General features: G+C 39.9%; 46 protein-coding genes, 2 tRNA genes and 3 rRNA genes (2 of these 51 only partly in view). 29 read left to right on the forward strand and 22 right to left on the reverse strand.

What is annotated here, in order from left to right:
• Both hisC and serC read right to left on the reverse strand, forming a co-directional pair.
• A protein-coding gene (hisC, locus tag EL215_RS06510) for a histidinol-phosphate transaminase (RefSeq protein ID WP_126470993.1) crosses the window boundary here: on the reverse strand, nt 1-587 show its 5' portion. Its footprint begins 523 nt before the window's first position; the window shows 587 of its 1,110 coding nt (coding positions 1-587); the start codon lies at nt 585-587; its stop codon lies off the left edge, out of view.
• Between the two features lie 64 nt (nt 588-651).
• Nucleotides 652-1,734, reverse strand: a complete 1,083-nt coding sequence (gene serC, locus EL215_RS06515) for a 3-phosphoserine/phosphohydroxythreonine transaminase (RefSeq protein ID WP_126470995.1) — start codon at nt 1,732-1,734, stop codon at nt 652-654.
• A 178-nt stretch (nt 1,735-1,912) separates the two neighbouring features.
• Here serC and EL215_RS06520 point away from each other — a divergent pair, with 178 nt between their 5' ends.
• Nucleotides 1,913-2,263 (forward strand): DUF496 family protein, encoded by a 351-nt coding sequence (locus tag EL215_RS06520; protein ID WP_126470997.1) that lies wholly within the window; start codon nt 1,913-1,915, stop codon nt 2,261-2,263.
• 75 nt (nt 2,264-2,338) lie between these two features.
• On the opposite strand, the gene EL215_RS06525 is transcribed toward EL215_RS06520, so the two are convergent.
• Both EL215_RS06525 and rsmC read right to left on the reverse strand, forming a co-directional pair.
• Nucleotides 2,339-2,836 carry a YbhB/YbcL family Raf kinase inhibitor-like protein gene (locus EL215_RS06525; RefSeq protein ID WP_126470999.1) on the reverse strand — a complete coding sequence of 166 codons (498 nt, stop codon included), beginning with the start codon at nt 2,834-2,836 and terminating at the stop codon, nt 2,339-2,341.
• 10 nt (nt 2,837-2,846) lie between these two features.
• Entirely contained in the window at nt 2,847-3,839 is a 993-nt protein-coding gene (gene rsmC / locus EL215_RS06530) for a 16S rRNA (guanine(1207)-N(2))-methyltransferase RsmC (RefSeq protein WP_126471001.1), read from the reverse strand.
• Between the two features lie 87 nt (nt 3,840-3,926).
• Here rsmC and EL215_RS06535 point away from each other — a divergent pair, with 87 nt between their 5' ends.
• From EL215_RS06535 to rimI, 3 genes are read left to right on the forward strand one after another with little or no spacing between them, the layout of a single operon-like run.
• A complete protein-coding gene (locus EL215_RS06535) occupies nt 3,927-4,517 on the forward strand; it encodes a hypothetical protein (RefSeq protein WP_126471003.1) in 591 nt (196 codons plus the stop codon).
• A gap of 3 nt (nt 4,518-4,520) precedes the next feature.
• The gene (locus EL215_RS06540; protein WP_126471005.1) at nt 4,521-4,925 is read left to right on the forward strand and encodes a DNA polymerase III subunit psi; all 405 of its coding nucleotides are present in this window, start codon (nt 4,521-4,523) and stop codon (nt 4,923-4,925) included.
• 5 nt (nt 4,926-4,930) lie between these two features.
• Complete coding sequence (rimI, locus tag EL215_RS06545; RefSeq protein WP_126472024.1) at nt 4,931-5,371, forward strand: ribosomal protein S18-alanine N-acetyltransferase; 441 nt, start codon at nt 4,931-4,933, stop codon at nt 5,369-5,371.
• Between the two features lie 55 nt (nt 5,372-5,426).
• Here the strand turns inward: rimI and fdhE are convergent, their stop codons facing one another.
• The 4 genes from fdhE to fdnG are packed head-to-tail and all read right to left on the reverse strand — an operon-like array spanning nt 5,427 to nt 11,122.
• Nucleotides 5,427-6,335, reverse strand: coding sequence for a formate dehydrogenase accessory protein FdhE (fdhE, locus tag EL215_RS06550; protein ID WP_126471007.1), 909 nt, complete (start codon nt 6,333-6,335; stop codon nt 5,427-5,429).
• A gap of 60 nt (nt 6,336-6,395) precedes the next feature.
• Nucleotides 6,396-7,112: a formate dehydrogenase subunit gamma gene (locus tag EL215_RS06555; RefSeq protein ID WP_049365400.1), complete on the reverse strand. Its 717-nt coding sequence runs from the start codon at nt 7,110-7,112 to the stop codon at nt 6,396-6,398.
• Nucleotides 7,105-8,037: a formate dehydrogenase subunit beta gene (gene fdxH, locus EL215_RS06560; protein ID WP_049366835.1), complete on the reverse strand. Its 933-nt coding sequence runs from the start codon at nt 8,035-8,037 to the stop codon at nt 7,105-7,107. Before fdxH ends, EL215_RS06555 begins: the two co-directional genes overlap by 8 nt.
• Nucleotide 8,038: 1 nt before the next feature.
• Nucleotides 8,039-11,122 (reverse strand): formate dehydrogenase-N subunit alpha, encoded by a 3,084-nt coding sequence (fdnG, locus tag EL215_RS06565; RefSeq protein ID WP_164757061.1) that lies wholly within the window; start codon nt 11,120-11,122, stop codon nt 8,039-8,041.
• Between the two features lie 274 nt (nt 11,123-11,396).
• Between fdnG and fdhD the strand changes: the two genes are divergently transcribed.
• Nucleotides 11,397-12,206: a formate dehydrogenase accessory sulfurtransferase FdhD gene (fdhD, locus tag EL215_RS06575; RefSeq protein WP_126471013.1), complete on the forward strand. Its 810-nt coding sequence runs from the start codon at nt 11,397-11,399 to the stop codon at nt 12,204-12,206.
• A 66-nt stretch (nt 12,207-12,272) separates the two neighbouring features.
• Here fdhD and EL215_RS06580 read toward each other — a convergent pair whose 3' ends face one another.
• Nucleotides 12,273-13,319 carry an ABC transporter substrate-binding protein gene (locus EL215_RS06580; protein ID WP_126471015.1) on the reverse strand — a complete coding sequence of 349 codons (1,047 nt, stop codon included), beginning with the start codon at nt 13,317-13,319 and terminating at the stop codon, nt 12,273-12,275.
• 147 nt (nt 13,320-13,466) lie between these two features.
• Here EL215_RS06580 and uvrD point away from each other — a divergent pair, with 147 nt between their 5' ends.
• The 5 genes from uvrD (at nt 13,467) to EL215_RS06605 (ending at nt 19,623) form a co-directional block, all read left to right on the forward strand.
• A complete protein-coding gene (uvrD, locus tag EL215_RS06585) occupies nt 13,467-15,644 on the forward strand; it encodes a DNA helicase II (protein WP_126471017.1) in 2,178 nt (725 codons plus the stop codon).
• 97 nt (nt 15,645-15,741) lie between these two features.
• Complete coding sequence (locus EL215_RS06590) at nt 15,742-16,746, forward strand: ABC transporter permease subunit (protein ID WP_164757062.1); 1,005 nt, start codon at nt 15,742-15,744, stop codon at nt 16,744-16,746.
• A gap of 12 nt (nt 16,747-16,758) precedes the next feature.
• Entirely contained in the window at nt 16,759-17,655 is an 897-nt protein-coding gene (locus tag EL215_RS06595; protein WP_126471019.1) for an ABC transporter permease subunit, read from the forward strand.
• Nucleotides 17,656-17,663: 8 nt separating this feature from the next.
• Nucleotides 17,664-18,647 (forward strand): dipeptide ABC transporter ATP-binding protein, encoded by a 984-nt coding sequence (gene dppD / locus EL215_RS06600; RefSeq protein WP_126471021.1) that lies wholly within the window; start codon nt 17,664-17,666, stop codon nt 18,645-18,647.
• Nucleotides 18,640-19,623, forward strand: coding sequence for a peptide ABC transporter ATP-binding protein (locus EL215_RS06605; RefSeq protein ID WP_126471023.1), 984 nt, complete (start codon nt 18,640-18,642; stop codon nt 19,621-19,623). The genes dppD and EL215_RS06605 overlap by 8 nt, the downstream gene beginning before the upstream one ends.
• A 47-nt stretch (nt 19,624-19,670) precedes the next feature.
• On the opposite strand, the gene EL215_RS06610 is transcribed toward EL215_RS06605, so the two are convergent.
• From EL215_RS06610 to udk, 4 genes are read right to left on the reverse strand one after another with little or no spacing between them, the layout of a single operon-like run.
• Nucleotides 19,671-20,849 (reverse strand): sugar transporter, encoded by a 1,179-nt coding sequence (locus EL215_RS06610; RefSeq protein ID WP_126471025.1) that lies wholly within the window; start codon nt 20,847-20,849, stop codon nt 19,671-19,673.
• On the reverse strand, nt 20,849-22,039 hold the full coding sequence (locus tag EL215_RS06615; protein ID WP_126471027.1) for an AsmA-like C-terminal region-containing protein: 1,191 nt from the start codon (nt 22,037-22,039) through the stop codon (nt 20,849-20,851). The genes EL215_RS06610 and EL215_RS06615 overlap by 1 nt, the downstream gene beginning before the upstream one ends.
• A gap of 3 nt (nt 22,040-22,042) precedes the next feature.
• Entirely contained in the window at nt 22,043-22,624 is a 582-nt protein-coding gene (dcd, locus tag EL215_RS06620) for a dCTP deaminase (RefSeq protein ID WP_126471029.1), read from the reverse strand.
• Between the two features lie 8 nt (nt 22,625-22,632).
• The gene (gene udk, locus EL215_RS06625) at nt 22,633-23,274 is read right to left on the reverse strand and encodes a uridine kinase (RefSeq protein WP_126471031.1); all 642 of its coding nucleotides are present in this window, start codon (nt 23,272-23,274) and stop codon (nt 22,633-22,635) included.
• 186 nt (nt 23,275-23,460) lie between these two features.
• On the opposite strand from udk, the gene EL215_RS06630 reads away from it, so the two are divergent.
• The 9 genes from EL215_RS06630 (at nt 23,461) to EL215_RS06670 (ending at nt 33,431) form a co-directional block, all read left to right on the forward strand.
• A complete protein-coding gene (locus tag EL215_RS06630) occupies nt 23,461-24,501 on the forward strand; it encodes an ABC transporter substrate-binding protein (RefSeq protein WP_049355993.1) in 1,041 nt (346 codons plus the stop codon).
• A gap of 122 nt (nt 24,502-24,623) precedes the next feature.
• Nucleotides 24,624-25,661, forward strand: a complete 1,038-nt coding sequence (locus EL215_RS06635) for an ABC transporter substrate-binding protein (protein WP_126471033.1) — start codon at nt 24,624-24,626, stop codon at nt 25,659-25,661.
• A gap of 65 nt (nt 25,662-25,726) precedes the next feature.
• Complete coding sequence (locus EL215_RS06640; protein WP_126471035.1) at nt 25,727-27,784, forward strand: ABC transporter permease; 2,058 nt, start codon at nt 25,727-25,729, stop codon at nt 27,782-27,784.
• Nucleotides 27,785-27,808: 24 nt separating this feature from the next.
• Nucleotides 27,809-28,855 carry a ferric ABC transporter ATP-binding protein gene (gene fbpC, locus EL215_RS06645; RefSeq protein ID WP_126471037.1) on the forward strand — a complete coding sequence of 349 codons (1,047 nt, stop codon included), beginning with the start codon at nt 27,809-27,811 and terminating at the stop codon, nt 28,853-28,855.
• A gap of 139 nt (nt 28,856-28,994) precedes the next feature.
• Complete coding sequence (locus EL215_RS06650) at nt 28,995-30,959, forward strand: site-specific recombinase (RefSeq protein ID WP_126471038.1); 1,965 nt, start codon at nt 28,995-28,997, stop codon at nt 30,957-30,959.
• Between the two features lie 114 nt (nt 30,960-31,073).
• Complete coding sequence (locus EL215_RS06655; RefSeq protein WP_126471040.1) at nt 31,074-32,003, forward strand: LysR family transcriptional regulator; 930 nt, start codon at nt 31,074-31,076, stop codon at nt 32,001-32,003.
• A gap of 9 nt (nt 32,004-32,012) precedes the next feature.
• Nucleotides 32,013-32,738: an azaleucine resistance protein AzlC gene (gene azlC / locus EL215_RS06660; RefSeq protein ID WP_126471042.1), complete on the forward strand. Its 726-nt coding sequence runs from the start codon at nt 32,013-32,015 to the stop codon at nt 32,736-32,738.
• Nucleotides 32,735-33,064 (forward strand): branched-chain amino acid transport AzlD family protein, encoded by a 330-nt coding sequence (locus EL215_RS06665; protein ID WP_126471044.1) that lies wholly within the window; start codon nt 32,735-32,737, stop codon nt 33,062-33,064. The genes azlC and EL215_RS06665 overlap by 4 nt, the downstream gene beginning before the upstream one ends.
• A gap of 121 nt (nt 33,065-33,185) precedes the next feature.
• Entirely contained in the window at nt 33,186-33,431 is a 246-nt protein-coding gene (locus EL215_RS06670; protein WP_126471046.1) for a YgjV family protein, read from the forward strand.
• A 21-nt stretch (nt 33,432-33,452) separates the two neighbouring features.
• Here EL215_RS06670 and EL215_RS06675 read toward each other — a convergent pair whose 3' ends face one another.
• The 3 genes from EL215_RS06675 to guaB form a co-directional block, all read right to left on the reverse strand.
• Entirely contained in the window at nt 33,453-34,385 is a 933-nt protein-coding gene (locus EL215_RS06675; protein WP_126471048.1) for an AEC family transporter, read from the reverse strand.
• Between the two features lie 76 nt (nt 34,386-34,461).
• Complete coding sequence (gene guaA, locus EL215_RS06680; protein WP_126471050.1) at nt 34,462-36,021, reverse strand: glutamine-hydrolyzing GMP synthase; 1,560 nt, start codon at nt 36,019-36,021, stop codon at nt 34,462-34,464.
• 110 nt (nt 36,022-36,131) lie between these two features.
• Nucleotides 36,132-37,595, reverse strand: a complete 1,464-nt coding sequence (gene guaB, locus EL215_RS06685) for an IMP dehydrogenase (RefSeq protein WP_126471052.1) — start codon at nt 37,593-37,595, stop codon at nt 36,132-36,134.
• Nucleotides 37,596-37,728: 133 nt separating this feature from the next.
• Between guaB and birA the strand changes: the two genes are divergently transcribed.
• The gene (gene birA, locus EL215_RS06690; RefSeq protein ID WP_126472028.1) at nt 37,729-38,643 is read left to right on the forward strand and encodes a bifunctional biotin--[acetyl-CoA-carboxylase] ligase/biotin operon repressor BirA; all 915 of its coding nucleotides are present in this window, start codon (nt 37,729-37,731) and stop codon (nt 38,641-38,643) included.
• Between the two features lie 46 nt (nt 38,644-38,689).
• On the opposite strand, the gene EL215_RS06695 is transcribed toward birA, so the two are convergent.
• The 3 genes from EL215_RS06695 to EL215_RS06705 all read right to left on the reverse strand — a co-directional run bounded on the left by EL215_RS06695 (nt 38,690) and on the right by EL215_RS06705 (nt 40,756).
• Complete coding sequence (locus EL215_RS06695; RefSeq protein WP_126469737.1) at nt 38,690-39,511, reverse strand: IS3 family transposase; 822 nt, start codon at nt 39,509-39,511, stop codon at nt 38,690-38,692.
• Nucleotides 39,496-39,849 carry a helix-turn-helix domain-containing protein gene (locus EL215_RS06700; protein WP_126469813.1) on the reverse strand — a complete coding sequence of 118 codons (354 nt, stop codon included), beginning with the start codon at nt 39,847-39,849 and terminating at the stop codon, nt 39,496-39,498. Before EL215_RS06700 ends, EL215_RS06695 begins: the two co-directional genes overlap by 16 nt.
• An 85-nt stretch (nt 39,850-39,934) precedes the next feature.
• Nucleotides 39,935-40,756, reverse strand: a complete 822-nt coding sequence (locus tag EL215_RS06705) for a DUF5718 family protein (protein WP_126471054.1) — start codon at nt 40,754-40,756, stop codon at nt 39,935-39,937.
• 376 nt (nt 40,757-41,132) lie between these two features.
• Between EL215_RS06705 and EL215_RS06710 the strand changes: the two genes are divergently transcribed.
• From EL215_RS06710 to mfd, 9 genes are all read left to right on the forward strand, one after another.
• Nucleotides 41,133-42,672: ribosomal RNA gene (locus EL215_RS06710) — 16S ribosomal RNA — on the forward strand.
• A gap of 82 nt (nt 42,673-42,754) precedes the next feature.
• A tRNA-Ile gene (locus EL215_RS06715) sits at nt 42,755-42,831 on the forward strand.
• A gap of 53 nt (nt 42,832-42,884) precedes the next feature.
• Nucleotides 42,885-42,960, forward strand: a tRNA-Ala gene (locus EL215_RS06720).
• 231 nt (nt 42,961-43,191) lie between these two features.
• Nucleotides 43,192-46,088 (forward strand): 23S ribosomal RNA (locus EL215_RS06725).
• A gap of 144 nt (nt 46,089-46,232) precedes the next feature.
• Nucleotides 46,233-46,348, forward strand: a 5S ribosomal RNA gene (rrf, locus tag EL215_RS06730).
• Together the 16S, 23S and 5S rRNA genes with 2 tRNA genes alongside form the textbook arrangement of a ribosomal RNA operon.
• A 102-nt stretch (nt 46,349-46,450) precedes the next feature.
• Nucleotides 46,451-48,217 carry an ATP-binding protein gene (locus tag EL215_RS06735; RefSeq protein WP_126471056.1) on the forward strand — a complete coding sequence of 589 codons (1,767 nt, stop codon included), beginning with the start codon at nt 46,451-46,453 and terminating at the stop codon, nt 48,215-48,217.
• Nucleotides 48,218-48,220: 3 nt separating this feature from the next.
• Nucleotides 48,221-50,065, forward strand: a complete 1,845-nt coding sequence (locus EL215_RS06740) for a tRNA(Met) cytidine acetyltransferase TmcA (RefSeq protein WP_197721738.1) — start codon at nt 48,221-48,223, stop codon at nt 50,063-50,065.
• Complete coding sequence (locus EL215_RS10275; protein WP_164757064.1) at nt 50,062-50,235, forward strand: DUF5363 family protein; 174 nt, start codon at nt 50,062-50,064, stop codon at nt 50,233-50,235. Before EL215_RS06740 ends, EL215_RS10275 begins: the two co-directional genes overlap by 4 nt.
• Nucleotides 50,236-50,353: 118 nt before the next feature.
• Nucleotides 50,354-53,791 carry a transcription-repair coupling factor gene (mfd, locus tag EL215_RS06745; protein WP_126471058.1) on the forward strand — a complete coding sequence of 1,146 codons (3,438 nt, stop codon included), beginning with the start codon at nt 50,354-50,356 and terminating at the stop codon, nt 53,789-53,791.
• 51 nt (nt 53,792-53,842) lie between these two features.
• On the opposite strand, the gene gltS is transcribed toward mfd, so the two are convergent.
• The 3 genes in view from gltS to nirK are tightly spaced (at most 35 nt apart) and all read right to left on the reverse strand, a layout consistent with a single transcriptional unit that may run on beyond the window.
• Entirely contained in the window at nt 53,843-55,057 is a 1,215-nt protein-coding gene (gltS, locus tag EL215_RS06750; RefSeq protein ID WP_049357341.1) for a sodium/glutamate symporter, read from the reverse strand.
• A gap of 35 nt (nt 55,058-55,092) precedes the next feature.
• On the reverse strand, nt 55,093-57,348 hold the full coding sequence (gene parC / locus EL215_RS06755) for a DNA topoisomerase IV subunit A (RefSeq protein WP_126471060.1): 2,256 nt from the start codon (nt 57,346-57,348) through the stop codon (nt 55,093-55,095).
• 10 nt (nt 57,349-57,358) lie between these two features.
• Nucleotides 57,359-57,671, reverse strand: the 3' end of a protein-coding gene (gene nirK / locus EL215_RS06760) for a copper-containing nitrite reductase (protein ID WP_126471062.1). It continues 881 nt past the right edge of the window; only the last 313 of its 1,194 coding nucleotides appear in the window; its start codon lies off the right edge, out of view — the gene reads right to left on this strand; its stop codon occupies nt 57,359-57,361.

Here is a 57,671-nt window from a genome sequence, read left to right on the forward strand (position 1 = left end):
TAAGCTTCATCTAGTACCACAATCACATTTTCAGGTACTTTGGTCAAGAAAGCATCTAATTCTGCTTCCGTTAAGAAATTCCCCGTTGGATTGTTTGGATTGGCAATAAAAATCAGCTTGGTTTTATCTGAAAGTGCGGTCAAAAATCCGTCTAAATCATGTCCCCAGTCTTTAGCTGGAATTTCTTTAGCAATGGCGTTAATGGCTTTGGTCACTAAAGGGTAAACAATAAAAGCATATTGGGAATAAATCACTTCATCGTGTTCACCCGCAAAGGTGTGGGCAAAGAGCTCTAATAAATCGTTAGAACCATTGCCAAGGGTGATTTGGTTTGGTTGCACACCAAATTTTTTCGCAATAGCTGCTTTAAGTTCAAAACCATTCGCATCAGGGTAGCGAGTTAAATGATCAAGTTGGGCTTGAATGGCTTTTTTCGCACTTTCAGGAAAACCGAAAGGGTTTTCATTTGAGGCAAGTTTAACGATATTAGTAATGCCTAGTTCGCGTTCGAGTTCTTCGATTGGTTTTCCAGCTTGGTAAGGTGAAAGAGATTTTACGCCTTGATTGGCGACGTTGATATATTGCATATGCTTTCCTTATAAAAACGAGCGGGCCTTTCAGCCCGCACGTTGAGTTTAATGAATCAGATAATTAGCTATTTTCAGCTTCAAATTTTTTCATGAATTCAATAAGCGCTTGTACACCTTCTAATGGCATCGCGTTATAGATAGAGGCGCGCATACCACCTAGCACTTTGTGACCTTTTAAAGCTTGAAGACCGGCAGCTGTAGATTCTGCGACAAATTTAGCATCAAGCTCTGGATTACCTGTTACGAATGTCACATTCATGGCTGAACGGTTTTCTTTAGCCACTACGTTACGATAGAGTTTGCTACTATCAATGTAGTCATAAAGGGTTTGTGCTTTCACTGCGTTACGTTTTGCAATTTCTTTTAAGCCGCCGATTGCTTGAATGTGTTTGAAGACCAATGAACAGAGATACCAAGCAAAGGTTGGGGGGGTATTGATCATAGAATCCGCATCACGCTGCGTGGCATAATTCCAAATTGATGGGGTAGCTTGGCGAGCATGACCAATCAAATCATCGCGAATAATCACAAGCGTAATCCCTGCCGGACCAAGATTTTTTTGCGCACCCGCATAAATGACACCAAATTTGCTAATATCAATTTCACGAGAAAGAATATTAGATGACATATCTGCCACGAGAATAGCATCGCCCACATTTGGTACATCAAAAATTTCCACACCACTGATGGTTTCATTTGGACAATAGTGAACGTAATCGTATTGTTCAGCGATTTCGCTGAAATCAAGATTGGTGATGTGTGTGTGCTCACCATTTTCCACAATGGTAATTTCATCAATTTCAGCAAAATTACGAGCTTCTTTAGCTGCAGTTGCAGACCAGTGACCGCTATTTAAGTAAAGTGCTTTGCCTTTCTCACCAATTAGGTTCATTGGTAATGCCGCAAATTGACCACGAGCCCCACCTTGTAGGAATAACACACGATAGTTATCTGGAATGTGATATACCTCACGTAGATCTTTTTCTGCTTGAGCAATCAATTCCATAAAGTATTTGCCACGGTGACTGACTTCCATTACCGATACACCTTGACCAAGCCAGTTGGTTAACTCAGCTTGTGCTTTTTGTAGTACCTCAGGAAAAATCATGGCTGGACCCGCGCTAAAATTAAAGACTTTTGACATTGTGTTTCCTTATTTTATTGAAATGTATTTTTCTTTTTTACCACTACCAAATAGGATAATCAACTAAATCACAGTGTTTTTTGATCTAACCCATCAATTTTACGTTAAGCTTTTGACGGACAGAAAAAAAAACGATACATTACGTTGAGTTTGTTTTTTAATTTTTAGAGAGTCAATCATGGGAAATGTAAATAAATCCTTCCAAGAAGTATTAGAGTATGTGCGTTTATATCGTTTAAAAAATAAACTTAAACGTGATATTGAAGACAATAATCGTAAAATTCGCGATAATCAAAAACGTGTTCTATTATTGGATAACTTGAATCAATATATTCATGATGAGATGAGCATTGCCGATGTTCGTGCGATTATCGAAAGTATGCGCGATGATTATGAAAGTCGTGTGGATGAGTATAATATTCGTAATGCGGAACTTTCTACGCAACGTCGTGAAGCGAGTGCAAAAATGAAGGAACAAAAAAAAGCGCATGCGAAATTAGTGAAAGATACCAATAAAACAGCTGCATAAAACCCATCAAAAGGTGACCGCATCTCTCAAAGTGCGGTCATTTTTTATAGTGTTTTTAGGATGAGCTATAAATGATTAAACATCATAGGTGCCCATTATCACAGCTTGATCCAAAATATGCCCTTGCATCGCAAAATGTAGATCATTAAAACGGAATCCCGGTTTGAGGTTTAGTTTGGTATCGAGTGCATACACAATAAGCTCGTAACGATGTAAACAGTTTGGTGGTGCCATACCGCCATAGAATGAGGCTTCTTCAATATCAAATTGACCTAATTTACTCGCCCAAGTGTTTGCACCCTGCACATAATCTGTTGCGGTTTGGCTTTCATTTTCTTGAATAACAGTACGTTCAAGATCTGCAATGAGCCAATGAGTCCACACAAAGCCACTTGCAGTAATTGCGTCTTTATCTTCTAAGACAACTGCAAAGGATTTGGTGCCTTGAGGGGCATCGTGAATTTCAAAGGGAATAGAGTAGGTCGGCATACCATTTGGGCTAAATTGTGTGCCACGTTTACCATATTTGTCTTCAAAAACACCATTTTGAATGGCTGAACTGGTTACAAACATTGTTTTCTCCTTAATTTCTCACGGAATACACTTTAAATTTGGTGGTTTGAGCAAGTACTTCAAATTTCCCGAAATGTTGTGTTAATAAATCGGGATAGGGAAGGAATGCATTAGCAACGATACGCAGTTCTCCGCCTGCCGTTAAATGCCATTTTGCTTGTTGAATAAGTTCTTTCACCGCACGATAAGCCGTGTCGATTCCATCGTGGAAAGGCGGGTTTGAAATAATCAGATCAAATTTCCCTTCAATATGGGAAAATACATCGCTTGCGATAACCTGACCTTTAAGCTGATTTTCAGCAAGCGTTTGGCGAGCAGATTGAAGTGCCATTGCATGAATATCGGTCATCGTGATATCTGCTTTAGGGTGATGTTTTTTAATCATTGAACCAATGACACCCGCACCACAACCAATGTCTAATACTTTGCCTTGAATAGGTGAGGTTAAAGTGGAAATCAGAAGTGATGTTCCGCTATCAAGTTCATTGGTACTGAATACACCCGGTAAGCTGTAAATACGGAGATCGCCTAATGCATCATTTTGGTAGCATTTCCAATAAGATTGAAGATCAAAGTGCGGTTGTTTTTGTAAGGAAAAATGGTATAAACCACAACGTCGTGCAGAGTCGATTTTGCCAATTTCACCATAAGGTTCAAGCAGTTTTTCAGCTGAACGGACACCACAACGATTTTCACCGATAATTAACACTTCTTGGCCAATTTTACTTTTGGCGAGTAGTTGCATCAGCTGAAAATTCACTTCTTGTTTATTCTTCGTCCAATAATAAATAATCAAATCGGCTTGCGGCTGAAATTCAACCTCAAAATTGACCGCACTTTGGGTTTTGGCATAATCAAAATACCAACTCCAAACCTGCACAGATTGGCAATGTTTTTGCAATATTTGAGGGAAATCATCATTAATGCCGCCGGCAAGAAGAATTGATTTACCGCTAAAAAGGGGAAGATGGCGTTGTAAAACTTCGCTTTCGAGAGAAATCACGCTTTAAATCCTGTGGTTTATTGGTTAAAATTAAGTGTTATTCTAACAAAAGAAAACGATTTAAACGTATTTATTAAGGAATTATTTATGAAAAAAATCATCACCGCAGTTGCAATGGCAAGTTTATTGTCTGGCTGTCAATTAATCGAACAACTTCAAGATAGCAAACAAAAACCTTCAACCTTACCAATAAGCTCAAAAATTGAATTACCTGCGGCACAAGCGCAAAGCTTAGATGCGCAGTTTGAGCGTATCAAAAAAGGTAACCAAGAAGTGACATTCAACGGCGAGAAATTCTATAAACAAACGAAAGCTTTTGATAAATCAGAAGATCCCCGTTTCTTAAGTGGTGCGGCGAATGTAGATCGTAGCAATCGTAAATTCATCATGAGCGAAACCTATTATCTAAAAGATGTTTCACATGTTCCGGCATTAACGACAAAATATCTTGATGCAAACAAAAAAGTATGTGAGTTAAAAACAATTGGTAACGCTTCAGATGTTTATTATGTTTGTGATGGTAAAGATTTCCAACGTTTTATCGCCGTGGTTTATCAAGCGAAAAATATTCTTTCTTTCCGTAGCTTAAAAGCATATCAAGAAAAACCAACCGAAGCGCAAGAACAAGCAATTGTTAAAGGTTTAAGAGATTATCCGTTAGATACTATCGCTCGTTAATCTATGGATAGACGCAATCTTCTTTTAAATGAAATGGGGATAACCCGTTGGCAGCTCCATCGCCCAGAAGCATTACAAGGGGCGGTTGGTGTGAGTGTGTCTGAACAAGTGAAATTTATTGTGGTAGCGAAAGATAACGTATCGAACTCCCCACTTTTTGCTGATATTCGACTCGCACTTAAGTTAAACAAAGAAGATTGCCTTTGTCTAAACTTCGATCAAATTCAACATATCACGTTACAACATTCCGTGTGGTATTGGTTATTAGCTGAAAATGCTGATGAAATCGACCGCAGTTTGCCTTATTGCTTAAATGCAGAGCGTGTTTATCGCTCTGTTGATTGGCAACAATTCCAGCAAAATAGCCAAGCTAAACGTGAGCTTTGGCAACAAATCCAACAAATTTAATCATGATGCCTTCTCTTTTTCCTATTGAAGAATGCGATATGGATCGCTTATATGAAATTGAACAAGCAGCACATCTTGTGCCTTGGTCATTGGGAACATTGAAAAATAATATCGGCGAGCGTTATCTCAATTTGAAATTGATGGAAAAAGAGCAAGTGCTTGGTTTTGCTATTTGCCAGACGGTATTAGATGAAGCCACACTATTCAATATTGCGATAGAGCCAGCTCAACAAGGAAAGGGCTACGGTTCATTTTTATTGCAAGGTTTAATGGATAAGCTTAAAGAGAAAGGCATTCAAACGCTTTGGCTTGAAGTGCGTGAATCGAATCCCGCTCGTTTCCTTTATGAAAAGTTAGGGTTTAATGAGGTTGATATTCGTAAAAATTATTATCCGAAACCGGATGGTGGACGAGAAAATGCTGTCGTGATGGCATGTTATCTCTAGAATGCAAAAGTGCGGTCAATGTTGACCGCACTTTGTTTATCTAAAAAGTAAAAAATTATACTTCTTCTGCAGGGAAGACAAATGGATTTAATCCACTGCGTGCGAAGCCTTTTTCTTCCATTTCAATATCTAAGAAAATGGATGCTAAATCATCGGCTACTGCTTCAACGTTCGGATCTTTTTCTTGGAACATGATTTTTAAGTAGCTTTGGCAATCACCACATGTTTCAGCACGAATGAGCGCAAGTTCTTCATTTAATGACCACAATTCAAGATTTTTGTGTTCATTGCAGTTTGTGCATTGTGCGCGCACTAAATTCCATTCACTTTCACAGAGATTACAGTGCAAATAGCGTAAGCCTTGTGAAGTACCGATATGGACAACACTTGACACGGGGGCAGAACCACAAACAGGGCAGTAATGCAGATTATCTGTCCCTTCTTGGCGGCTGTTATGAGGAATTTGTTGAGTTAATTGTAACCAATAAAGAGAAAGTGCCGCCCAGATAAAGACAGCTTTATCAGTGCTCACTAAATTAAATTCTTGGCTTAAAAGATGAGTAGCCATTTCTTCAAGCTCTTTATCAGAGGCTTTTTCAAGATTTTCAATGGTAGCAATAACCTGTTCATTCGCTTTTGGTTTAATGCTATGTAAAATTTCTTTGAGATATTCAATCCAAATGCTTGAGCGTTTAAATGTTTTAGTATTTAACGGTTCAAGTTCATCTAAATTATCGAAATGCTGTTTTTCTAATGGATTTTTCTCAAATACGCTTAATTGGCTTTCCACAACATCTGCAGCAAAGAGTAAATAATCAGCCAATGGATGATCTTTTGCTAATTCTCTTAAACGTTTTGCACGACGTTGATAAAGATTTTTAGGGTTAGCAAACAAAACAGGTGGAATATCGTATGAATTCTTTTTTTGTTTGATTTCGTCTGCAGATAAGATTTTGATACTCATAATAGTCTCTTAAGTATTAATAAGAAAAAGTGCGGTCAATTTTAACCGCACTTTTTGATTTTAGCCATTGATACCTTTGAACAATGCTTTGGTTTTTACTTTTTTACCTTCAGCTTCATTTTCAAGGTCTTCTTCTAGCTTAGGAAGTACTTCATCTCGATACCATTTCGGGTGGTGTTTTTTCGCCCAACGAACGGTTACCCAACCTTCCACAATACCGCGAATAGATCCTTTAATCCAGAATGCCATGTACATGTGTACCAAAATACCGGTGAACAACATGAATGCACTTAAAGAGTGAAGGAAAATCGCAAAACGCAATACCGGAATAGAGAAGTAGTGCGAGAAATACTGACGCCACATAATGATACCGGTTACAAGTAAAGTGACCATCGCCAAATTCAATGTCCAGAACAACATTTTTTGACCAAGGTTATACTTGCCGTTATCTGCAACAGCATGCTCATTCCCTTTTAATACTTCAACGATGCCTTTTAACCAACGAATATCATTTTTCTCTGGAATGTTGTGATCCCAGTAAAGATAGCCGAGGAAAATAAAGGCAACGAACATAATAATACCGGTGAACGGGTGAATTGCTCGAGCCAGTTGCGGTGTACCTAAAATCTCAGTTAACCACGCAAAATCTGGGAAGAAGAATGCTACACCAGTGAACATTGTCATAAAGAAGCAGATTACGAGTAACCAGTGGCTAAAACGAGCAGGCGTTCTATGACGAATGATTCGAGTATCATTGCTAATCTCAATCTTACTCATCTTTGCCTCCTTTTTTATCTTCTTCAAATTCATGGTGATGATCTTCTACATCTTCTTCAACGTTTGGACCTACAGCTAAGTAGTGAGCAATTTCAGCAAGTGCTAGACCACCCATTGCTACAGCCGCTACCGGTTTCAATACATCTTTCCAAAGAGTGACGGTTAGGTCAACTTTAGGATCTTTTGGAAGACCAGAATAAAGTTCAGGTTTATCCGCATGGTGTAATACATACATTACGTGTGTACCACCTACGCCTTCAGGGTCGTAGATACCTGCGTTTTCATAACCACGTGATTTTAAGTCAGCAACACGTTGTTCTGCGTAGAGTTTCATCTCTTCTTTAGAACCAAAACGAATTGCACCGGTTGGACAGGTTTTCACGCAAGCCGGTTCTTGACCCACAGAAACACGATCCACACAAAGGGTACATTTGTATACGCGGTTGTCTTCTGGGTTCATACGTGGAATGTTGAACGGACAACCTGCGATACAGTAACCACAACCGATACATTTATCAGATTGGAAATCCACAATACCGTTTGCATATTGGATAATTGCACCTGGTGCAGGACAAGCTTTTAAACAGCCTGGTTCTGAACAATGCATACAACCATCTTTACGGATTAACCATTCTAAACGATCATTTTCTTCAACTTCGTTAAAGCGCATTACCGTCCATGCTTTTGCATTGAGATCTACAGGGTTATCGTAGATCCCCACACATTGAGCATTAACATCAGAACGGATGTCATTCCACTCTGAACAGCCCACCTGACAGGCTTTACAACCGATACAGGTGGATACGTCGATTAATTTTGCTACTTCAACTTTATGATCACGCGCTTGAGGTGCTGGTGTTAAACCAGACGTAGCGGAGACCTTGATAATGTCTTGCGATTGAACGCCTTGACCACTTCCTGCCATATTATGCCTCCGCTTTCTCAATATTTACCAAGAATGTTTTATATTCTGGTGTTTGAGTGATTGCTTCACCCCAAGATGGTGTTAAGGTGTTGGTGGAGAAGCCACGATTACCTTTTCCATTTAAGGCCTTCATATTCCAGTGAATTGGAAGACCTACATGGTGTACGGTACGTCCATCAATTTCGAGATCTTTAAGACGTTTCGTAACCACGGCAACAGCTTTAATATAGCCACGACGAGAAGTAATTTTTACCATATCGCCTTTTTGGATGCCTTTTTCTGCCGCTAATTTTTCACCGATTTCCACAAATTGTTGTGGTTGTGCGATGATATTTAATGCAGATTGCGCAGTCCAACTATGGAAGTGTTCTGTTAATCGGTAAGTTGTTGCCACGAATGGGAAGTCTTTATTTGAACCGATAAATTCTTTATCTTCAGGATAAATACGTACTGTAGGATCACTTACCACTGCAGCGTGTAATGGGTTAGTATCTATTGGGCTTTCAACTGGCTCATAGTGCTCAGGCATTGGACCATTTGCAATTTTATCAACTGCAAATAAACGACCTACACCTTCAGCAGACATAATAAATGGACCTGCATCTGAACCTGGTGGTTGAGTGCCGTAGTCAGCAATGTCATACCAGTTCCAGTTTTTACCATTCCATTTGATTAATTGGCGGTTTTTATCCCAAGGATTACCATTGATATCTAATGATGCACGGCTATAAAGTACACGACGGTTTGCAGGCCATGCAAAGCCCCAACCAATGGTGCAACCTAAACCTGATGGGTCTGAGTTATCACGATTTGCGGTTTGGTTACCTTTTTCAGTCCATTGACCAACATATAACCAGTTACCTGATGTTGTTGTACCATCATCACGTAAATGTGCAAATCCATTAAGTAATTGACCTTTTTTGTACATCAAGTTACCGTTTGGATCATAAAGATCTTCAAGTGCATAACCATTTAATTCTTTGGCTAATTCTACAGAACTTGGTGAGTGTGGTTGAGCATAGTCCCAAGTCATTGCTTCAAAGGATTCAATACCGCGACCACCTTCTTTTTGATAAAGATGATGCATTTCTTCACGAATCATAGAAAGAATTTCAGCATCTGGTAATGCTTCACCAGGCTGATCGCAACCTTTCCAGTGCCATTGCGCCCAACGTCCTGAGTTTACAATTGAACCATCTTCTTCTGCGAAACAGGTTGTTGGTAGGCGGAAGACTTCAGTTTGAATTTCTGAAGAATTCACGTTGTTTGATTCACCAAAGTTTTTCCAGAATTCAGAGGATTCAGTTTGAAGCGGATCCATCACGATTAAGAATTTTAACTTACTCATTCCTGCAACAGTTTTGTTTTTGTTCGGTAATGAGTTTAACACGTTAAAGCCTTGTAAAATCCAACCGTGTAATTTGCCGTCATTCATCAATTTAACGTGAGTAATCGGGTCATATAAGCGATCTGCTTTTGGTAAGAAATCAAAACCCCAACCATTTTCTTTGGTTGCTCTATCACCGTAGAAGGTTTTCATCATGCTAACAAAGAATTTTGAAGTATGACGATAATAGTTCACTTGGTTTGGAACAATATCTTTTGGCGTAATCGCGTTAATGTATTGCTCATAAGAGGTATCTTTATCGTTTGGTAAACGCATATAACCTGGTAAAGACATTGGCAATAGACCCATATCTGTTGTACCTTGCACATTGGAGTGACCACGTAATGCATTAATACCGCCACCAGGCATACCCATATTACCTAAAAGTAATTGGATCATCGCCATTGAGCGAATATTTTGTGTACCGATTGAATGCTCAGTAAAACCTAACGCATATAGATGCGTCATCGTTTTATTTGGAGCAGCGGTTTTACCAATTTCTTCACAGATTTGTAAGAAGAGTTTTTGTTTTACACCCGTGATACGTTCAACCATTTCTGGGGTATAACGTGAAACATGATCTTTTAAGATATTAATGACACAACGAGGGTGTTGTAAGGTCATATCACGTTTAGCATGCCCATTCTCATCAAATTGATAGTTCCATTTAGATTTATCATAGTTACGTTTTTCTTCGTTATAACCTACAAATAAACCATCTTCAAATTTGAAACCTTCGTCAACTAAGAATGACGCATTAGTATAGTGTTTAACGTATTCATGTTGAATTTGGTTTGTTTCCAATAAGTAACGGATGACACCCATTAAAAATGCGATATCCGAACCAGAACGAATTGGGGCATGAAGGTCAGCTACAGAAGCTGTACGGTTAAAGCGAGGGTCAACAACAATGATTTTCGCACCGTTTTTCTTCGCTTCGATCGCCCAACGGAAGCCAACAGGGTGAGCTTCAGCAGGGTTACCACCTTGAACAATAATAAGATTGGCGTTTTTGATGTCAACCCAGTTGTTTGTCATGGCACCGCGACCAAATGATGGAGCAAGACTTGCTACCGTTGGTCCGTGTCAAGTATTCGCTTGGTTACACATCGGCACTATGCCCATCATTCGAACCCATTTGTGGGTAAGAAGTGCAGCCTCGTTGCTCATAGCAGAGGCGGTCATAATACCTGTAGTTGTCCAACGGTTAACGGTTTTGCCACTTGCATCTTTTTCAACAAAGTTAGCATCACGGTCATCTTTTAGTAAGCGAGAAATGCGTTTGATTGCATCTTTCCAAGAAATACGTTCCCACTTGTCAGAACCTGGTGCGCGGTATTCAGGGTATAACGTGCGGCTTTCACTATTTACATAGTCTAATGCACCGGCACCTTTAGGGCATAACGCACCACGACTTACAGGATGATCAGGATCACCTTCAATATGGAATAATTTAGAACGGGTATTGGTGCCAGTGTGGCTACTTAAGGAATCGTAAGGTTTACCTGTGCTATATAACAACATACCACAGCTTACAGCACAATATGTACAGGTGTTACGGGATTCAAATGCTCGTAATAGTTTATATTCGCGTGGCGCTGCTAAAACCGATGAAGGGGCAAACCCCAACATTGCCGCAGACGTCCCCGCCATACCACCTGCACAGATCTTAAAGAACTTACGTCTAGAGACCTGCATAATCACTCCTTCATAACGGCGAACCGTTAAGATATTTCGATAGTATAAATTCGTATAGATAATTTATTTGATTTCGTTAAAATAACGTATCAACCATTAAATCGGCTATAATAATGACCAATTTAAACAGGGATAATTTTAACTATTTTTTAACCTGAAATCTATAATCAAAACTTGTTATAATCGTTTTAAAACTTGAGCTAGATCACAAAACAAGCATTTTTTGTTAAAAAAAAGTAACATTTTGCTACAACTATTTTATTGGGAAAAAATAATGCACTGGATAATCCAAAAAACAATCAACTTTTTTAAAAAAACACCTGAAAATCCGACCGCACTTTTTATTGAAAAACAAGATAGTCTGGCTGCGGAAGTCCCTGTTTCTCTTGTCTATAATGGTATTGCGCATACCGTCATGATGTGTTCTCCACAAGATTTAGAGGATTTTGCTCTAGGCTTTTCATTGGCGGAAGGCATTATTGAGAAAAAAGCGGATATTTATGGCATTGATGTGGTGGAAGTATGCAATGGTATTGAAGTGCAAATTGAATTATCTAGCCGCCAATTTGTGGCATTAAAAGATCATCGCCGAACATTAACAGGCAGAACAGGATGTGGCATTTGCGGCACAGAACAAATCTCACAAGTTTATAAAAAATTGCCGAAATTAGACCATTCTTTCCAGTTTAATTTAAATTTATTAGATGGTTGTTTAGAACAATTACAAGCTAATCAAGCACTCGGAAAGGAAACGGGAGCAACGCATGCAGCCGCCTTTTTTGATTTATCTGGTCATTTACTGGCGATTAGAGAAGATGTCGGGCGCCATGTAGCGCTAGATAAATTAATCGGTTGGCATGCCAAACAGAATCAACCTCAGGGATTCATCCTTGTTTCAAGTCGAGCCAGTTATGAAATGGTTCAAAAATCGGTCGCTTGTGGCATCGAGTTACTTGTTGCGATTTCTGCTGCAACAGATCTTGCCGTCAATATGGCTGAACAACACAATCTTTCCCTTATTGGCTTTGCTCGCCCTGGAAAAGCGAATATCTATGCAGGGAAAGAGCGGTTGGTTTTAGTTTAGTTTCATATGTTAAAAACAAGTGCGTCAAAAATATCATAGTTTTTGACGCACTTTTGTGTATTTTTGTTATTCTTTTGGCGATTTACCCTCTAAGAGTATTTCAGAAACCCAACGTTGGGTAAGGCGTTTGCCTTCTTGATCTGTACCAAATTTCATAAAATCAATATCCACCAATTTTAATTTGCTAGCCGGTAAGAAACCAGGCGCTGGCTCAGCATGAATATTGGTTGGAAGTTGATAAGAGTCTGATTCTTTCCAAGGAATTTCTTGTGCTTCTTTACTGAGTACGAAATCCATAAAGAGTTTGGCATTATCAAGGTTTCTCGATCCTTTAATGATGCTTGCTCCGCCTAGAGAATAGCCTACGCCTTCGCATGGTAAAATACCTTCAACTGGTGCACCATTTTTCTTCTCACGTGGATAAACCAGCATAAAACCTAAATCAATCGCTACGGTACCATTAGCCAAATAGTTGCTTGCAAGGCCTGTTTTGGTATGTTGCATTAGATTGGGTTCTAGTTTTTTCAGATAGTCAAAGGCTTTTTTTTCTCCCCATAATGTGGAAAACGTACTAATAAGTGAATAACCGGTACCGGAAACACGTGGATCCGGATATTGAATTTGCCCTTGATATTCAGGTTTTATTAGATCTGCATAACATTTGGGAGTCGGAATATTCAATTCTTTCAATTTTTTAGTATTGACCCCAATGCCAAGTTCCATTAAGTAAATTGCAGAGGTGAAATTGCCGCGTTGCTCCATTAAAGATTTAAACTGCGGCATGATGTCTTTTTGTAACGGGGAACGATAGGATTCAAGTAAGCCTAATTCAGCCGCTTGGAGATGAGGTTCAATGGTGCCACCAAACCAGAAATCAGCTTGAGGATTTTCTTTTTCAGCTTTAATTTTTCCTAACACTACACCTGTACTATTACGTACAAATTGTGTATCTACGTTGTATTTTTTACTAAAGGCTTGCGTGACTTTTTCACATACTACGTTTTGTACACTGCAATAAACAGTAAGTTTACCTTCAGCCTGTACATGAGAAGTAAAGGCAAGTGCAGCAAGGATAGAAAGTGCGGTCAATTTTAATGTTGTTTTAATTGGCATATAGTTTCTCTTTTTAAATGATCATTATTGTTATAGCTTGGGATGCTCATATTAAGCGGGCAGCGGAAATTTGTAAATATTAGGATTGTTTAAAAGTATAATTCCCACTATAATACCTGTAAATTTAACCAGATTAAAACAAGAGCAATGGATATTTCAGAATTACTTGATGGCTTGAATGATAAACAACGTGAAGCAGTGGCAGCACAGCTTGGTAATTACCTTGTGCTTGCGGGAGCTGGAAGTGGTAAAACCCGTGTATTGACCCATCGTATTGCCTGGTTGATTGCCGTAGAAAATATTTCTGAAGGCAGCATTATGGCGGTAACCTTTACTAATAAAGCCGCTGCTGAAATGCGCCATCGTATTCAAGATACCTTATCTAAACATGCTCAATCCAATTTATTTGGCATGTGGATTGGGACATTCCATAGCATTGCCCATCGATTACTACGCGCTCACCATTTAGATGTGAACTTGCCACAAGATTTCCAAATTTTAGATTCTGAAGATCAGTTGCGGTTAGTGAAACGCTTGATGAAATTACACAATTATGACGATAAAGCGTTTCCACCAAAACAAGCATGCTGGTATATCAATAATAAAAAAGATGAAGGTTTAAGACCGCAAGATATTAATGATTTTGGTGATCGCCAGGAAAAGGAGTGGATCAAGATTTATCAAATTTATCAAGATACTTGCGATCGTGCAGGCTTAGTGGATTTTGCTGAATTGTTAATTCGTGCGTATGAATTATTCGCTAAAAAGCCCGTGATTTTGCAACGCTATCAGCAACGTTTTCAGCACATTTTGGTGGATGAGTTTCAAGATACCAATAAAATCCAATATGCGTGGATCAAAATTCTTGCTGGTAATACGGGCAAAGTGATGGTTGTGGGCGATGATGACCAATCTATTTATGGATGGCGTGGTGCGCAAGTCGAAAATATTCAAAAATTCCTAAAAGATTTCGATGCTGAAACTATTCGCTTGGAGCAAAATTATCGTTCTACCGGTAATATTCTGAAAAGTGCCAACCAACTTATTTCGAATAATAGTGATCGCCTCGGTAAGAATTTATGGACCGACGGTGAAATGGGTGAGCCAGTAGGTATTTATGCCGCTTTTAATGAATTAGATGAGGCAAAATTTGTGGCGTCTCAAATCCAAAATTGGGTAGATGACGGTGGAAAATTAGATGATTGTGCTGTTTTATATCGTAGTAATAGTCAATCTCGTGTTATTGAAGAAGCGTTGATTCGTTGCCAAATTCCCTATCGAATTTATGGTGGGATGCGATTCTTCGAACGCCAAGAAATTAAAGATGCGTTGGCATATTTACGTTTAATTAATAATCGTCAAGATGACGCGGCATTTGAACGTGTGATTAATACGCCTACGCGTGGTATAGGCGATCGTACTTTAGATGTGTTACGAAATTTAACCCGTGAACGTCAAATTACCTTATGGCAAGCAGTACAAGTGGCCACACAAGAAAATATGCTAACGGGACGTGCTTCAACCGCATTGCTTCGTTTCCAAGAGTTGATTAATTCTTTACAGGTTGATACAGCCGAAATGCCATTGTTTGCACAAACTGATTTTGTGATTAAACATTCTGGCTTATACGATATGTATAAACAGGAAAAAGGCGAGAAAGGTGAAGTGCGTATTGAAAACTTAGAAGAATTGGTGACGGCAACCCGAGAATTTATCAAACCGGATGAAGCCGAGGATATGACCGATCTTATGGCCTTTTTAACTCATGCTTCTTTAGAAGCGGGTGAAGAGCAGGCTTCGCCACATCAATCTTGTGTGGAGATGATGACCTTACATTCTGCAAAAGGCTTGGAATTCCCATGTGTATTTATGGTCGGAGTCGAAGAGGGCGTATTTCCAAGTTTCCGTTCATTTGAAGAGCCTGGTCGTTTGGAGGAGGAACGCCGTCTTGCTTATGTGGGCATTACTCGAGCTAAGCAAAAACTCACCATTTGTTATGCTGAAAGTCGTCGTATTTACACGAAAGAAGAACGCCATTTACCTTCGCGTTTTATTACCGAATTGCCGCCAGAGTGTATTCAAGAAATTCGTTTACGTGGAACGGTGACACGAGCCTTAAATCAAGCTAAAGTTGGTTCTCTTAGTCCAAATTTTCCTGAAAATGAATGGAAAATGGGGCAAAAAGTGAAACATGAAAAGTTTGGTTTTGGCACAGTTATAAATGTTGAAGGTGCTGACAATAATACCCGTTTACAAATCGCTTTCCAAGCGCAAGGCATTAAGTGGCTGATTGCGCATTTGGCAAAATTAGAAAAAGTGCGGTAGAATCGGGCATTTTATTATAATGAGTGTGAATATTCGTGTTCATATTCAATATACTAGTGCGAAAACGCTACACTTTTATCTATCATGTGGGAAGTAGATGTTTAAATTTATTTTAAAACGTATTTTAATGGTGATTCCTACCTTTATTGCCATTACTTTTGTAACTTTTGCTCTCATTCATTTTATTCCAGGTGATCCTGTGGAAATTATGATGGGAGAGCGAGGTTTAACGCCAGAAGTTCATCAACAAATGATGAAGCAACTTGGTCTAGATTTACCGTTGTATCAGCAATATTTCAACTATATTGGCAATGTGATACAAGGCGATTTTGGTGAATCGTTCCGTACTCGACAACCTGTTCTGACTGAGTTTTTCACACTTTTTCCTGCTACATTTGAATTGGCTTTCTTTGCGCTATTTTGGTCGTTAATTGCGGGTATTACGCTAGGAACGATTGCTGCAGTAAAGAAAGATAGTTGGATTTCTCATACCGTAACAGCGATGTCCCTAACGGGTTATTCTATGCCTATTTTCTGGTGGGGATTAATTTTGATTTTATATGTTTCTCCTTGGTTTGGCTTGCCACAAGGGGGACGTTTGGATGATAGTTTCTGGATCGATACTCCAACGGGTTTTATGCTTATTGATACTTGGTTTTCTAATGAGCCAGGTGCCTTTTGGAATGCAGTTAAGTCACTGATTCTCCCTGCTATTGTATTAGGTACAATTCCACTTGCAGTAATTACCAGAATGACACGTTCCTCAATGCTGGAAGTATTAGGAGAAGACTATATTCGTACCGCAAAAGCGAAAGGTTTAAGTTATACTCGAATTGTCATTTTTCATGCGCTACGCAATGCGCTTATCCCTGTTGTGACTGTTGTGGGCTTGATTGTAGGGCAGCTATTATCTGGTGCGGTTTTAACCGAAACGATTTTCTCATGGCCAGGCATTGGTAAATGGATTATTGATGCAATTACCAATCGAGATTACCCCGTCTTACAAGGCGCCGTGTTGATTATTGCTACAATTATTATTGTGGTGAATTTGACGATCGATTTACTTTATGGCGTGGTAAACCCACGTATTCGCCATCAATAAGGAGCCTTATTTATGACGGAAAAAGCTTTATCTATTGAAACGATTGCGCCTCGTACACCGTCGCAAGAGTTTTGGTTTTATTTTAAACAAAATAAAGGGGCAGTGATTGGCCTCATGTTTATTCTTATGGTGGCATTAATCAGTATTTTTGCCCCTTGGATAGCACCTTTTGATCCTATCGAACAAAATCGTTCAGCGTTATTGTTACCACCAGCTTGGTATGAAGGTGGTAATTCCGCTTATTTACTCGGTACAGATGATATTGGTCGAGATATTCTTTCTCGTATTATGTATGGAACGCGCATTTCTGTTTTTGCGGGTTTTATTATAGTGATTTTATCGTGTATTTTAGGGACGAGTCTTGGCTTACTTGCCGGCTATTATGGCGGAGCATTAGACACATTAATTGTTCGTTGTATTGACATTATGTTGGCTATCCCAAACTTGCTTTTAACCATTGTGGTGGTGTCAATTTTAGAACCTTCTTTAACGAATGCGACGTTGGCGATTGCCGTGGTATCCATTCCAAGTTATGTGCGTTTAACACGTGCGGCCGTATTGAATGAGAAAAATAGAGATTATGTCACCTCTTCACGAGTGGCAGGAGCAAGCGTATTACGTTTAATGTTTATTGTGATTTTACCAAATTGCCTTGCACCGCTTATCGTACAAATGACGATGGGAATTTCTAATGCGATTTTAGAATTAGCGACTTTAGGTTTCTTAGGTATCGGCGCAAAACCACCAACACCAGAATTGGGTACTATGTTATCTGAATCACGTAGCTTTATGCAGGCGGCAAACTGGTTGGTTACCATTCCAGGTTTAGTCATTTTATCGCTTGTTTTAGCATTTAACTTAATGGGCGATGGGTTGCGTGATGCACTCGATCCAAAATTAAAACAATAGGGGGCAGGATGGCATTATTAGATGTAAAAGAGCTTTCTGTTCACTTTGGTGATGAAAAAGCACCTTTTAAAGCAGTGGATCGTATTAGCTACCAAGTTAATCAAGGCGAAGTATTAGGCATTGTTGGCGAGTCTGGCTCGGGAAAATCAGTGAGCTCCCTCGCAGTGATGGGCTTGATTGATTTTCCAGGTCGTGTTTCAGCGAAAGGGCTAGAATTTGAAGGAAAAGATCTCTTAAGCTTACCGTCAAAAGAAAAGCGGGAATTAGTTGGCGCAGATATTGCCATGATCTTTCAAGACCCGATGACAAGCTTAAATCCTGCTTATACAGTAGGTTTCCAAATTATGGAAGCGATTAAGGCGCATCAAGGCGGCAGCAAAAAAGAACGCCGTGAACGCACCTTAGAGCTATTACGTTTAGTCGGTATTCCTGATCCAAAATCACGTATTGATGTTTATCCGCATCAGCTTTCTGGCGGGATGAGCCAACGCGTTATGATTGCAATGGCGATTGCGTGTAAACCGAGATTGCTCATTGCAGATGAACCAACCACCGCACTGGATGTGACTATTCAAGCTCAAATTGTAGATTTGTTGCTTGAGTTGCAACAAAAAGAATGTATGTCGTTGATTCTGATTACGCATGATCTTGCGTTAGTTGCAGAAGCGGCGCATCGTATTATTGTGATGTATGCAGGACAAGTAGTGGAAGAAGGACGAGCAGAAGATATTTTCCGTGAGCCGAAACATCCTTACACTCAAGCGTTATTGCGTTCTTTACCGGAGTTTGCAGAAGGTAAATCTCGTTTACAATCTTTACCTGGCGTGGTGCCAGGTAAATACGATCGCCCACAAGGTTGTTTGTTAAATCCACGCTGTCCGTATGCGACCGATCTTTGTCGACGTGTGGAACCTGAATTACGTCAAATAGGAAATCGACAAGTAAAATGTCACACCCCATTAAATGCCCAAGGAGAACCTAGCAATGTCTGATGTCGCACAAGAAAATGCACCATTGCTCAATGCTATTGGGCTGAAAAAATATTATCCTGTGAAAAAAGGGATGTTTGCTAAAACACAGCAAGTGAAAGCATTAGATGGCGTGTCTTTTTCCTTAGAGCGTGGCAAAACCCTTGCTGTGGTCGGGGAGTCTGGTTGTGGTAAATCAACACTAGGTCGTCTGTTGACGATGATAGAAGAGCCGACAGAAGGTGAGTTGTATTACAACGGGCAAAATTTCTTAGAGAATGATCACGAAACGAAAGCATTGCGTCGTCAGAAAATTCAAATCGTGTTTCAAAACCCTTATGCATCACTGAACCCACGTAAGAAAATCGGCACAATTTTGGAAGAACCTTTAGTCATTAATACCAATTTATCGGCTAAAGAACGTAAAGAAAAAGTATTGTCCATGATGGATAAAGTGGGATTGCGAGCAGAGTTTTATGATCGCTATCCACATATGTTTTCAGGCGGACAACGCCAGCGTATTGCGATTGCTCGAGGTTTAATGCTTGATCCTGACGTGGTTGTAGCTGATGAACCAGTTTCAGCGTTAGACGTATCTGTTCGTGCGCAAGTGCTGAATTTGATGATGGATTTACAAGTTGAGCTTGGTTTATCTTATGTGTTTATTTCCCATGATCTTTCGGTGGTTGAACATATTGCTGATGAAGTGATGGTGATGTATTTAGGTCGTTGTGTTGAAATGGGCACAAAAGCGCAGATCTTTAAAAATCCACAGCATCCTTATACGCAAGCGTTACTTTCGGCAACGCCAAGATTGTCACCTGAATTACGTCGCCAGCGGATTAAATTAACCGGAGAATTGCCAAGTCCAATTAATCCGCCAAAAGGTTGTGCATTTAATCCGCGTTGTTGGAAAGCAACGGATAAATGTCGAAATGAGCAGCCTAAATTGGAAAAATATCCTGATGATAAGCTCATTGCTTGCTTCCATCTCGATTAGAAAAGATAAAAGAAAATGACCGCACTTGAGTAAGTGCGGTCATTTTTTTAGATATTTTGAGAACGATAGCGGAAATTAAAGAAGACGAAGATACCGAGTGCAATAATGGCTAACGCTGCACCACTAAAGCCAATGTATTCAAGTCCTACATGTCGCATAATTTGATTCCCGAAGAGCGCTCCCGCACCAATCCCCGCATTAAAAATACCCGAGAAAATGGCTGTTGCTACATCAGTGGCATCGGGGGCAAGTTGCAATACACGCATTTGTAGTGCTAAACCAATGCAGGAGATGCCAATTCCCCAAATAAAGGATAAGGCAAACATTGTTGCGGTATAGCCAGCTGAAGTAAGCATAAATCCTAAAGAAAGCGCTAATAACAGTATCGCATGGATAATAAATTGTGCGGCACCTAAACGGTATAATCGGTTAAAAATCACACTCGCTGTTACACCTGAAATACCAAAGACCAAGAGAATCATTGTGGCTAGATTAGGATCCATCTGTCCGATTTGAATCATAAATGGCTCAATGTAGGTGTAGGCTGTAAAGTGGGCCGAAATAATAATTACCGTGGTTGCATAAAGTCCAATTAATAGTGGACGTTTAGCCAAAATAGGCAAACTTGAAACTGACCCAGCATTTTTACTCGGTAACGTTGGTAATAAACGAATAATCAAGAACATTATCATCAAAGCTAATATACCAATAATCGCAAAGGTAACGCGCCATCCCACAAGTTGACCGACTAGTCGTCCTAGTGGCAAACCGAGAATCGTAGCCAGTGATGTACCAATGGCTAACATACCAATGGCTTGTGTCTTTTTATTTTTAGGCGCAACGCGCATCACTAAAGAGGCGGTGATGGACCAGAATACGGAATGGGCCACCGCAATACACATACGGGCAATAAGAAGAATCCAATAATTCCATGCAATTACAGAAAGAATATGCCCGATGATAAAAATGATGAAAAGCTTAACGAGTAAGCTTTTACGTTCCATTTTTCCTGTGGCGAGCATTGCGGGCAGGGACATGATGAGAACAGTCCACGCATAAATGGTCATCATTAAGCCGACATCAGAGGTTTGCATATTAAAGCTTTGCCCAATATCGGTGAGTAACGCAACGGGCACAAATTCCGTAGTATTAAAAATAAAAGCGGCGCAAGCCATGATAACTACGCGCCAAAATTGAGTTTTTTCTGCTTTTTGGTAAAACGACATTATTTTAATTTCTCTTTAATTAATTCCTTAAGTTGATGGCGGAAATTTTTATCAATATTCAACTTATATTGTGGGGCGTAACAGCTATCGAAAAAACGAATAGGTAACGCTAGTTTTTTGTATTTTTCGTTAGTCGATCTTAAAGTTAAATTGACGTCGCATTGTACATTATCTAAATCAATGGCTCCAGAACCTTCACCTAAAAGTGCGGTTGTTTTTAAGCTTATTTTATCTACTTTGAGTAAGTGGTTTTCAAGCGAAAGATTTGATTCAAAACGCTCGTAAGGCGTATTCATATTTCTGCTCGCAGTTAAATCACTGTTATAATTAATTGGTAAATACTGTGCCGCCATATCTAATAAATTCAATCCTAAAAGCTCGCCATCACGTGCATTAAAATCAAATTTCCCTTCGATTAATTCTGAATTTGTAAAGGCTAATTGAGTGTTAAAATCACTCGTGCCTGTCATGGTTTGTGGGAAATTGAGTAAAGCTAACAACTGCTTTAAAGGAAAATTTTTACCAGAAAAATTAACCACGCTTTTTTGTAGATAGCTATTAAATTTAAGTATGGCAAGGCAATTCGTGGCGCATATCGGTCGAATGTAAGCAATGGCCAGTTTTTGTGGTTTTGTTAGATCTGCATGAATTTCAATATAACCCAATTTTTGCTGATTAAGTTGAACATCATCAAATTGAATAAGAGATTCCCCTTTTTGACGAAGGGCTATATTGCCTTTGTTAAAAATAAAATCAAATGTGGTGGCATTGCCATAAACTGGCTTTTCAAGTGTTACCCAAACGTGATGGGTACCATTTAAAATAAGATCTTTTCTTAAAAATTGTTTGAGTGGAAAATCCGAAAATGCCATGCGAATATTGGCTGAATTTAGCGCATTCTCGGTAAAACTAGCTTGCTGAATTTGAATTTCATCAAGCATCGGATTGCCAAAAATAAATGAAAAAAAGGATAATTTTCCTTCAATTTTTTTTGCAGAAACAGCGTGGTATTTAACTTGTTCTAAGGAAATAGAGAGATGAGGAAAGAAGTTAAGACTAACTGCTTCAAGTTTTATATCACGTCTTGCAAGTTGTTCGACAACCAGAGTTTTTGCTTGTTGAAGTTGAAGATAAAAAAAGAAAAAGATCGCAAACAGTACGATCGACAGGCTAATTGCGATCTTTTTCATTGATTAGTCCTCATTAATTCGACTCGCTACCGCATTTTGCTGATGTTTATATTTGGCATCTTTACGGCTAGTGTAAGGGCGCGCTGCCGAGCCGCTTAACACTTCGAAACTCAATGCGCCAATCACCATATTAGGACGCAATGCTAAAGGTAATTTGCCAGAATTGTAGAATTCCAACACAATTTTACCTTCCCAACCTGGGTCGATACGATGAGCGGTAACATGCACCATTAAGCCTAAACGGGCAAGAGAGGAACGACCATCTAACCAACCGATAATATTGGCAGGGAGTTTCACCGACTCTAATGTGGTTGCTAAGGCTAATACACCAGGGTGTAAGAAGAAGGCCTCATCATCTCCAATAATAATTTCATCACTCATGACTGATTCAAGTTGAGCTGAGACTTCTTCTTTCGGGCCACTTAAATCAATGTAAGGGGCAGAATGTTCACGAAATACGCGAAATGAATTGCCTAAACGCACATCAATGGTTGCACCATTGATTTTGTCGTTATCAGGACGAGGCGTTAACGAAATAAGACCATTATCCAAATAGCGTTCGATATCGGTATCGCAAAGACGCATGATTTTTCCTATTTTTCGTTTAATAAATGCAGAATTTGAGCTTTTAACATATTAATCGCAATACGGTTCTTGCCGCCACGAGGAATCACGATATCCGCATACTGTTTGGATGGCTCAATAAATTGTAAGAACATTGGACGAACGGTTGCGCGGTATTGGTCAATTACAGATTGTAATGAACGACCACGTTCTTCCATATCCCGTTGTAAACGACGGATAAAACAAATGTCTAATGGGGTATCTACGAAAACAGAAATATCAGCCAATTGGCGAACTCGCTCATCAGTGAGCAATAAAATCCCTTCTAAAATCACAATTTTTTTCGGGGTGAAGTGTTTGGCTTCGTCTGTTCTAGTGTGATCAACATAACTATAGACCGGAATATCGACAGCCTTTCCATTTTTTAAATCTTTTAAGTGTTGAATGAGTAACTCTCTATCCATTGAATTGGGATGGTCATAGTTGGTTTTGACTCGAACACTCATCTCCAAATGGCTTTGATCTTTATAGTAGCTGTCTTCAGCAATAATTCCGATTTCTTCGCAACCTAAATCGTTACAAAGCTCTTTATGAACAGTAGAAGCAATAGAACTTTTGCCTGAAGCCGATGCACCGGTAATGGCAATAATGATGCAAGATGAGTTTGACATAAAAAAACCTAAAATTTAGAAAGGTAAGAACTAAAGGAAATTATAAAGAAAAATCCGTTTAAATTCATCTTTCTTTTTCTTATATTTTTTCAAATTTGTGAAGCGCTTCACGGAAATTTTTTCCATTTTCATTTAACATTCATTCGCTTCCCTTATTTCATCTGTGTTATTTATAAGGAGTGTAAGATGAAAAAGAATAAAATTTCTCTCTCTATTTCAACCGCACTTTTAGCTGCAGGCTTCATAACATCATCCGCTGTTAATGCTCAAGGGCGTTTGGTGGTATATTGTAGTGCGACCAATATTCTTTGTGAAACGACAACGAAAGCCTTTGGCGAAAAATATGATGTAAAAACTTCATTTATTCGTAATGGTTCAGGTAGTACTTTTGCAAAAGTTGAAGCAGAAAAAAATAACCCACAAGCAGACGTATGGTTTGGCGGTACGTTTGACCCTCAAGCACAAGCTGCAGAGTTGGGTTTAATCGAACCTTATAAATCTAAACACATTGATGAAATCGTGGAACGTTTTCGTGATCCAGCGAAAACCAAAGGTCACTATGTGTCATCTATCTACATGGGTATCTTAGGCTTTGGTGTGAATACTGAGCGTTTAGCAAAATTAGGGATTAAAGAAGTACCAAAATGCTGGAAAGATTTAACCGATCCTCGCTTAAAAGGCGAAGTCCAAATTGCTGATCCACAAAGTGCGGGTACAGCATACACCGCATTAGCGACTTTCGTTCAACTTTGGGGCGAAGATAAAGCCTTTGATTTCTTAAAAGCATTACATCCAAATGTCTCTCAATATACAAAATCAGGTATCACGCCATCTCGTAACACAGCACGTGGAGAAGCCACTATAGGGGTTGGTTTTTTACACGATTATGCACTTGAAAAACGTCAAGGTGCACCATTGGAATTAGTCGTACCTTGTGAAGGTACGGGCTATGAATTAGGTGGCGTGAGTATCTTAAAAGGTGCTCGTAACATTGATAACGCAAAATTATTCGTGGATTGGGCATTATCTAAAGAAGGTCAAGAGTTAGCATGGAAACAAGGTGATTCTTTACAAATCTTAACCAACACCACCGCGGAACAATCGCCAACTGCGTTTGATCCAAACAAACTTAACCTCATCAATTATGACTTTGAAAAATATGGTGCAACCGAACAACGCAAAGCCTTAATTGAAAAATGGGTTCAAGACGTTAAATTAGCGAAATAATGTTTAAAGTGCGGTTGAAAACAGAGAAATTTTTGACCGCACTTTGCATTTGAACCCATAAAGTGGTTACTGCGATGAGCGCCAACTCATCTTATTTTTATAAAAAACACAGGAGTGAACCAATGAAATTGTCTAACGTTGCTTTAGCACTTTCTGGTATTGTATTTGGAGGCATGTTATTGAGTTCTCACGCATCTGCTGCAGAAGGGCGTTTAGTCGTTTATTGCAGTGCGCAAAACACGATGTGTGAGCAAGAAACCATGGCTTTTGAGAAAAAATATGGTATCAAAACCAGTTTTATCCGTGGTGGCACAGGCACAATTTTAGCTAAAATTGATGCTGAGAAAGACAACCCTCAAGGGGATGTGTGGTATGGCGGTACGCTTGATCCTCATTCTCAAGCCGGTGAAATGGGCTTGCTTGAAGCGTATAAGTCGCCAAATCTTGCACAAATTCCTGAACAGTTTAGAGATCCTGCTAAAATTAAAGGCAACTATTCCTCTGCGATTTACCTCGGTGTATTAGGTTTTGGGATTAACCCAGAACGTTTAAAAAAACTTAATTTACCAACCCCAAAATGTTGGAAAGATCTCGCCAATCCTGCTTACCGTAATGAGATCCAAGCGGCAGATCCACAAAGTTCTGGAACAGGTTATACTCAGTTAGCAACCTATATCCAACTTTGGGGTGAAGATGAAGCGTTCAAATATCTCAAAGAACTCAATAAAAACATTTCCCAATATACTAAATCCGGTAACACGGCAACCCGTAATACAGCACGTGGTGAAACCGCAATCGGAATTGGTTTTTTACATGAATATTCTTTAGAGAAAGCCAAAGGTGCCCCAGTGGAATTAGTTGTACCTTGTGAAGGCACAGGCTATGAAATCGGTGGTGTGAGCGTGATTAAGGGTGCAAGAAACCTTGAAAATGCGAAATTGTTTGTGGATTGGGCATTATCAAAAGAAGCGCAAGAGCTAACCTGGAAAAAAGGGGAAGCATATTCTATTTTAACCAATAGTACCGCTGAGCAATCGCCTTATGCGCTCGATTTTAAATCCATCAATTTAATTAATTATGATTTTGACAAATACGGCTCAAGTGATTTACGTAAACGTTTGATCACAAAATGGGTTGATGATGTTAAATTAGCAAAATAATGATGTATACATAGCGAAATAATAGCTATTGTATTATTTCGCTTTTTTCTTTTATGCGAGGTTGTATGAACGCAAATAAACGTCCTATTATCCAATCAGCCAATTTTTGGATAATTCTTGCAGTGATTGCATTTCTTCTTCTTCCTTCTCATGCATTAGATTACGGCTTGTTTGAGAGTACTAGTGATGAATATTATGATGCAATGGGTTGGTCTTCGTTAAATATTACGGTCTTATGGTTTTTACCGATTCTTTTATACGGTTTAGTACCTTATCTTAAATTACCGAGGGCTACGCAAGCGAAAGTGGAACTTTATCTTATTGCCGCTGCGACGTTGTTTATCTTCGTCAGTGCGACCATTTATAAAGTCAGCCTAGGATACTCTGTGATTGTATTAATTGCGAGTTTAACCGCATTGGCGACGTTTTCTTTTGCAAAATTGCAGGTAATGCAAGGGGATAAATTTATTATTGCCTCTTTGCTTTGTATTGTCTTATTAATTTTCTTCTTTATCGTTTACCCGACATTGGCTATTTTTGTTTCAATGTTCTATGACGGTGATACTTTTGCACCGCAACAAGTGATGCGAATTTTGACTCAAAGCTATATTGTTCGAGTTATTAGCAACTCGTTATTCTTATCTGGCTTTGTGGGTATCGTATCAACAATTTTCGGTTTAGCTTTTGCACTTTATACCACCCGCATTGCACGTAGAACGGCATTTGTTGGTAAAATTTTCTCTATTTTGCCAATTGTTACACCACCATTTGTTGTGGGTTTAGGGGTAACATTAATGCTTGGCCGTTCTGGTTATGTGACAGAGTTCTTATCCACAACATTTGGATTTGAGAACCATAACTGGTTATACGGGTTCAACGGGATTGCCATTGCACAGATTCTTGCTTTTGCGCCGATTTCATTCATGATTTTAGACGGGGCATTAAAATCGGTTCATCCATCAATTGAAGAAGCGTCTTACACCTTACGTGCAAATCGTTACCAAACATTCTTCAATATCATTTTCCCATTATTGCGTCCGGCATTGGCAAACTCATTCTTAATCGTGTTTATCCAATCCTTAGCGGACTTTAGTAACCCGTTAGTATTGGGCGGTAGCTTTGACGTAATTGCAACGCAAATCTACTTCTATATCGCAGGCTCACAATTAGATTATGCTTCAGCAAGTACCTTAGGTTCGATGCTTTTAATCTTCTCATTAGCCGTATTTATCATCCAATATATTTGGATTGGTAACCGCTCTTATGTGACCGTTTCAGGCAAATCCTATCGTGGTGACGTGCAAGATTTACCAACCGGCTTGAAATATACCATTATCGGTATGCTTGGTTTCTGGGTACTCTTTAACTTAGCGTTATACGGCAGTATTTTCTACGGTAGTTTCACCGTGAACTGGGGTGTGGATTACACCTTAACCTTCAAAAACTATGCGATGTTATTCGGACAAAGTTTAAGCGATGGGGCATGGCCATCATTGATTAATACCTTAATCTATGCAGGAATTGCCGCACCATTGACAGCACTTTTCGGTTTATTAATTGCGTATATTGTGGTGCGTAAAGATTTCCAAGGTAAAAAATCTCTTGAGTTCTTAACCATGCTTTGTTTTGCGGTACCAGGAACCGTTGCAGGAGTGTCTTATATTTTAGCCTTCAACAATGCACCGCTTTACATTACGGGTACTAGCATTATCGTGATCATCTCAATGGTGATGCGTGATTTACCAATCGGTATGCGAGCAGCCATTGCTGGTCTTGGTCAATTAGATAAATCACTCGATGAAGCGTCTCTTTCTTTAAAAGGTAGCTCATGGAAAACCTTGTGGTTTATCGTTTTACCCTTGTTAAAACCAGCGTTACTTTCTGCATTGGTCACCAGTTTCGTTCGTGCGATGACTACCGTGAGTGCGATTATCTTCTTAGTCACTGCTGATACACGTGTGGCAACAGCGTATATTTTAAACCGTGTAGAAGATGGTGAATATGGTGTTGCTATCGCATACGGTTCAATTTTAATCATCGTGATGATGGCCATTATTTTATTCTTTGACTGGATTGTGGGTGATACCCGAATTTCCCGTTCTAAAGCGAAAAAAATGAATTAACTCGTTAAGTTGTAGGTAAATAGTATGAGTAATAATGATTTCTTAGTATTAAAAAATATCACTAAATCTTTTGGTAAATCCACAGTCATTGATAATTTAGATTTAACCATTAAACGTGGCACTATGGTGACCTTATTAGGGCCATCCGGTTGTGGTAAAACCACGGTGTTACGTTTGGTGGCAGGCTTAGAAAATCCAACTTCGGGTCAAATTTTTATCGATGGTGAAGATGTAACCAAATCATCGATTCAAAATCGTGATATTTGTATTGTATTCCAATCTTATGCGTTGTTCCCGCATATGAGTATCGGTGATAACGTAGGCTATGGTTTACGTATGCAAGGTGTGGGAAAAGAAGAGCGCACTAAACGTGTAAAAGAAGCCTTAGAGTTGGTTGACTTAGCAGGCTTTGAAGATCGTTTTGTGGATCAAATTTCGGGTGGTCAACAACAACGTGTGGCATTAGCTCGTGCGTTAGTATTAAAACCAAAAGTATTACTTTTTGATGAGCCATTAAGTAACTTGGATGCTAACTTACGTCGTTCTATGCGTGAAAAAATCCGGGAATTACAACAAAATTTAGGTATTACCTCACTTTATGTGACTCACGACCAAACCGAAGCATTTGCGGTATCCGATGAAGTTATCGTCATGAATAAAGGTAAAATCATGCAAAAAGCCTCAGCAAAAGAGCTTTATTTGCGTCCAAACTCTTTATTCCTTGCAAACTTCATGGGCGAATCGAGCATCTTTGAAGGTAAATTGGAAAATGACACCATTGATGTGAATGGCTACAAATTGCCATTAAGTAATGCGGCACAATTTAATTTATCGGATGGCGAATGCTTAGTGGGCGTACGTCCTGAAGCAATTTACTTAAAAGCTGAAGTAGCACAACAATGTGAAATCAAGAGTGCAGTCTATATGGGTAACCACTGGGAAGTGGTGGCAATTTGGGCTGGCAAAGAATTGCTCATTAACACTAAACCTGAAGACTTCAATGCTGATCTCAAACAAGCTTATCTGAATTTCTCTGAACAAGGCATTTTCTTGCTGAAGAAAGAGAAATAATCTCAATCTAAAGGCGTGTGGAAACATACGCCTTTTCTTTTCAAACCCTTTCAACATTGATCGCACTTTTTCCAGATTTTCTTTTTTGATTTCAATCTGTATAATGCGCCTTATTTATGAATAAAGGTATTAAGTATAGATGAAATTAGCGATAGAACCTGATGCGTTGTTGTTATTTTTACAACAGAAAATTGAGCAAAAAGACGCTTTTGGTCTTGTTGAAGGTATATGTCAATTGTTGCGTAAAAGTAAGCCAACACAAATTCTTTCAGTTTTACAATTGTTGAAACATACTTTACTACAAGATAAAGCGTTAGGGGAGGCCGTTGCAAAATTACTATGCGGTTGGTTATGTAGTTTACGCCTTTATCCTTTGTTTATTAGTAGTGGTATTCTTTCTCGTGAAGGTTTTGGGCGAGAAATGAAAACACGTATTTATGAACGTTTTAATCCATCTTTCAAAGATATTAATGACTTACGTGATATTTTTTATCTCTTATTTAGTGACAAAAATGACATTCAGTGGATTAACGCTATCCCATTGAAGGCCTGGCGTACAATCTTTATTGTTTTAGCTCATTATGCTACAGAAAAAGATCGTGATCGTTTAAAAACACATATTGAAAGTGAAGGGTTATTTGCTATTGAAATGCTTTCAATTTGGGTTGCGGCTGAAGATATGGAACCAGAACTAATGCGGATGGAGCCTTCTTTATTAAATGCTGATTCACCTTTTGTCGCTTTGCATCGAGAAGTTGTTGATTGGTTACAAGCACGTCGTCAATTTATATATTTTGATGATAGCCATTTGCAGGTAATGTTTAATCAGTGTAAAAGATTAGTAGAGCGTTTAAAAAAGCGAGGAGCAATTATGGGATCCTCGCTAAATGTCGCTTATTTATTAGAACGTCTTTCTCAAACGTTAGAGCGATTGGAAACTTTAATGGCACTTTTTGCTTCAGAGCGCTATTTATCAAATAGAATATTGCTCCTTATTAATCATTTCGCACGCGCTGCCGCTGAGAAACATAGTATTTCTCGACTTTGGCAACAAAGTTCAAAATTAATTGCTCGCAGTATTACACAAAATGCAGGTGATCACGGTGAACATTATATTACCCGAGATAAAAAGGAATATTGGTCGATGTTTTATTCCGCAGCGGGGGGCGGTGTATTAATCGCATTAATGGCATTATTTAAAACCTATTTAGGCAGCATCATTGATGACAAAGTATGGAAAGGGATTGCTGAAGGCTTAAATTACGGCTTAGGATTTACACTCATTTTTATGTTACATTTGACAGTGGCGACCAAACAGCCAGCAATGACAGCGGCTCGTTTTGCGGAGGCGGTAGAGAAAAACCCGCAAGGTAAAACCTTAAATATGACCTTAGCACAGTTATTGGTGGATGTATTTCGTTCACAGAGTATTGCCGTATTAGGCAATGTGGTTATTGCGATGGGACTTGCAGCATTGATTGCTTTTGTTTACCAATACCAGATGGGAGAGCCGCTAATGAATACTGAACAAATCGCTTATCAGTTGCATAGTATCGATCCTTTGGCAGGAACCTTATGGTTTGCGGCCATCGCTGGCGTTTGGCTATTTTGTTCAGGACTTATTTCTGGCTATTTTGATAATCGTAGTAATTATTTGAATATTCGTATGCGTTTAATACAACATCCGTTGCTGAAAAAAGTAATGACTGAAAAATGCCGAATTAAATTCGCTAATTATATGCATGAAAATTATGGGTCGATTATCGGTAATCTTTGTTTTGGGATGTTGCTCGGCATTACTGGCGTAGTAGGATACTTAACGCATCTTCCATTAGATATACGTCATGTGGCATTTTCATCAGCAAATGTAGGTTATATTGCAGTGAGCGGGCAATTTACTTATTCATTGCTTTTACAATGTATTGCTTTTGTTCTGTTGATTGGCTTGATGAATTTAATTGTTAGTTTTTCACTCACGCTTTGGGTTGCCTTGCGCTCTTTAAATGCTGAAATTGATAGTTGGTGGGGAATTTGGCGAGAAGTTTGTCAAATTATGAAAAAACGACCATTGAGCTTATTTCTCCCTATTCAATTAGATAAATAATCGCGTTAAGTGCGGTCACAAATATTAATGTTTTTGACCGCACTTTCTTTTCGGCAAATTTAATTTGCGTTATTATGTTACTCATCTAATCTTATAACTTGATGAATTATTCTAATGAAACCCACATTTCTTGAACTTCGTCACCTTAGAACGTTGCTTGCGTTGAAGGAAACGGGCAGCGTTTCGATGGCGGCAAAACGTGTTTATTTAACACAATCCGCACTCTCTCATCAAATTAAGTTAATGGAAGAACAATTCGGTTTGCCTCTCTTTGAGCGTAAAAGTAATCCATTACGTTTTACCGCCGCTGGTGAACGTTTGATTCGTCTTGCAAATGAAATTTTGCCAAAAGTGATTGATGCCGAACGAGAACTTGCTCGCGTAAAACATGGTGATGCAGGCCAATTACGAATTGCGGTAGAGTGTCATACCTGTTTCGATTGGTTAATGCCCGCGATGGATGAGTTTCGCCAGCATTGGAGTTTGGTGGAGTTAGATATTGTGTCAGGTTTCCATACTGATCCAGTAGGCTTATTGCTATCTCACCGTGCTGATTGGGCGATAGTATCAGAAGTTGAGGAAAATGATGATGTTTTATTTAAACCATTGTTTTCTTATGAAATGGTGGGTATTTGCGCTAAGGATCATTCATTAGCCAATAAAGACGTTTGGCAGGCGGAAGATTTTGCTGAGGAAACTTGGGTAACCTATCCCGTTCCTGATGATATGTTGGATTTATATCGTCAAGTGTTGAAACCGAAAGATATTAATCCGCCGCGTCGTACGACAGAGCTAACAATCGCCTTGATCCAGTTAGTGGCGAGTCGTCGTGGCATTGCTACCGTGCCTTATTGGGCGGCATTACCTTATTTAGAAAAAGGTTATGTGGTGGCGCGCAAAATTACAGAAGAAGGATTGTACAGTAACCTTTATGCGGCAATTCGTAAAGAAGATGCTAATTTAGCTTATATCGAAGATTTCCATCAAACAGTAAAAGCACAAAGTTTTTCGACCTTACCTGGTTTGTCTGTTTTAGCGTTGTAGTAGGTCAATATGTCAGAAGTTGTGACAGAAAATCCCATCAAAGCCGCAGCAAAAGCGGCATTTCCTTACAGCATGCCAATGCTTGCCGGCTTTTTATTTTTAGGCATTGCATATGGCATTTACATGAAAGCATTAGGATTCGGTGTTTGGTTCCCTGTTGCAATGGCAGCACTCATTTATGCGGGCTCCGTGGAGTTTATTGCGGCAGCCGCATTAGTTATGCCTTTTTCGCCTTTAAGTGTCGCATTAGTTACGCTGATGGTAAGTGGTCGTCAGATTTTTTATGGCATTTCCATGTTAGAAAAATATGGTGCTCAAATTGGGAAAAAACGTTGGTATTTAATGAGTACCTTAGTCGATGAAAGTTTTTCCCTAAACTATATGGCGAAGATTCCCGATCGTTTAGATAAAGGCTGGTACATGTTCTTTGTTAGTTTTTATCTGCACGTTTATTGGGTCGTCGGTGCGGGATTAGGCAACCTATTTGGTTCAATCATTCCTTTTGATTTAAAAGGGGTAGAGTTTGGGATGACTGCACTTTTCCTCGTAATCTTTGCTGAAAACTGGCTAAAAGAAAAATCTCATGAAAGCTCATTATTAGGTTTAGGCGTAGCTTTTGTATCGCTGTTAATTGTTGGGAAAGAACACTTTTTAGTGCCAACGCTAATCAGTATCTGGATTCTATTAACGGTACGACGTCCTAAACTTTCATCTAAATTGGAGGCACTGAAATGACATTGATGGAGCAGATTATTACCATTGCGATTTGTATTTTGTGCGTGCAATTTACCCGATTATTGCCTTTCTGGATCTTTCCTGCAAATCGTCCTATTCCAGAATATGTTCGTTATCTCGGCAAAGTATTACCTGCCGCGATGTTTGGAATGTTAGTAGTGTATTGCTATAAAAATGTGGATGTGTTGAGTAGTTATCACGGCTTGCCCGATTTTATTGCGGGAGCTTTGGTATTGGGGTTGCATTTCTGGAAAAAGAATATGTTTCTTTCCATCTCGGCAGGCACAATTTTTTATATGTTTTTAGTGCAAAAAGTCTTTATCTAAGCGAATGTTGAGCGAAATAAAAATTTCTTGATATTGCAATCGGTTGCTTTTATTTTGCCTCTTTCCCTGAATTCCAAAATCTTTTATGATGCCGCTTCAATCATTGTTGACGGAGAGATTTATGGAATTTAATTTCATTGAATTATTAGGTTATTTGGCAACATTCTTTGTGGCTGTGTCTTTTTTATTTAAATCGATTATTCACTTGAGAGTTGTCAATGCTATTGGGGCGATACTCTTTGTCATTTACAGTTTGATCATCAAATCTTATCCAGTTGCGCTTCTAAACGCATTCTTATTTTTCGTTAACTTATATCAACTTTATCGTTTGAAAAAAGAGCAACAGGTATCAAAAGTGCTTAAATAATTGACCGCACTTTTCCACGATTTACCCCCACATTTGATATAACGCAATTACTAGTGGCATAGTAAACATACAAAGCAGCGTCGTTACACCATAAATGGCGCTGGCTTTTTGTGGATTGTTGTTATAAATCACCGCCATTTGTGTCACGGTTGCTGCAGAAGGACTAGTGGTGGCTAAAAAGCTAATTAGCACAATGATCTCGCCTTTTTCAGCCCACTGTACAAACCCAATCAGCTTTATTAATACCAATAATGCAAGTGGAATAAGTAGCAACCGCAAGAGTGTAACTAAATAAATGCGTTTGGATGCTACGATGCTCCGTAAAGGAATTGCCGCAATCAGCATACCGGAGACAAGCATGGCATTCGGACCAATAAATAATCCAATCGAAGACAGCGTACCATTAATAATGTTTGGCAACTTAATTTGAAAAGCAAACAAAAATGCCCCGATGAGAATTGACCAAATATTGATGTTTTTGGCAATTGTCTTTAACGATAAATTTCCTTTACCTACAATAATCAAACGGCAATGCGTCCAAAATAGAAAGGTTTGTACCACAATAAAACAGCTGGCGTAAATGACCCATTCTTTGCCAAATAACGATATCACAATCGGAATAATTAAGTTACCAGAATTGGAATAAATGGAAGTGGCATGCTCAATAGGATCAAGGTTTAATAGACGCTTTAACAGACTGCCAATAATAATCAGAATAACCTGAAGAAATACGGCCATAAGTAGTGAAAGCTGCAAACCTTGTAGAATTTCAGGTGTGTAATCAATTTGAAAGGCTTCAATCATTACCGATGGGCTGATGACATAAAGGCCAATAATGGAAAGCGGCTTGCTATCTTCTGATTTTAATAATTTTGATTTAACCAACCCATAGCCAATAAGTACAATGAGTGTCAATTCAATAATTTTAGTGCCGAGTAAAAAAGTGATATCCATAGTGAATATTGATGAGATAAATTAGTGCTATGAAAGAAGAAAAGGGCAAATAATTTGCCCTTTAAATTGATCTAGGTTACTCCCACTCGATAGTTGCTGGGGGTTTTCCGCTAATGTCATACACCACGCGAGAAATGCCATTCACTTCGTTGATAATGCGGTTAGATACTTTGCCTAATAAATCATAAGGTAAATGAGCCCAATGTGCGGTCATAAAGTCGATGGTTTCTACCGCACGTAGTGAAATAATCCAATCGTATTTACGGCCATCGCCCATCACACCTACAGATTTCACTGGTAAGAATACGCTGAAGGCTTGGCTGGTTTTTTCATACCAACCGCTATTGCGCAATTCTTCGATAAAGATCGCATCCGCACGGCGTAATAAATCGCAGTATTCTTTTTTCACTTCGCCTAATACACGGACGCCTAAACCTGGGCCAGGGAATGGGTGGCGGTTGATCATTTCAGCCGGTAAGCCTAATGCTAAACCGATTTTACGCACTTCGTCTTTAAACAATTCACGTAAAGGTTCAACTAAGCCAAGTTTCATATAGTCTGGTAAGCCACCTACGTTGTGGTGTGATTTAATCACATGTGCTTTACCGGTTTTGCTGGCTGCAGATTCGATGACATCAGGGTAGATCGTACCTTGTGCCAACCATTTCACATTAGTGAGTTTTTTCGATTCATCATCGAATACATCTACGAACACTTTACCGATAATTTTACGTTTTGCTTCAGGATCCGATACGCCAGCAAGTTCGCCTAAGAAACGACTTTCAGCATCAACACGGGTAATGTTCAAGCCGAATTTATCGCCAAACATTTCCATGACTTGGTCGCCTTCGTGTAAGCGGAGTAAGCCGTTATCCACGAATACGCAGTGTAAGTTTTTACCGATAGCACGGTGTAAAAGTAATGCAACAACAGAAGAGTCCACACCACCAGATAAGCCTAAAATCACTTCATCATCACCCACTTGCTCTTTAATGCGAGCAACGGCATCTTCGATAATGTTTTCAGCTGTCCATTTAGTTTCGCAACCACAGATATTCACGACAAAATTAGTTAATAATTCTAAACCTTTTTTGGTGTGAGTGACTTCAGGGTGGAATTGTACGCCGTAGAAACGACGGCTTTCATCAGACATTGCTGCAATTGGACAGGTTGGAGTAGTCCCAGTAACTTGGAAGTTTTGAGGTAAATGAGTGACTTTATCGCCATGACTCATCCATACATCCAATTTGCTATCGCCATCATTTAAATGAGCGAAAAGTGCGGTCGGATTATCCATTAAAACAGAAGCATAGCCGAATTCACGATGCTCAGAGGTCTCAGTTAAACCACCAAGTTGCATTGCCATGGTTTGCATGCCGTAGCAAATACCCAACACAGGCACGCCGGCATTAAATACATATTCAGGAGCACGCGGGCTGTTTTCTTCAGTGGTACTTTCAGGACCACCAGAAAGAATGATACCGTCTGGATTAAATTCACGGATTTGTTCTTCAGTCACATCCCACGCCCAAAGTTCGCAGTACACACTGATTTCACGCACACGACGTGCAATCAGTTGAGTATATTGTGAACCGAAGTCGAGGATCAGGATTTTATGATTGTGGATGTTTGTCATTTATAATGCTCTTATTATTGATAATGTAGACGGTCAATTTTCTCCAAAACTTTGCAAAAATCAACCGTACTTTAAAATAACAAAAGGTGGGCAAAAACCCACCCTACGGATTAGCCCATGCGATAGTTTGGTGCTTCTTTAGTAATAGTTACATCATGAACGTGGCTTTCTTTAATACCTGCACCACTGATGCGAACGAATTCTGCTTTCGTACGTAATTCTTCGATGGTTGCGCACCCAGTTAAGCCCATGCAAGAACGTAAGCCACCCATTTGTTGGTGGATGATTTCTTTTAAGTAACCTTTGTATGGAATACGGCCTTCGATACCTTCTGGTACAAGTTTATCTGCCGCGTTGTCGGATTGGAAGTAACGGTCTGAAGAACCTTTCGCCATCGCACCTAATGAACCCATACCACGATAAGATTTAAAGGCACGACCTTGGTACAGTTCGATTTCACCTGGAGCTTCTTCAGTACCCGCGAACATAGAACCAACCATTACACAGCTTGCGCCTGCAGCGATAGCTTTTGCGATATCGCCAGAGAAACGAATACCACCGTCCGCGATAACTGGAATGCCACGATCTTTTAATGCTGCTGCTGCATCTGCGATAGCGGTGATTTGTGGAACACCTACACCGGTCACGATACGAGTTGTACAAATAGAACCAGGACCAATACCTACTTTCACCGCGCTTGCGCCTGCGTCAGCTAATGCGATTGCACCTTCAGCTGTTGCGACGTTACCCGCAACGATAGGTAAGTTTGGATATTTTGCACGCGTTTCACGAACACGTTGTAACACACCTTCAGAGTGACCGTGAGAAGAGTCGATTAACAATACATCTACGCCCGCTTTCACTAATGCATCAATACGTTCTTCGTTACCTAGACCTGCGCCTACAGCCGCACCGACACGTAAACGACCGAATTCATCTTTACATGCATTTGGTTTTTGTTCTGCTTTTTGGAAGTCTTTAACGGTGATCATGCCTTTTAATTTGAATTCATCATCTACTACAAGTACTTTCTCTACGCGGTTTTGATGCATTAATTCTAAAATTGTTTCACGGCTTGCACCTTCTTTTACGGTGACTAAGTCTTCTTTTTTCGTCATTAATTGTGAAACAGTTTTGCTTAAATCTTTTACGAAGCGCGTGTCACGGCCAGTGATAATACCGATTAAGTTATTTTCACTGTCTACAACAGGGTAGCCTGCGAAGCCGTTTTTCTTCACCATTTCAGCAAGTGCTGCAAGGGTTAAATCTGGCGAAACAGTCACAGGTTCAGAAACGATACCACTTTCGAATTTTTTCACTTTACGAACACGATCTGCTTGGCGTTCGATCGTCATATTTTTATGAATAAAGCCGATGCCACCTTCTTGCGCTAAAGAGATTGCTAATTTGGTTTCTGTGACAGTATCCATTGCAGCAGAAAGCATCGGAATATTTAAGCGAATTTCTTTGGTGAGTTGAGTTGAGAGGTTGGCAGTGTTCGGAAGAACAGTTGAATGAGCAGGGACGAGTAGAACGTCGTCAAAAGTCAGAGCTTCTTGTTTGATTCTAAGCATGGCAATATCTCGCTGTTAAAAATTGTGTCAAAAAATATTGCGGCGAGATTATACAGATTTTTCATGTGGTTGAAAATGAATTTTTTCGCTTTTATGGTAAGATTTGCCAAGGTTTTTATGAGGAGGAATGAATATGCCATCGTTATTGGATTGTTTGTCTGATTGCCAACCTAAAGTGCGGTCAGATTTGATGTCGTTTTTAAATATTACGTCAAATGAATTGGCGCAAGAAATGGCATTGTTGAGAGAAGTGGGATTAAATATTCAAGAAGAAAATGAGATTTATCAGCTGATGCCAGAAATGCCCTTGTTAAATCCGCAAGCAATTTCGACTGCACTTTCACCTTATTCCGTGCATTATCATCGAACCATTTCTTCAACAAATGAATTTATAACGAATCAAATTAACCTATTAAAAAAAGGCGATTTGTGTTTGGCAGAATATCAAACAGCAGGGCGAGGACGTCGCGGTCGTCAATGGCTTTCACCGTTTGCAGGGCAGTTAATTTTCAGTTTTTATTGGACTATCGATCCTAAAAAAGCATTGGATGGATTAAGTTTGGTGATTGGTTTAGCTATTGCAGAAGCGTTAAATGTAAAAGTGAAATGGCCAAATGATATTTTGCTTTCAGGGCGAAAGCTTGGTGGTATTTTAGTGGAAATCATTAATCATAAGAATGGGTTGCTTAATTTAGTCGTTGGTATAGGGATCAATGTAAAATTGCCACAATCAACCGAAATTAGTCAGCCATATGCACAATTAACCGAACAGAATCCAAATATAGATCGTGAAAAGATCCTTATTAAAGTGATTCAACGTATTTATTCTCGATTAGCTCAATTTGAAGAAAAGGGCATTGATGAGGAATTCATGCAACAATGGATAAACCATAATGAATTTTTTGGTGATGAAGTGAACGTCTTTACTGAACGAGGTGCGATTTCAGGTATAGAGCAGGGAATTGATAAACGTGGTTATTTAAAAGTCATAACCGATGAAGGTGAGCGGTATTTTAATGCCGGAGAGGTTTCTTTAAGAAGAAAGTAAACCAAAAGTACGGTCAACATTGATCTGACCCCAAAAAGTTAGACTGTTATTTAAAGGATTGTTTTCGATATTGTACCGGACTCAGTCCTTTTAATTTTAGTTGAATCCGTCGGTGATTATAGTAATCCAAATAATCCCTGACGGCATCAACTATCTCCTCTCTACTGTTAAATTCCCGACCATAAAAACATTCTGTTTTTAATCGTCCAAAGAAACTTTCCATTGCGGCGTTGTCCAAGCAATTCCCTTTTCTCGACATACTTTGAATGATGCCATGTTCAGCCAAGATTCGACGATAAGCCACCATTTGATATTGCCATCCCTGGTCTGAATGTAAAATGACACCACAAGCTTTATTTAATCCTTTGACGGCTTGCATTAACATGTCCTCTACTTGCGCCCAGTTTGGGGAATAGCTGAGATTATATGAAACTATCTCATTGTTAAATAAGTCTAAAATTGGAGATAAATAGACTTTACTCCCATCTTTCGCCTTAAACTCGGTGATATCGGTCACCCATTTTTGGTTCGGGGCCGTTGCACTAAAATCGCGTTCAAGATGATTAGGAGCAATCACCCCTATCGTGCCTCGATAGGTCGTAAATTTCTTGCTTTTTCTTGACCGCACTTGAAGCCCAAGTGTCTGCATTAAACGTTGAACTTTTTTATGATTCACGCCTGGCAAGCAGGCATGAACACGTCGGTAGCCATAATCAGGATGATTGGCTTTGATGCGTTTAATGGTCTTTTTCAACAACTCATCCTTATCCAGTTTAATCTGAAGTTTAGCAAAAAACGTACTACGCGCTAATTGTGCAAAGCCTAAAAGCCATTTTAACGGATAGCGTGTTCTTAACCTTTGGATAATTTCCGTTGCTCGGCTTCGTCCTGAAGTCTGAGCCTTCTCAACTCCTTTAGGTAGGCTACCTCCGCTTCAAGCTGTAAAATTCTCAGGCGTAAACGGTCTTCTTCAGTTTTGGGTGGCGGTGGCATTTTTGCATATTTGGGTTTCATCGGCGGTCGTCCTGATGGTTTACGGGGAATAAGTCCTTTTATGCCACTTTTTTCAAACCGTTTCAACCATGTTCCGACTAAGGCGTTGGAAGGAATATTGTAAAAACGCGCAGTTTCTCTAATACTCATTTTCCCATTCAAAATAGGTTGAAGAACCTGTAATTTAAATTCGATTGTGTAGTGTTTACCCATAAAAAATCTGCACCTCAATTGTTGGTTTGGTTAGTCCAACTTTTGGGGTGCAGATCACATTAGCCGCACTTTTTATATATATATGCTAAACCACTTTCTGAATAAGCGCTGAAATGTCATCTGCAAATTTTTCATTTCTTGCCATTGTCTTAATTTCCTCTGCAGAATATTTTTCACCATTATACACAATAACAATACTGAGATCATTGGGTTGCAAGAAATGCGTTTCACCGAATTCGGTATAACGGGTTGCGCCAATACTAATAATCGTTTGTTCAGGATAGTTTGCTTGCTCTAATAAAGAAGCAATATGATTCATCGGTCCCTCATCGGGTTGATTATTCATTCTATCCACGATCCAATCTAATAATTGTTGATGGAAATAGCTATAACTGATAGCGGGGCTATCAATACCGTAAGTATTCATTTCGCCATTTCGTTTATGAAAGCAAGCGATACGATATTGATCAATTTCACATCCTTTAATAAAGGAAGAAAGAGGAATTTGTTTGGTAGAAATACCTTTACTTGCTGTACCCCAGTTTTTCTTTTCACAGATTTTTTTCGCATTAGGGCGACGAATAGAGCAGTCATTATAGGCTGCAAAATAGTGCGGAATAATTTTTTCAACTTGCTTTCCTTTATAGATAAGATCACAAATAAGTGCAATTTCAGGCTCAATTTGCAGATTATCCGCACCTTGTGGAAAATTAATTTGATTGTGACTTAAAGGAAAGGTAGAAAGAAAGCCGGCTTTTTCGCTTGGCACATAAAACGGGAAAATCGCTTTGGGTTGAATGGCATTTTCTGTTTTTATTTGAGTGAAATCAGCCGCCTCGCCGGCTTGCTCTAAATGACCAGCGAAATTTCCTGCCACACCGAAACCAATCATTTGTTCAAAATTCATAAAGACCTCATTAGATTGCTTACTCTTTTTGGGGTAATTTACCTTGAATGTTGAACAAAGACAATTCACTTTGATGATTAAATCATCAGGCAATCAAAAAAATTGAATTTTTTTATAAAAAAGCACTTGCAAAGAATTCTGAAATGCCTATAATACGCCCCACACAACGACGCGCTGTTGTGAATCTTAAGAAAAACCAGTGCGTCGTTATTTTTTGCTCTTTAACAATATATCAGACAATCTGTGTGGGCACTTGTTGATTGACTTGTTTTAAAAATATTTTTTAATTTTGAAGTCTTAATAGGTGCTAACTAGAAATTCATAATACTTTTTAAGTAGTGACATTTTATGTCAGCAGTATTGAGCGATTGAACTTGAATTGAAGAGTTTGATCATGGCTCAGATTGAACGCTGGCGGCAGGCTTAACACATGCAAGTCGAACGGTAACATAAAGAAGCTTGCTTCTTTGATGACGAGTGGCGGACGGGTGAGTAATGCTTGGGAATCTGGCTTATGGAGGGGGATAACTACGGGAAACTGTAGCTAATACCGCGTAATATCGAAAGATTAAAGTGTGGGACCTTCGGGCCACATGCCATAGGATGAGCCCAAGTGGGATTAGGTAGTTGGTGAGGTAAAGGCTCACCAAGCCGACGATCTCTAGCTGGTCTGAGAGGATGACCAGCCACACTGGGACTGAGACACGGCCCAGACTCCTACGGGAGGCAGCAGTGGGGAATATTGCGCAATGGGGGCAACCCTGACGCAGCCATGCCGCGTGAATGAAGAAGGCCTTCGGGTTGTAAAGTTCTTTCGGTAGTGAGGAAGGTGGTTAGTTTAATAGGCTAGCCAATTGACGTTAACTACAGAAGAAGCACCGGCTAACTCCGTGCCAGCAGCCGCGGTAATACGGAGGGTGCGAGCGTTAATCGGAATAACTGGGCGTAAAGGGCACGCAGGCGGACTTTTAAGTGAGGTGTGAAAGCCCCGGGCTTAACCTGGGAATTGCATTTCAGACTGGGAGTCTAGAGTACTTTAGGGAGGGGTAGAATTCCACGTGTAGCGGTGAAATGCGTAGAGATGTGGAGGAATACCGAAGGCGAAGGCAGCCCCTTGGGAATGTACTGACGCTCATGTGCGAAAGCGTGGGGAGCAAACAGGATTAGATACCCTGGTAGTCCACGCTGTAAACGATGTCGATTTGGGGGTTGAACTTTGAGTTTGGCGCCCGTAGCTAACGTGATAAATCGACCGCCTGGGGAGTACGGCCGCAAGGTTAAAACTCAAATGAATTGACGGGGGCCCGCACAAGCGGTGGAGCATGTGGTTTAATTCGATGCAACGCGAAGAACCTTACCTACTCTTGACATCCAGAGAACATTCCAGAGATGGATTGGTGCCTTCGGGAACTCTGAGACAGGTGCTGCATGGCTGTCGTCAGCTCGTGTTGTGAAATGTTGGGTTAAGTCCCGCAACGAGCGCAACCCTTATCCTTTGTTGCCAGCGATTCGGTCGGGAACTCAAAGGAGACTGCCGGTGATAAACCGGAGGAAGGTGGGGATGACGTCAAGTCATCATGGCCCTTACGAGTAGGGCTACACACGTGCTACAATGGCGTATACAGAGGGAAGCGAGAGTGCGAGCTGGAGCGAATCTCACAAAGTACGTCTAAGTCCGGATTGGAGTCTGCAACTCGACTCCATGAAGTCGGAATCGCTAGTAATCGCAAATCAGAATGTTGCGGTGAATACGTTCCCGGGCCTTGTACACACCGCCCGTCACACCATGGGAGTGGGTTGTACCAGAAGTAGATAGCTTAACCTTTTGGAGGGCGTTTACCACGGTATGATTCATGACTGGGGTGAAGTCGTAACAAGGTAACCGTAGGGGAACCTGCGGTTGGATCACCTCCTTACCAAAAACGAGAGACAATAAGTGTCCACACAGATTGATTGATATATTGTAGACAATATCGAGCAGAAAGTCGTTATTCCCTTGGGTCTGTAGCTCAGGTGGTTAGAGCGCACCCCTGATAAGGGTGAGGTCGGTGGTTCAAGTCCACTCAGACCCACCACTCAAACTGAGTGAGTGATGAAGGTGAATAAGGTAATAAATAAACGATGACATGGGGATATAGCTCAGCTGGGAGAGCGCCTGCCTTGCACGCAGGAGGTCAGCGGTTCGATCCCGCTTATCTCCACCACTTATCATCGTTAAGTAAATTGAGTTTTTACACTTAATGAGTTTATTTAACGATGATAACTGAAAATGTTATTTCTGTTCTTTAACAACCAGGAAACAAGCTGAAAAACTGAAGAGACTTTCAAGTCCTTAAAGGATAAGAAAAAGTCTGAGTAAGAATAAAATCTTGATTGAACAAAAGCAATCAAGTGTTTAGTTGAAAACGCAACATCAAGAATTTTTGAGGTTGTATAGTTAAGTGACTAAGCGTACAAGGTGGATGCCTTGGCAATCAGAGGCGAAGAAGGACGTGCTAATCTGCGAAAAGCTTGGATGAGTCGATAAGAGGCGTTTAATCCAAGATGTCCGAATGGGGAAACCCAGTAGATGAAGAATCTACTATCACTTACTGAATACATAGGTAAGTGAGGCAAACCGGGAGAACTGAAACATCTAAGTACCCCGAGGAAAAGAAATCAACCGAGATTTCGTTAGTAGCGGCGAGCGAACGCGAAGGAGCCTGTTAGTGATAATGACAGAGACAGAGGAACAAGCTGGGAAGTTTGGCGATACAGGGTGATAGCCCCGTACTCGAAGTCCAGGTCATGGTACTAAGCTAACGATAAGTAGGGCGGGACACGTGATATCCTGTTTGAAGATGGGGGGACCATCCTCCAAGGCTAAATACTCCTGATTGACCGATAGTGAACCAGTACTGTGAAGGAAAGGCGAAAAGAACCCCGGTGAGGGGAGTGAAATAGAACCTGAAACCTTGTACGTACAAGCAGTGGGAGCCTGAAAGGGTGACTGCGTACCTTTTGTATAATGGGTCAGCGACTTATATTTTGTAGCGAGGTTAACCGAATAGGGGAGCCGAAGGGAAACCGAGTCTTAACTGGGCGAATAGTTGCAAGGTATAGACCCGAAACCCGGTGATCTAGCCATGGGCAGGTTGAAGGTTGGGTAACACTAACTGGAGGACCGAACCGACTAATGTTGAAAAATTAGCGGATGACTTGTGGCTGGGGGTGAAAGGCCAATCAAACCGGGAGATAGCTGGTTCTCCCCGAAATCTATTTAGGTAGAGCCTTGAGCGGACACCTTCGGGGGTAGAGCACTGTTTCGGCTAGGGGTCCATCCCGGATTACCAACCCGATGCAAACTACGAATACCGAAGAGTGATACTCAGGAGACACACGGCGGGTGCTAACGTCCGTCGTGGAGAGGGAAACAACCCAGACCGCCAGCTAAGGTCCCAAAGTCTATATTAAGTGGGAAACGAAGTGGGAAGGCTTAGACAGCTAGGATGTTGGCTTAGAAGCAGCCATCATTTAAAGAAAGCGTAATAGCTCACTAGTCGAGTCGGCCTGCGCGGAAGATGTAACGGGGCTCAAATATAGCACCGAAGCTGCGGCATCAGACGAAAGTCTGTTGGGTAGGGGAGCGTTCTGTAAGCGGAAGAAGGTGAATCGAGAGGTTTGCTGGACGTATCAGAAGTGCGAATGCTGACATAAGTAACGATAAAACGGGTGAAAAACCCGTTCGCCGGAAGACCAAGGGTTCCTGTCCAACGTTAATCGGGGCAGGGTGAGTCGGCCCCTAAGGCGAGGCTGAAAAGCGTAGTCGATGGGAAACGGGTTAATATTCCCGTACTTGGATAAACTGCGATGTGGGGACGGAGCAGGTTAGGTTATCGCACTGTTGGATATGTGCGTTTAAGTTAGTAGGTGTGAAGTTTAGGCAAATCCGGACTTCTTTAACACTGAGAGATGATGACGAGGCTCTACGGAGCTGAAGTAACCGATACCACACTTCCAGGAAAAGCCACTAAGCTTCAGGTTTATCTAAACCGTACTGAAAACCGACACAGGTGGTCAGGTAGAGAATACTCAGGCGCTTGAGAGAACTCGGGTGAAGGAACTAGGCAAAATAGCACCGTAACTTCGGGAGAAGGTGCGCCGGCGTAGATTGTAAGGGCTTGCCCCTGAAGGTTGAACCGGTCGAAGATACCAGCTGGCTGCAACTGTTTATTAAAAACACAGCACTCTGCAAACACGAAAGTGGACGTATAGGGTGTGATGCCTGCCCGGTGCTGGAAGGTTAATTGATGGTGTAATCGAAAGAGAAGCTCCTGATCGAAGCCCCAGTAAACGGCGGCCGTAACTATAACGGTCCTAAGGTAGCGAAATTCCTTGTCGGGTAAGTTCCGACCTGCACGAATGGCATAATGATGGCCAGGCTGTCTCCACCCGAGACTCAGTGAAATTGAAATCGCCGTGAAGATGCGGTGTACCCGCGGCTAGACGGAAAGACCCCGTGAACCTTTACTATAGCTTGACACTGAACATTGAATTTTGATGTGTAGGATAGGTGGGAGACTTAGAAGTAGTCACGCCAGTGATTATGGAGTCGTCCTTGAAATACCACCCTTTAACGTTTGATGTTCTAACGAAGATTACGAAACGTGGTCTCGGACAGTGTCTGGTGGGTAGTTTGACTGGGGCGGTCTCCTCCCAAAGAGTAACGGAGGAGCACGAAGGTTTGCTAATGACGGTCGGACATCGTCAGGTTAGTGCAATGGTATAAGCAAGCTTAACTGCGAGACGGACAAGTCGAGCAGGTACGAAAGTAGGTCATAGTGATCCGGTGGTTCTGAATGGAAGGGCCATCGCTCAACGGATAAAAGGTACTCCGGGGATAACAGGCTGATACCGCCCAAGAGTTCATATCGACGGCGGTGTTTGGCACCTCGATGTCGGCTCATCACATCCTGGGGCTGAAGTAGGTCCCAAGGGTATGGCTGTTCGCCATTTAAAGTGGTACGCGAGCTGGGTTTAGAACGTCGTGAGACAGTTCGGTCCCTATCTGCCGTGGGCGTTGGAGAATTGGTTGGGGCTGCTCCTAGTACGAGAGGACCGGAGTGGACGCACCACTGGTGTTCCGGTTGTGTCGCCAGACGCATTGCCGGGTAGCTAAGTGCGGAAGAGATAAGTGCTGAAAGCATCTAAGCACGAAACTTGCCAAGAGATGAGTTCTCCCAGATTATAAATCTGTAAGGGTTGTTTAAGACTAAGACGTAGATAGGTCTGGTGTGTAATCGGTGCGAGCCGTTGAGCTAACAGATACTAATTGCCCGAGAGGCTTAACTATACAACGCTCAAGGGTTTTGGGTGTTGAGAAGACGAAACAAACTCAGAGAAGAAAGAGAAGAAGAAAGTTTTTAGGTGAATCAGCTTGTTTGGTTGTGAGCGCTAGAGATAGCGGAACAGAGAGAAAAGTTATTAGAGGAATAATCCTGGCGGCGATAGAGCGGTGGTCCCACCTGACCCCATACCGAACTCAGAAGTGAAACGCCGATGCGCCGATGGTAGTGTGGGGCTTCCCCATGTGAGAGTAGGACACCGCCAGGTACTGAATTAGAACCCCGAGCTGAATGGCTTGGGGTTTTTGTTTATGGATTTTTATTAAAAATTATATAGAATGATCTCAATTTTTATTTCTTAATATAAACAATGAAAAATTTTCGATATTTTGCACAACGTTATGTTGATTGGGTCATTCGATTAGGCCGAGTTCGCTTCTCTTTACTTGGTATTGCTATTCTTGCGATTTTAGCTATCTGCATACAAATCTTATTAAGTACGCTCTTTAGTGATGGAGTCTACTGGAATGATATTGTTCGCTCAATCACTTTTGGTTTGTTTACCGCTCCTTTTGTTATTTATTTCTTTACGCTACTTGTTGAGCGATTAGAACGTTCTCGTCTAGAGTTATCTAAAACACTTGCTCGATTAGAAAAAAATAATCGGGATAAAAGCACCTTACTTGCCACTATTAGTCATGAATTACGTACACCATTAAATGGGATTATTGGCTTAAGTCGAATTTTGTTAGATGATAAATTAACGGAACAACAACAAAACTATCTTAATACGATTAATCTAAGTGCGGTCAGTTTAGGTCATATTTTTAGTGATATTATTGATTTAGATAAGATCGACTCTAAACGTATTGAATTAAATATTCAGCCTTGCGATTTTCATTCATTACTTAATGATATCTATAATTTTGGTACCTTAATGGCAGAACAAAAGGGGCTAAAATTTTCTTTAAATCTAGATGAGAATTTGCCTAATTGGCTTTATATCGATCGTGCTCGCATCAGCCAAATTCTTTGGAATTTAATTAGTAATGCGGTGAAGTTTACTGATAAAGGTGAAGTTATCCTAACAGTGCAGAAAATACAGGGTGATCGGTATCAATTTAGTGTTACTGATACGGGAGCAGGCATTGCTTTTTGTGAATTGGATAAGATTTTTACCATGTATTACCAGGTTAAAGACAATATTCATCGTTCAGCAGGGAGTGGAATAGGCCTCGCAATTTCAAAGAATCTTGCACAACTAATGCAAGGGGATTTAACGGTTGAAAGTGAGTTGAATAAAGGCTCTACTTTTTATTTAACGATTATTGCAGATAAAGCTCAAGCTAATGAGATGAATGCTGAAAAAGCCATGCAGCATCTTTCTATTTTATTAGTAGAAGACGTTGAATTGAATGTGGTTGTGGCCAAAAGTATTCTTGAGAAGCAGGGGCATTATGTTGATGTTGCCATGAATGGTGAACAGGCTATCCAATTATTTGAGAAAAATACTTATGATATTGTTTTTCTTGATATTAAGTTGCCAGATATGTCAGGTTTTGATATTGCATACTATCTACGTAAAAACTACGAAGAAGGGATTTATGATTTTCTTCCACCTTTAATTGCCTTTACAGCGAACGTGATGCACAGTGAAGAAGAATATCAAGAGCAGGGAATGGATGGGGTGTTACGCAAGCCACTGTCTTTGGTTGAATTACGTCAATGCTTTAAAACTTTTTTAGGCGATGATATTGAATGCATTTCTGATGAAGAAGAAACGCCTCACGTTCAAGAAGGTATCAATATTTCACTTATTGAGTTAATTGGAAAATCACAAGCTAAAGCTAATGTGGATTTATTTAAACAATGGATGCCGATTTATTTAGATGAATTAGAAACAGCGTATGACGATTATCTTGCAAACTCAGATATGCAACAAACGGTGTCAGATGTTGCACATAAAATTAAAGGTGCAGCCGCGTCGGTAGGACTTGTTAATGTTCAAAATATCGCAAAACAGGCTCAAGATACCTCATTACCGAATTGGACATCCGATATTGCTTCATGGATAAAGCAACTCAGTAATGAATGGCCTCAAAATGTAGCTGAATTAGAAGCGTATTTAGAAAAATAATTCATGACACGTCATTTTCAAATTTTAGTCAGTGAGAATATGCCGTCTAATTTGCCGGCAAATACCTTGATCATTAATGAGTTTTCTAAAATTCAAAATCTTCTTGGACAAGAGTTTGAAACGATCTTGTTTGATGCACGGAAAGGTATCCATTTAGAGGCACTAGCCATTGCGGCCGGGACATTGAAAATGAATGGTTCCTTAATTGTATTGCTATCAAATTGGGAGAAACTTCATTCTCAAATAGATGAAGATAGTCTCCGTTGGTCTGGTTCGTTTGAGGCAATTGCTACGCCAAGATTTATGACATATTTTAAGCATTGTATTCATGAATATGGCTTCCCAGTCCTTTATCATCAAAATAATTTAAAATTTGGCCGCACTTTTCACCAATCATTTGTAAATCACAGCGCGACTTTAGATCAACAGAAAATCATTGAGCAAATCCTACAAAAAGAATCAGATCTCTACTTTCTTACAGCTAAGCGAGGAAGAGGGAAATCAGCCTTGGCAGGCTTATTAGCCAATCAACTGGATACTAAAATTTACCTCACAGCACCGAATAAAAATGCGGTTAAAATTTTGGCTGAATTTTCACAAAAAGAGATGATTTTTATTGCACCAGATGAGCTTTTCCTTGCTTTGCAAAAGGCTCCCTCTTTTTCTGAGAATGCGTGGCTTTTTGTTGATGAAGCAGCAATGTTGCCGATTGCTCAACTTACCGCTTTTTCCCAGCATTTTAAGCATATTTTATTTACGACAACCATTCATAGTTATGAGGGAACAGGACGAGGCTTTGAGCTTAAATTTAAGCAAAAAATTAACCGCACTTTTTCGGACTTTGAGCTTATTGAACCGCTACGCTGGGTTAAAGACGATGCTTTAGAGGCGTTTATTGATGAGCTTTTATTATTGGATGTAGAGGATGACTTTAAACAAACGCCATACGATAAAAGCAAAATATGCCAAATTACTGAACGCTCACAAGAGGAAATACTTTCTTCATTGCCTCAATTCTATGGGTTGATGACATTAGCGCATTATCGTACATCACCATTAGATCTACGACGATTGTTTGATGCCAATACACAGTGTTTTTTTGCCGCTGAAAGTGAGCAAAATTTACTAGGCGCAGTTTGGTCATTAGAAGAAGGAGGGATTAAAGATTTATCCCTTATTGAAGCGATTCAACAAGGGATTAGACGCCCGAAAGGCAATCTCGTGCCTCAAGCACTTTGTTTTCATGCTCAACAACAAAAGGCTTGTGAATTGCATTCTTTACGTATTTCGAGAATTGCGGTTCAGCCTATGTGGCAGCAGCATGGTATAGGTACACAACTTATTGAATACATCACACAAAATGCCGATGTGGATTATTTATCAGTGAGTTTTGGTTATACCAAAGAACTGGCTCAATTTTGGCAGAAATGTGGTTTTTCTCTTGTTCATTTAGGCGAGCATTTAGAGGCAAGTAGCGGCTGTTATTCAGCTATCGCTCTAAAAGGGCTTTCTACACCAGGCATTAAATTAGAAAAAGAAGCAACACAATCTTTTCAACGGAATATACTTTTGTCTTTCCATCCGTTCGTTCAGGAATTTAATATCGCATCAGTAGATTGGGAATTGATTGACGAAGACTGGCTAAGTTTAAAAAATTTTGCTTATTTTCACCGCACTTTAGCTTCCGCTTTGCCAGCAATTCGTCGATTTTTAATGAATTTAGATGAAAAAGATTGCCCTTTAATGCGAGATTATTTCATCACAAAACAGATACCCTATAATAAGAAAAATGGGTTAAAATTATTACGTTCGGAAATTGCACAAAAATTAAAAAAGGAGGCAAAATGAGCGAACAAGAAAAAAAAGGTTGGTTTCGCAAAGCTGTAGATGAATATAATAAGTTTTGTAAAGAGCTTGGTTTAGATAAAGGCTCTTGTAGAGGCTGTATGCCACGCATTGAATTTGATGATGATGGTAAGGTAAAAAAAGAGAAACCACTAGAACCGCTCAAAAAATAAAAGAAAACAGGGTTAATTTAACCCTGTTTTTTTATACAGATAAATATTGAAAAGTAGAGTGGATTTGCTAAACTAATCAGCTATTCACGCAAAAATGAGATAAAAATTGACCGCGCTTATGAAAACAACCTATTTTAATTTTGATATTCCGACTCAGCCCAATGATCATAAAATTCTTGGCAATGTATTGGCGAGTGTAGATGCACTTGCGGTTAGTGAAATTGCAGAGCAATATGATGGATTGACGGTGGTTGTGACACCGGATACCAAAAGTGCGGTTCGTTTATCACAAGTTTTACTGGATTTAACTTCTCAGCCCGTTCAGTTTTTTCCTGATTGGGAAACGTTGCCTTATGATTCTTTTTCTCCTCATCAAGAAATAATTTCTTCGCGTTTAAGTGCATTATTTCATTTACAAAATACTAAAAAAGGTATCTTTGTTTTACCGATTAGCACATTAATGCAACGTGTGTGCCCGCCGAAATATCTACAGCACAATGTCCTTTTGATTAAAAAAGGCGACCGTCTTGTCATTGAAAAATTGCGATTACAATTAGAGTCAGCAGGATATCGTTCCGTAGAGCAAGTACTAGAACATGGTGAATATGCTGTGCGCGGATCACTTTTAGATCTTTTCCCAATGGGAAGTGCGGTTCCATTTCGCTTAGATTTTTTTGATGATGAAATTGATTCGATTCGTACTTTTGATGTTGATACGCAGCGAACGTTAGATGAAATTCAATCTATTAATTTATTACCTGCACACGAATTTCCAAGTGATGAGAAAGGTATTGAGTTTTTCCGCACACAATTTAGAGAAACCTTTGGTGAAATTCGTCGTGATCCAGAACATATTTATCAGCAAATCAGTAAAGGCACACTAATCTCAGGGATTGAATATTGGCAGCCGCTATTCTTTGATGAAATGGCAACATTGTTCGATTACTTACCCGAAAAAACGTTGTTTGTGGATATGGAAACAAATCAAGCACAAGGAGAACGTTTTTATCTTGATGCTAAACAGCGTTATGAGCATCTCAAAGTTGATCCAATGCGCCCTCTTTTGCCGCCAGAACGTTTGTGGCTAAGTATTGATGCGGTAAATCATGCATTAAAAAATTATCCTAAAATTAATTTTAAAGCAGAAAAAGTGCGGTTATCTGTTCGTCAGAAAAATTTAGCGGTGTCTACATTACCAGCCGTGACCATTCAATCACAGCAAAAAGAACCGTTATTGCAACTTCGTCAGTTTATTGAGCATTTTAAAGGAAATGTTTTATTTTCAGTTGAGACTGAAGGACGACGTGAAACCTTACTGGATTTACTTTCACCATTAAAAATTAAACCAAAACAAATTAAAACCTTATCTGAAGCTAATCAAGACAAGTTTAATCTGTGGGTAAGTCGTCTTGAGCAAGGTTTTATTCTTGATGAGGCTAAACTCGCCGTTATTACTGAACATGAAATTTTAGGCGAGCGAGTACAGCAACGTCAGCGTGATAAACGTAAGGCGGTCAATCCTGATACCTTAGTGCGTAATCTGGCTGAATTAAAAATTGGGCAGCCTGTGGTGCATTTAGATCATGGTGTTGGGCGTTATGGTGGCTTAGTGACACTCGATACTGGGGGCTTAAAAGCAGAATATTTGCTGATCAATTATGCGAATGAATCCAAACTTTATGTGCCAGTTGGTTCCCTACATTTGATCAGTCGCTATGTTGGTGGCTCAGATGAAACTGCACCATTACATAAATTAGGTAATGAATCGTGGGCGAAAACACGTCAAAAAGCCGCAGAAAAAATTCGTGATGTGGCCGCTGAATTACTTGATGTATATGCCCAACGAGAAGTGAAAAAAGGCTTTGAATTTAAATATGATCGTGAGGAATTCCAGCAATTCGCTGCAACCTTTCCTTTTGAAGAAACGCACGATCAAGCCATGGCGATTAATGCAGTCATTTCGGATATGTGTCAGCCTAAAGCGATGGATCGTTTGGTTTGTGGTGATGTAGGCTTTGGTAAGACGGAAGTGGCGATGCGCGCTACATTTTTGGCTGTAATGAATCATAAACAAGTTGCCGTATTGGTTCCAACAACCTTGTTAGCTCAACAGCATTACGAGAATTTTAAAGATCGTTTTGCTAATCTGCCGGTTAATGTAGAAGTGCTTTCTCGTTTTAAAACAGCCAAAGAGCAAAAACAAATCTTAGAAAATTTAGCTGAAGGAAAAGTTGATATTCTGATTGGAACCCATAAATTGATTCAATCCGATGTGAAGTTTTCTGATCTTGGCTTACTCATCATTGATGAAGAACATCGCTTTGGTGTGGGACAGAAAGAGAAAATTAAACAACTTCGAGCAAATATTGATATTTTAACGCTTACCGCAACACCAATTCCTCGAACTTTGAATATGGCGATGAATGGTATTCGCGATCTTTCTATTATTGCGACACCACCGGCTCGTCGAGTGAGTATCAAAACATTCGTTCGCCAGAAAGATGATTTAATTATTCGTGAAGCGATTCTGCGTGAGATTTTGCGTGGTGGGCAAGTTTATTATTTGCATAATGATGTGGCAAGTATTGAAAATACGGCAGAAAAACTGACCGCACTTGTACCAGAAGCTCGAGTCGTGATTGGTCATGGTCAAATGCGAGAGCGTGAACTTGAACGCGTGATGAGTGATTTTTATCATCAACGTTATAATGTATTAGTTTGTTCTACCATTATTGAAACAGGGATTGACGTACCAACGGCAAATACGATCATTATTGAACGGGCAGATAATTTTGGTTTAGCTCAGCTTCACCAGTTACGTGGTCGAGTAGGGCGCTCCCATCATCAAGCTTATGCGTATTTGCTTACACCGCCACCGAAATTAATGACGAAAGATGCGAAACGTCGTTTAGAGGCATTAGAAAGTTTAGATAACTTAGGTGCAGGTTTCATTCTTGCGACGCACGATTTAGAAATTCGCGGTGCAGGTGAATTATTAGGGAATGAACAAAGTGGGCAAATTGAAAGCATCGGTTTTTCACTTTATATGGAATTACTTGATGCGGCAGTTAAAGCCTTAAAAGAGGGAAGAGAACCTTCATTAGAAGAGATTACACATCAGCAAGCTGAAATTGAGTTACGTGTTCCCGCTTTATTGCCAAATGACTATCTTGGTGATGTGAATATGCGTTTGTCGTTCTATAAACGCATTGCAGCGGCAGAAAGTAAACAAGAGTTAGATGAATTAAAAGTTGAATTAATCGATCGCTTTGGCCTATTACCTGAAGCAACTAAAAATCTTTTACAAATTGCTGAGATGCGTTTAATGGTGAAACCATTAAAAGTGCTGAGAATCGATGCAGGGGCTCAAGGTGGCTTTATTGAATTCTCACCTTCAGCAAAAGTTGATCCAGAAAAATTCATCAAATTAATTCAACAAAATCCAATTATTTATCGCTTTGATGGACCATTAAAATTTAAGTTTGTGAAAGCACTTCCAGAAAACAAAGAGCGGTTAGAATTTGTGATGGATTTGGTGAAGACACTTACTGAGTAGCAAGTAAATAAAAAGGCTGACAAAATGTCAGCCTTTCTTTTTTACATTTTATTAGTGAAGCGCTTCAACAATACTTAAGAATATTTTTAAAATACCAGCATTTAATAAGTCGATAAAGAATGCGCCAACCATGGGAACGATCAAGAATGCTTTATGAGACGGACCAAAACGGCTAGTAATCGCTTGCATATTCGCAACCGCTGTAGGGGTAGCACCTAAACCAAAACCACAGTGACCGGCGCTTAATACAACGGCATCATAATCCTTGCCCATCATACGGTAGGTTACATAAATCGCAAAGAAGGCCATAAAAGCAACTTGAATCGTTAAAATGATCAATACATCTGTAGCGAGTCCTGCTAATTCCCAAAGTTTGAGTGACATTAAGGCTATAGCCAAGAAGATAGATAGGCCTACACTGCCTAAAACATCAATTGCTGAGTCTGCTACTTGGAATTTAAATAAATGGGTTAAACTGTTTCGAATAATCACACCAGTAAACAAACACCAGACGAACGTTGGCAATTGGATTGAGGTTCCTTTTGTTAAACTATCTAAATATTGACCAATCAACAAACATAAAGAAAGCATGGCAATAGTTTCAATAATTGAGCGAGCATTGATTTTACGTTTGTAAGTTGGGTGCTCAAATGCTTCTTGTACGTCATCGACTTCATCATTCTCAGGGTTTTCACCTTGTTTTTGATGATTTAATAAATAATGTGATACGGGACCACCTAAAATCCCGCCGAAAACTAACCCAAATGTGGCACATGCCATCGCAATTTCTGTTGCAGCAGATAAACCAAATTCTTTGGTGAAAGTTTCTGCCCATGCAGCACCTGTACCATGTCCACCCGTAAGAGTAACTGAACCAGCAAGCAATCCGTAGGCAGGATCAATATCAAGTAATTTAGAACCAATAAGACCAATAGCATTTTGGCAAATAATAAGCAAAGCGGCGACAAATAAGAAGACAACTAACGGTTTTCCGCCCTTAATTAAACGAGAAAAGTTGGCACTTAAACCAATAGAGGAAAAAAACACAAGCATCATAGAGGTTTGCAAGTTTTTCTCAAAGGTAAAAGAGGTGCCATTTATTTTATATAAGAGAGTTAATGCTATAGCAACGATGAAACCTCCAACAACTGGTTCAGGAATGTTAAATGTTCGTAAAATTCGAATTCGTTTTACCAAAAAGTAGCCGAGCAATAACACAATGCTTGCTAAAGCAAGTGTTTGATACGTATCAAAGACTATATTCATGAAATATTCTCCTATTTAATTGAGTTTCGAGAGTTTTATGAGTTGTGTTTGGGTTCAATTACCACTATATCAGCATGACTGTGTAAGCCTCGTGGTAATTGGGAGCCTTTTCTGCCACGTTCAGCGCGGAATTTTTGCAGATCTTCTGGTTTTAAAGTGATTTTTCGTTTACCAGAATGAAACTCAAGGCTTGCTTTCTCTGAAACTAAGAACAATTTCACTAATAATTCAGACCGCACTTTTGCATTTGCTGCCGGAATACTGATGATTTTGTTGCCTTTCCCTTTTGATAATACCGGTAAATCCCGTACCGGAAAAATCAGCATTCGATCCGCTGAAGTAAGGGATACAAGAAGTGGAGCCGACTCGGAAAGTGTCTCAGGTTTCAAGACTTTCGCATTTTCTGGCAAAGAAATCAAGACTTTTCCCGCTTTATTACGTGCAATTAAATCGTCAAATTTACAGATAAAACCATATCCAGCATCTGATGTCATCAATAGTTCTTGTTTTTCAGGCTCCATAATAACTTGTTCAATGATTGCACCTACTGGTAATGTCAGTTTACCAGTGAGTGGTTCACCTTGTGAACGCGCAGAAGGCAAGCTTAATGGATCTAAAGCGTAGCTACGACCGGTACTATCAATAAAGATCACCGGCTGATTACTTTTACCACAAGCGTGCGCCAGATATTTATCGCCTGCTTTATAGCTTAATCCTTTCGGATCAATATCATGGCCTTTTGCACAGCGTACCCAGCCCATTTCAGATAAGATAACGGTAACGGGTTCGGCTGGCGTCATTTCACTTTCAGAAATCGCTTTTGCTTCTTCACGTTCAACTAATTGAGACATTCTAGGGCTGGCGTATTTTTTTGCGTCTTCTTGAATTTCTTTTTTGATCAAGGTATTTAAGCGATGTTCCGATCCTAAAATTAACTCTAAATTTAACCGCTCTTCTTCGAGTTTATCTTTTTCAGCTTGTAATTGATGTTCTTCTAATTTGGCTAAATGGCGCAAACGTAAGTTTAAAATGGCTTCTGCCTGTTCATCACTTAAGTTAAAACGAGCCATTAAAACTTGTTTAGGTTCATCCTCAGTACGAATGATCTCAATGACTTCATCAATATTGAGGAAGGCAATCATCAATCCCTCTAAAATGTGTAAACGAGCGAGCACTTTATCTAAACGATGTTGTAAACGTCTTGTCACGGTAGTACGACGGAATGTCAGCCATTCGATAAGAACTTGAAGTAAACCTTTCACGGCAGGTTTATGATCAAGCCCGATCATATTCATGTTCACACGATAGCTTTTTTCGAGATCCGTTGTTGCAAATAAATGTGTCATCAAGGCATCTGTGTCAACGCGATTTGAACGTGGCACAAGCACGATACGTACAGGATTTTCGTAATCCGCCTCATCACGAATATCTTCCACCATTGGCAATTTTTTCGCCGTCATTTGCTCAGCAATTTGCGCAATGATTTTTGATGGTGAAGATTGATGAGGAAGTGCGCTAATGATGATTTCACCGTCTTCTTTATGCCATGTTGCACGCATTTTGATAGAGCCACGGCCTGTTTCGTACATTTTACGAATATCATCTTTAGGGGAAATAATTTCCGCTTCAGTTGGGAAATCAGGGCCTTGAATGATATTGAGTACATCATCTAATCCTGCTTTTGGATTATCTAATAGCATAACAGCTGCATCTGCCACTTCATTAATATTGTGTGGTGGAATATCGGTTGCCATACCAACGGCAATCCCAGTAGTACCGTTTAACAGAATATGAGGCAAACGAGCAGGTAAATATTGTGGTTCTTCTAAGGTACCATCAAAGTTTGGTTGAAAATCAACAGTGCCTTGACCCAATTCAGTTAATAGAATTTCAGAAATTTTGGATAGGCGAGATTCTGTATAACGCATCGCTGCGAATGATTTAGGATCATCAGGTGCTCCCCAGTTTCCTTGCCCATCAACCAAAGGATAGCGGTAAGAAAAGGGTTGAGCCATTAATACCATAGCTTCATAACAGGCAGAATCGCCGTGTGGATGAAATTTACCTAACACATCACCGACGGTACGTGCGGATTTTTTAAATTTTGCCGCGGCATTTAAACCCAGTTCAGACATCGCATAGACAATACGGCGCTGAACAGGCTTTAAGCCATCGCCAATAAAAGGCAATGCACGATCCATGATGACGTACATTGAATAATTAAGGTAAGCCTTTTCTGTAAAGGTGCGAAGTGGCATCTGCTCGATGCCTTCGTAGTTAATATTACTCATATTTTCTAATCTATTTTCTTGTTGCACCAGAATTCCCATCGGAATGTTCGTGAGGAGAATGTCCCATATCCATTCCTTTGTGACTGTCAATTTCATAAGGAACAGGTTGCGGTTTTTGTGGATTGTCTTCTTTAAAGGCTTCGTCTTTTAATTTGCCGGAATAAATATTCGGATTTTTTTCGCCTTCAACTACAATGTGTCCCATTGTGCCTTTATTCACTGCGCGGAAAATGGAGTGATCCATAAAGACATAAGTGCCAGGTACATCAATTCGTGTTTCCACCATGGTGGCGCTACCAGATGGAATTAAGGTCGTTTGAACA

The sequence above is a fragment of the Haemophilus parainfluenzae genome (assembly GCF_900638025.1).
GTDB classification, from domain to species: domain Bacteria; phylum Pseudomonadota; class Gammaproteobacteria; order Enterobacterales; family Pasteurellaceae; genus Haemophilus_D; species Haemophilus_D parainfluenzae_J.

What these genes read in the sequence shown, in the direction of transcription:
- serC (WP_126470995.1), bottom strand. Translation starts at nt 1,734, where the DNA reads ATGTCAAAAGTCTTTAATTTTAGCGCGGGTCCAGCCATGATTTTTCCT.
- EL215_RS06520 (WP_126470997.1), top strand. Translation starts at nt 1,913, where the DNA reads ATGGGAAATGTAAATAAATCCTTCCAAGAAGTATTAGAGTATGTGCGT.
- EL215_RS06525 (WP_126470999.1), bottom strand. Translation starts at nt 2,836, where the DNA reads ATGTTTGTAACCAGTTCAGCCATTCAAAATGGTGTTTTTGAAGACAAA.
- EL215_RS06535 (WP_126471003.1), top strand. Translation starts at nt 3,927, where the DNA reads ATGAAAAAAATCATCACCGCAGTTGCAATGGCAAGTTTATTGTCTGGC.
- EL215_RS06540 (WP_126471005.1), top strand. Translation starts at nt 4,521, where the DNA reads ATGGATAGACGCAATCTTCTTTTAAATGAAATGGGGATAACCCGTTGG.
- rimI (WP_126472024.1), top strand. Translation starts at nt 4,931, where the DNA reads ATGCCTTCTCTTTTTCCTATTGAAGAATGCGATATGGATCGCTTATAT.
- fdhE (WP_126471007.1), bottom strand. Translation starts at nt 6,335, where the DNA reads ATGAGTATCAAAATCTTATCTGCAGACGAAATCAAACAAAAAAAGAAT.
- EL215_RS06555 (WP_049365400.1), bottom strand. Translation starts at nt 7,112, where the DNA reads ATGAGTAAGATTGAGATTAGCAATGATACTCGAATCATTCGTCATAGA.
- fdxH (WP_049366835.1), bottom strand. Translation starts at nt 8,037, where the DNA reads ATGGCAGGAAGTGGTCAAGGCGTTCAATCGCAAGACATTATCAAGGTC.
- fdhD (WP_126471013.1), top strand. Translation starts at nt 11,397, where the DNA reads ATGCACTGGATAATCCAAAAAACAATCAACTTTTTTAAAAAAACACCT.
- EL215_RS06580 (WP_126471015.1), bottom strand. Translation starts at nt 13,319, where the DNA reads ATGCCAATTAAAACAACATTAAAATTGACCGCACTTTCTATCCTTGCT.
- uvrD (WP_126471017.1), top strand. Translation starts at nt 13,467, where the DNA reads ATGGATATTTCAGAATTACTTGATGGCTTGAATGATAAACAACGTGAA.
- EL215_RS06590 (WP_164757062.1), top strand. Translation starts at nt 15,742, where the DNA reads ATGTTTAAATTTATTTTAAAACGTATTTTAATGGTGATTCCTACCTTT.
- EL215_RS06595 (WP_126471019.1), top strand. Translation starts at nt 16,759, where the DNA reads ATGACGGAAAAAGCTTTATCTATTGAAACGATTGCGCCTCGTACACCG.
- dppD (WP_126471021.1), top strand. Translation starts at nt 17,664, where the DNA reads ATGGCATTATTAGATGTAAAAGAGCTTTCTGTTCACTTTGGTGATGAA.
- EL215_RS06605 (WP_126471023.1), top strand. Translation starts at nt 18,640, where the DNA reads ATGTCTGATGTCGCACAAGAAAATGCACCATTGCTCAATGCTATTGGG.
- EL215_RS06610 (WP_126471025.1), bottom strand. Translation starts at nt 20,849, where the DNA reads ATGTCGTTTTACCAAAAAGCAGAAAAAACTCAATTTTGGCGCGTAGTT.
- EL215_RS06615 (WP_126471027.1), bottom strand. Translation starts at nt 22,039, where the DNA reads ATGAAAAAGATCGCAATTAGCCTGTCGATCGTACTGTTTGCGATCTTT.
- dcd (WP_126471029.1), bottom strand. Translation starts at nt 22,624, where the DNA reads ATGCGTCTTTGCGATACCGATATCGAACGCTATTTGGATAATGGTCTT.
- udk (WP_126471031.1), bottom strand. Translation starts at nt 23,274, where the DNA reads ATGTCAAACTCATCTTGCATCATTATTGCCATTACCGGTGCATCGGCT.
- EL215_RS06630 (WP_049355993.1), top strand. Translation starts at nt 23,461, where the DNA reads ATGAAAAAGAATAAAATTTCTCTCTCTATTTCAACCGCACTTTTAGCT.
- EL215_RS06635 (WP_126471033.1), top strand. Translation starts at nt 24,624, where the DNA reads ATGAAATTGTCTAACGTTGCTTTAGCACTTTCTGGTATTGTATTTGGA.
- EL215_RS06640 (WP_126471035.1), top strand. Translation starts at nt 25,727, where the DNA reads ATGAACGCAAATAAACGTCCTATTATCCAATCAGCCAATTTTTGGATA.
- fbpC (WP_126471037.1), top strand. Translation starts at nt 27,809, where the DNA reads ATGAGTAATAATGATTTCTTAGTATTAAAAAATATCACTAAATCTTTT.
- EL215_RS06650 (WP_126471038.1), top strand. Translation starts at nt 28,995, where the DNA reads ATGAAATTAGCGATAGAACCTGATGCGTTGTTGTTATTTTTACAACAG.
- EL215_RS06655 (WP_126471040.1), top strand. Translation starts at nt 31,074, where the DNA reads ATGAAACCCACATTTCTTGAACTTCGTCACCTTAGAACGTTGCTTGCG.
- azlC (WP_126471042.1), top strand. Translation starts at nt 32,013, where the DNA reads ATGTCAGAAGTTGTGACAGAAAATCCCATCAAAGCCGCAGCAAAAGCG.
- EL215_RS06665 (WP_126471044.1), top strand. Translation starts at nt 32,735, where the DNA reads ATGACATTGATGGAGCAGATTATTACCATTGCGATTTGTATTTTGTGC.
- EL215_RS06670 (WP_126471046.1), top strand. Translation starts at nt 33,186, where the DNA reads ATGGAATTTAATTTCATTGAATTATTAGGTTATTTGGCAACATTCTTT.
- EL215_RS06675 (WP_126471048.1), bottom strand. Translation starts at nt 34,385, where the DNA reads ATGGATATCACTTTTTTACTCGGCACTAAAATTATTGAATTGACACTC.
- guaA (WP_126471050.1), bottom strand. Translation starts at nt 36,021, where the DNA reads ATGACAAACATCCACAATCATAAAATCCTGATCCTCGACTTCGGTTCA.
- guaB (WP_126471052.1), bottom strand. Translation starts at nt 37,595, where the DNA reads ATGCTTAGAATCAAACAAGAAGCTCTGACTTTTGACGACGTTCTACTC.
- birA (WP_126472028.1), top strand. Translation starts at nt 37,729, where the DNA reads ATGCCATCGTTATTGGATTGTTTGTCTGATTGCCAACCTAAAGTGCGG.
- EL215_RS06700 (WP_126469813.1), bottom strand. Translation starts at nt 39,849, where the DNA reads ATGGGTAAACACTACACAATCGAATTTAAATTACAGGTTCTTCAACCT.
- EL215_RS06705 (WP_126471054.1), bottom strand. Translation starts at nt 40,756, where the DNA reads ATGAATTTTGAACAAATGATTGGTTTCGGTGTGGCAGGAAATTTCGCT.
- EL215_RS06735 (WP_126471056.1), top strand. Translation starts at nt 46,451, where the DNA reads ATGAAAAATTTTCGATATTTTGCACAACGTTATGTTGATTGGGTCATT.
- EL215_RS06740 (WP_197721738.1), top strand. Translation starts at nt 48,221, where the DNA reads ATGACACGTCATTTTCAAATTTTAGTCAGTGAGAATATGCCGTCTAAT.
- EL215_RS10275 (WP_164757064.1), top strand. Translation starts at nt 50,062, where the DNA reads ATGAGCGAACAAGAAAAAAAAGGTTGGTTTCGCAAAGCTGTAGATGAA.
- mfd (WP_126471058.1), top strand. Translation starts at nt 50,354, where the DNA reads ATGAAAACAACCTATTTTAATTTTGATATTCCGACTCAGCCCAATGAT.
- gltS (WP_049357341.1), bottom strand. Translation starts at nt 55,057, where the DNA reads ATGAATATAGTCTTTGATACGTATCAAACACTTGCTTTAGCAAGCATT.
- parC (WP_126471060.1), bottom strand. Translation starts at nt 57,348, where the DNA reads ATGAGTAATATTAACTACGAAGGCATCGAGCAGATGCCACTTCGCACC.